Here is a 56,050-nt window from a genome sequence, read left to right on the forward strand (position 1 = left end):
CATCGACGGCAAGCATCCCGACGAATTCCCGCTCGCCGTGTGGCAGACCGGCTCGGGCACGCAGACCAACATGAACCTCAACGAGGTCATCGCGAACCGCGCGAGCGAGATCCTCGGCGGTGCGCGCGGCGAAGAGCGTCTCGTGCATCCGAACGACGACGTCAACCGCGGCCAGTCGTCCAACGACGTCTTCCCGACCGCGATGCACGTCGCCGCCGCCTACGGCATCGTCAAGCATCTGGTGCCGGCGCTCAAGACGCTGCGCAACACGCTCGACGAGAAGTCGAAGGCGTTCGCCAAGATCGTGAAGATCGGCCGCACGCACCTGCAGGACGCGACGCCCCTCACGCTCGGACAGGAATTCTCAGGCTATGTCGCGCAGCTCGACCAGGGCATCCGCCACGTCGAGGCGACGCTGCCGCACCTGTACCAGCTGGCGCAGGGCGGCACGGCGGTCGGCACGGGGCTGAACGCGCATCCGCAGTTCGCGGGCAAGGTGGCGGCGGCGATCGGCAAGCTCACCGGCCTGCCCTTCGAGACCGCGCCGAACAAGTTCGAGGTGATGGCCGCCGCCGATGCGCTCGTCGCCGCGCATGGCGCGCTGAAGACCGTCGCGGCGAGCCTGATGAAGATCGCCAACGACGTGCGCTGGCTCGCAAGCGGTCCGCGCTGCGGCCTCGGCGAACTGTCGATTCCCGAGAACGAGCCGGGCAGCTCGATCATGCCGGGCAAGGTCAACCCGACGCAGTCCGAAGCCGTGACCATGCTGTGCTGTCAGGTCTTCGGCAATGACGTCGCGGTGAATTTCGGCGGCGCGAGCGGTAACTTCGAGCTGAACGTGTTCCGGCCGATGATCGCGCACAACGTGCTGCAGTCCATCCGCCTGCTCGCCGACGGCGCGCACAGCTTCAACGACAACTGCGCGGTGGGCATCGAGCCGAACGAGAAGCGCATCGACAGCCTGCTCAACGAATCGCTGATGCTGGTCACGGCGCTGAATCCGCATATCGGCTACGACAAGGCCGCGAAGATCGCGAAGAAGGCGCACAAGGAAGGCACGACGCTGAAGGCGTCCGCGCTGGCGCTCGGCTTCGTCACCGAGCAGCAGTTCGACGAATGGGTCAAGCCGGGCGACATGGTCGGCGAGCAATAACGCGCGTCGTTCCGGCCATGCGGCGGGTTCAGACCTTGCCCGCCGCGACTTCCTCCGGCTTCAGCTCGACGATCGCATCCAGCGCGTCCTTCACGTCCATCGCATAGCGGGCGAGGCGCTGTTCTTCGTCGGTTTCCGGCACGAAGGGAGGCACCGGCGTCGGGCTGCCTTTTTCGTCGACGGCGACGAACACCATCAGGCAATCAGTGGTCTGCTGCAACTCGCCGACTTTCGGATCGCCCGCGTGCACGGAGATATGGATGTGCATGCTGGTGCGCCCCGTCGCGACCACGCGTGCCCGCAGTTCCACCAGATTGCCGACCAGAATGGGCCGCCGGAAGCGGATATTGCCCACGCTCACCGTCACCGCGTAACGCCCCGACCACATGGCCGCGCAGGCATAGGCGGTTTCGTCGATCCATTTCATCAGCGCGCCGCCATGCACCTTGCCGCCGAAATTCACGGAAGTCGGCTCGGCAAGAAAGCGGAAGGTGGTTTCGGCGCGGCTCTTCGGGGCCGCGAGGATGGGCGTTACGGCGGGCGTATTCATGGGCGTCATCGTTGGAAGCGTGTGACGCCGATTATACGAAGCGAAAATGCGGCTAGTCGTGGACGGTGATGCCCTGGTCGACGGTGCCGTACATGGTGATGCTGCCGCCGCCGCCCGCCGATGACGACGGCCCGCCCGCACAGCCCGCGCAAAGCATCGCGAAGCCTAGGACGCTCGCGAGAATCAGTCTGGTCATGGGAAATCTCCTGCTGCTTCGAAATGCCAGCGGACATTTTAGCGCCGCGCGCATGCAACGACATTTCGGGATGCGGTGAAACATCGGATGCGAAGTCGCGCTAGAGTGAACCGATCCGGTCAACGGTTTCGAATTCACGCCATGAATACCGCACTCGATGTCACCGACTCGCGCACGCGCCATTTTCCTGGTCTGTCGCGCATCGGCGCGCTGCTCGCCGATCCCGGCCGCGCCGCGATGCTCTGGTCGCTGATGGACGGCACCGCGCGTCCCGCAGGCGAACTGACGATGATCGCGGGCCTGTCGCCCTCGGCGGCGAGCGGCCATCTCGCGCCTCACCGAAGGCGGGCTGCTGGCGCTCGAGGTGAGCGGGCGGCATCGCTACTATCGGATCGCGACGCCCGACATCGCCGCGGCCATCGAGGCGCTCGCCAATCTGGCGCGGGCCAGCGCGCCGCAGCGTACGCCCGAACGGCCACCGTCCGCCGTGCCGCTCGAGATGCGTTACGCGCGCACCTGCTACGACCATCTGGCGGGCGAACTGGCCGTGCAGGTGTTCGACGGCATGCTCGCGCGCCACTGGCTTGCCGCCGTGGCCGGCCCGACCGAGGCGCCGGGCCCCACCGCGCTCGAAGCGACGCCTGACGGAGCCGAGGCGTTCGCGGCGCTCGGCATTGACCTGACGGCGCAGCGGGCGCGCAGGAGACGCTTCGCCTGCACCTGCATCGACTGGAGCGAGCGGCGGCCGCATCTCGGCGGCGCGCTCGGTGCGGCGTTCCTGACGGCCTGCGAGACGCGCGGCTGGATCGAGCAGACGGCGAAGCGTCGCGTGCTGCGCGTGACGCCGTCCGGCCAGCGTCACTTCGAAGACTTCCTCTCCCGCCGATAAGCTTTGTTACGCACGCCTGTGCGCCGTTACAAACCGCATCGTACGGATACACGGCCCGGCGATACATTGATCCGACAGGCCGCGCGCACGGAGGGCGCCCGCATGGCGCACGGCGCGGCTGGCGGAGACAACAATGAAGACCAGGACCATTGCGACCGCGACGCTTGCCGTGTGCGCGCTGTTGTCGCAGGCGGGGACGGGCGCGTTCGCGCAGACGCCATCAATGGCCGCCGCGCCGCAGAACGACTCCGGCGATCCGCCCGGACGCATCGCGCGGCTCAACTACATGGCCGGCGCCGTGACGACCGAACCCGCCGGCGCCTCCGACTGGTCCTACGCGCAAATCAATCGCCCGCTCACGACCGGCGATCAGCTCTGGAACGACGAGAACGCACGCTCGGAGCTGCACGTCGGCTCGACGGCGGTGCGCCTGGGATCGTCCACCGCGTTGACGGTGCTCGCGCTCGACGACAACACCGCGCAGCTCAAGATCGCGCAGGGCACGCTGTCGACGCGCGTGCGCGAAGTGCCGCCCGGCTCGAACTATGAGATCGACACGCCCAACATCGCGCTGACCGTGACGACGCCCGGCGACCTGCGCGTGGACGTCGCGCCCGATGGCCGCGCCACCACCGTCACGGTGCGCAGCGGCGGCGTGACCGTGTATGGCGACGGCGGCGCGGTGCAGCTCGGCGGCGGCCAGCAGAGCACGTTCGAAGGCACGAATCTCACGCAGACGGCGGCGAACGCGGCCCCCGCGCCCGATGCCTTCGATCAATGGGCCGCGAGCCGCGATGCCGCCGAGGATCGCTCGATCTCGGCGCGCTACGTGTCGCGTGACATGCCCGGCTATCAGGATCTCGATGCCAACGGCACCTGGCGCACCGATCCGTCGTATGGGCCGGTGTGGGTGCCGAATGCCGTGTCCGCCGACTGGGCGCCGTATCGGCAGGGACACTGGGCGTGGCAGGACCCGTGGGGCTGGACCTGGATCGACGATGCACCGTGGGGCTTCGCGCCCTATCACTATGGCCGCTGGGCATTTGTCGGGTCGCAGTGGGCGTGGGTGCCGGGTCCGGACGCCGTCGCCGCGTCGCCGGCCTACGCGCCGGCGCTGGTCGGCTTCGTCGGCGATGGCGACGGCGGCGTCGACTGGAACGTCGCGCTTGCCGTGGGCGGCGTCGCGGCCGCGGGGCTCGCGTGGTTCCCGCTCGGGCCGGGCGAGCCGTGGCATCCGCATCGCGACGGCTGGAGCCCGCGCTACTACGAGCGGGTGAACCGGCATGTGTATGTCGATCGCTCGGTGCACATCAACAACACGTACATCAATTATCGCGAGCGGCGCGGACTCACTGCCGCGCCAGCCAACCTGTTCGTGAGAGGCCAGCCGGTCGGACGCCAGCCCTATGCCATCGATCCGGCGCGCCTGCGCAATCCGCATTTCTTCGCGGGTGCGCCGGGCATCGTGCCGACCCGCGACAGCTTCGCGCCGGGGGCGCGGCGTGCGGACTATCGGCCGCCGCAGGGTGGTTACACGCGTCCCGTCGTGGCGACGCGCGCGCCAGTTGCGCCGCCGGCGTTTCAGGGCCGTTTTCCGCAGCATGGCGATGCGCGGGCAGTTGTGCCGCGCAATGAACCGGTGCATCTCGTCGCGACACATGGGCCGGCTCGGCAAGTGATCGCCGATGGCGCTGCGTTCAATGCGGCGCATGGGCCAAATGGGGCGCATGGGCCGAATGTGCCGAATGCACCGAACTCGCCGCCGCCCGGCGCGCCACAGCGGCCAGGATTCGCTGCTACACCGGGCGTCGGACAACTGGCGCAGCCGCATGGCAATGGCGTGCCGCACCCGCCGCAACAAGCACAGTTCGGCGCCGCTCCGCACGGATCACACGGCGATGCCGCACCAGGACACCCGTTCAAGACCGCGCCTCACGCGCCGGCGCCACAGCAAGCCCAGGCACAAGCGTCTGCGCCGCATGCGCCGCAGGTCTATCGCGGCGCGCCTCAAACGCCGATGCAACCGCAAGCGGGCTTTGCTCGGCACGCGCCGACTCAGCCGCAGCCGCAGCCGCCGCAAGCAGGCTTCGCCCAGCACGCGCCACAGCCACAGCCACAGCCTTATCGCCCGGCTCACGTCGAGCAGCCGCACGCGCCGCCGCCGATGCCGCAGCAGCAAGCCCAACGGCCGCCGGAGTATCATCCCGCGCCTCAGCGTCAGCCGATGCGTCAGGAGGTGCATCAAGCACCGCCGCAGATGCAGCAAACCCATCGCGACCCGCCGCAACCGCAACAGCAGCCCCATCCGCAGCCCCATCCGCAGCCGCAACGGCAACCGCAACAAGCCCAGCAACCTCAACACGGCGGCGGCAACGATCATCATCGGGGCTGAAATGAAAAACGCGCGGCCAAAGCCGCGCGTTTTTCGAACACCAGACCGTTCAGGACAGCCGCTTACACGGCCATCGGCGCGGTGAGCGGCTCGTGGTGCCGATAGCCTTCGAGCGCGAAGTCCGTCGGCTCGATCTTCTCCAGCCATTCGGGCTCATAGCGCTTCGTGACCGCGTAGTCCGGCACACGGTCCGAGATGATCAGTTGCGGCGACGGATACGGCTCGCGCTTCAATTGCTCCTGCAGCATGTCGAGCTGGTTTTCATAGATGTGCGCATCGCCGATGAAATAGCTGAACCAGCGCGGCGTGTAACCCGTCAGCCGGCCAACCAGATGCAGCAGCGCCGCGCCCTCGGTCAGGTTGAACGGCGTGCCGAGGCCGACATCATTGCTGCGGATATACAGGCACAGCGAAATCTCGCGCGTGGTCGCGTTGGGAATGAACTGGTACAGCAGGTGGCACGCGGGCAGCGCGATTTCATCGAGCTTGGCGGGATTCCATGCGTGAAACAGGATGCGTCGGTCGGTCGGACGCTCGATGATCGTGTCGAGACACTGGCGCAGCTGATCGATCGCCTTGTACAGCAGCACCTGCTCGCGGCCGTTCTCGCTGAAGCTCGTGACGAGCTGATAGCCGCGGTTGGTGGCATCGGCGATCTGGTCGCCGGAACGCGCATCGACCAGCTTGTAGGCGGGCCACTTGCGCCACTGCACGCCGTAGACATCGCCGAGATCGTCCGGACCCTGACGATAGGGATTCTCGAGCCACTGCGGATTGTCGTTGGCGTTGGCATCCCACACCTTGCAGCCGAGCGCGCGGAAATCCGCTGCGCTCTTCGACGCGCGCAGGAAGCCGACCAGCTCGCCGATCGCCGACTTGAACGCGAGCTTCTTGGTGGTGACGGCGGGAAAGCCTTGTTGCAGGTCGTAGCGCAGCATGGCGCCGGGGATGCTGATCGTGCGAATGCCCGTGCGGTTTTCCTGCCACGTGCCGGTATCGAGGATCGTCTGGACGAGCTCGAGATACTGTTTCATTCGATGTTCCTTGGGAATGCCGCGCGCCCTCGCGAACGGAAGGCGGAAAGAGCGATTCTACCAAGCGCGCAGACACCACGCTCGCGATGCCATGCGGCCGGCGCGGCAATGCAAAACGGGCGCCCTGGCGCCCGTTTCGGGAAGGATCCGGCGGCGGCAATCAGCCGCGTGTCGCGTGTTCCGGCGGCGCGTCGACTTCGATATGACGCATGCCGTGCGCGCTCAACAGCCGATACAGCGTCACGCGCGAAATGCCCAGTTCATGCGCCGCATCGCCGAGCCGCCCACGGTGCCGCAGCAGCGCGAGTTCGATCGCCTGGCGCTCCGCCGCCTCGCGCGCCTGCGCCAGCGACACCGGCGCGACTTCCACGTATTCGCCGAGTTCGAGATCGCGCGCGGTGATCTGGCGCCCTTCCGACATCACGATGGCCCGCCGCACGCGATTGATCAACTCGCGCACGTTACCCGGCCAGCCGTAGTTGTGGATCGCGGCGATGGCGTCCGGCGAGAAACCGCGCAGACGACGGCTCGCGTCCTTCTTGAAGCGGTCGAGCATGTGCTTCGCCAGCAGTTCGATGTCCTTGCCGCGCGCCCGGAGCGGCGGCTCGTCGATCTGCAGCACGCACAGCCGGTGATACAGGTCGGCGCGGAAACGTCCTTCGATCATCGCCGTCTGCATGTCGACGTGCGTCGCCGAGATGATGCGCACGTCTACCGGCGTCGAGCCGTGGCCGCCCAGGCGTTCGACCTTGCGTTCCTGCAGGAAGCGCAACAGGCTGGCCTGGCTTTCGAGCGGCAGGTCGCCGATTTCGTCGAGGAACAGCGTGCCGCCGTTGGCTGCTTCCACCCGGCCGATCTTGCGCTGATTGGCACCGGTAAACGCGCCGCGTTCGTAGCCGAACAGCTCCGATTGCAGCAGATGCGCGGGAATCGCGCCGCAATTGATCGCGACGAAAGGCTGGTCGCGGCGCGCGGAACGTTCGTGGATGGCCACCGCCGTGAGTTCCTTTCCGGTGCCCGATTCGCCGGAGATGAAGACGGGCGCGTCGGTCATCGCGACCTTGCGGATGGAGCGGAACAGCGCAAGCATCGCGTCGCACGAACCGACCATCTCGCCTTCCGCGCGGCCTTCGCTGCGCGCGTCGTTCGACGCCGCATCATGCAGCGCCACCATGCCGTACGCATGCCCGACGGAATCGACGACACGGTCGTTCGACGTCGGCAGCGTGACGTAATCGAAACAATAATCGCGAATCAGGCGCCGTACGGCGGAGTCTTCCAGCTGGCCCGCGACGGTTGCCGCGACCCAGCCCACGTTGGTCATGGTCAGCGACGATTCGAACGCTGCCAGTTCATGCGATTCAAAATGGCTCGACAGATCGAGCAGACCGCCTGTTGCCACGTCATTGCGCAAGGCCTTGCGCGTGTCGCGCGCGCTCGCGACGATTTCGATGTGCCAGCCACGCTCCTCGAAACGCGCGCACAGCGTCTCGCTTGGATCGCGAGTCACGTATATGAGTTGCCGCCGAGCGACGTCCATTATTCAGATCCTTAGTTCAACGTTCGTTGAAAAGGTCGCGTAGTCAAGGCTCGCGCTAGATCGCAGACTTCGTTGTCCTCGCATGTTTGCCAGTGCATTTACAGCAGGACTTGCAGTTCGATACGTCGCCCCCGGGACATGGCGCGAAACCCCTTGCACCCTTCCACGAAACCCTTTATGTCTGATTCTGTGCCGTTTTTGAGAGACTACTATAACCCAGAAACCCCGAAAACAAATATCGCCCGAGGCGAACGAAACCGCCACAAAACCCTGACAGGACGGGCTTGGCAAGAATTTCTCACATATTTATTAAAAGCTTTGCGCACAATTTGATACGACAAAATCTTATACCGGAATCGCACGGACTTCAGGTTTTTCTGACGTGACGTTTCACCATTGAAACGTTTTCGCCTGTTATTCAGGCGGCGTTTTTCGCAATATTTCCGACCCGCTTTACCCCTCAACGGATCCGCCTGGATGGCACGCATCTCGCTAAAGTCGTGCATTGTCGGAGCGTAAAAACTACATATTTGCCGAACGTGCGTACAAAACTCATACGACTATCATCGTTCGCATAATCGCCTTCACCGACGCGATGATTACTTTATTTCCAGATGTTTTCTCAGTCCGGGAATAGTTACCTTGGGTTATGTCGTCAAGATGGCACTCGATAGTTCATTCCAGCGCGCCGATTCCCGCGATACGCATTCAAGTGACCCGTTCGGGGACGACGATCCCTCTTTGCTGCCCGTTGCCACTCGCCCGGGCGGCGCCGGCATCAGCGTGACGCTGTGGGACGAAGCCCCTCCGGCGCCGGATGCGCCTTCGGCACCGCTCGCGCCCGTGGCGTTCGACGATGATCCGCCGTCGTCATGAGGCCCGGAACCCGCACGGGATCCGTCGGTTAGAATCGAAGCCCCGGCGGCGCCGATTAAGCGCGCCGTTTGCCTCGACTCCGACCTTCCCATGACGACGCTGACCCTGATCGTCGCCCGCGCACGCAACGGCGTGATCGGCCGCGACAACCAACTGCCCTGGCGCCTGCCCGAGGACCTCGCTTTCTTCAAGCGCACGACGATGGGTGCGCCCATCATCATGGGCCGCAAGACGCATGAATCGATCGGCCGGCCGTTGCCCGGACGGCGCAACATCGTGGTATCGCGCGATGCCACGCGGCGCTACGCCGGCTGCGACGTCGTGACGAACCTGGAAGCCGCGCTCGCGCTCGAACCGGCAGAGGAAGCCTTTCTGATCGGCGGCGCGCAGCTGTATCAGGACGCCGTCGCGCGGGCGGACAAGCTGATCGTCACCGAGATCGACGCCGATTTCGACGGCGACACCCGCTTTCCCGCGCCGGATCCTGAGTTGTGGCGCGAAGTGTCGCGCGAGCCGCATCGCGCGGCGGCGCCGAATGACTTCGCGTTTGCATTCGTGACCTACGAGCGCATCGCGCCGTCGGAATGACGAAGTGACAAGATGACGCAATGACAAAAGCCCCGGCGTGACCGGGGCTTTGTCTTTACCGCGCCGAAGCCGGAGAGCTTACTGACCGGCCACCGTCATCCGCTCGATCAGCACCGAACCGATTTCCTTCGTGCCGCGCACCACGGTGTCCGCACCGATGGCCTCGATGTGGCGGAACATCTCCTGCAGCGTGCTCGCCACGGTGATTTCCTCGACGGCATGCACGATCTTGCCGTTCTCGACCCAGAAGCCCGACGCACCGCGCGAATAATCACCGGTCACATAGTTCACGCCCTGCCCCATCAGTTCGGTCAGCAGCAAGCCCGTGTCGAGTTTCTTGAGCATCGCTTCGAAGTCGTCTTCGGGCTTCGTGTGCGAGCTGCGCATGCTCAGGTTGTGCGAGCCGCCGGCGTTGCCGGTGGTCCGCATGCCGAGCTTGCGGGCCGAATACGTCGACAGGAAATAGCCCTGCACGACGCCGTCGTCGACGACGTTGCGGCGCTGCGTGCGCACGCCTTCCTCGTCGAACGGCGCGCTGCCCATGCCGCCCTTCACGTGCGGATCCTCGACGATCTGGATATGCGGCGCGAACACCGGCTTGCCGAGACTGTCGACCAGGAACGTGGTCTTGCGATACAGCGCGCCGCCGCTCACCGCCTGCACGAACGCGCCGAGAATGCCGGCCGCGAGCGGCGCCTCGAACAGCACGCGGCATTTGCGCGTGTCGAGACTCTTCGCGCCCAGACGCGCGAGCGCGCGTTCCGCCGCGTAGCGTCCCACCGCTTCCGGCGCGGCGAGGCTGGCTGCGTCGCGCTTCGACGTGTACCAGTCGTCGCGCTGCATGTCGCGGCCCGCTGCGGCGATCGGCGCGCATGCAATGTAGTGCCGCGAGTACGGATAGCCCGCCATGAAGCCGCGCGAGGTGGCGAGCACGAACTGCGAGTGCTGCGCGGAGACGCTCGCGCCTTCCGAATTGGTCACGCGCTTGTCGACGGCGAAGGCCGCGGTCTCAGCGCGGCGGGCGATGTCGGCGGCTTCTTCGGCGTCGACGTCCCACGGGTGATAGAGATCGAGATCCTGCGGCGACTGCTCGAGCAGTTCCTCTTCGGCCAGGCCGGCCGCGCTGTCCTCGGCCGTGAAGCGCGCGATGTTGTACGCGGCGGCGACCGTGTCGCGCAGCGCGTCGCGGGTGAAGTCGGCGGTGCTCGCGTTGCCGCGCTTCTTGCCGATGAACACCGTCACGCCGACCATCTTGTCACGGTTGTGTTCGATGGTTTCGACCTCGCCGCGCCGCACGCTCACCGACAGGCCGTCGCCTTCGGAGATTTCAGTGGCGGCATCGCTTGCGCCGAGCTCTTTCGCGTAGCGCAGGATGTCGGAGGCGATCTCCTTCAGTTCGTCCTGCGTATGCGGGAAATAGCGTTGCTTGACGTCCATGTCTGCTGCCATGTTGGTTGCCTTTGGAAGTCGGGCGCCGCGCGCCCGCGCATGTCGTGGTTGCTTCGGATTTCCCGGTTCGACGCGCGTTGCAGCGGACGTCGGACAGCGGGACTGGCGTATCCCGCGATCATAGCAAGGAGCGCGCGCATTCACCCGCAGGTATCGCGGCTGTAGGGTGCGGGAGCGCCTGGCGCCGCACGGCTGCAAGCTACAATGTCGGGATGAACCGTAAAACCCGCATTCAACCGATCGATGCCGGCCGCGACGACGCGTCCGACGCCGACGAAAACGGCTACGACCGTCCGAGCAAATCCCAGCTGAAGCGCGACATGCACGCGCTGCAGGAGCTGGGCGCGGCGCTCATTGCATTGCCGAAAGACGCGCTGAAACGCATGCCGATGCCCGAGGCGCTCGGCGACGCCGTGCGCGAGGCGCGCCGCATCACCGATCACGAAGGCAAGCGCCGTCAGTTGCAGTATGTCGGCAAGCTGATGCGCTCGCTGCACGACGACGAAACCGCGGCGCTGCGCACGGCGCTGGACACGTTCCGTGGCGTGAACAAGAGCGAAACGGCGCGCCTGCACTGGATCGAGCGCACGCGCGAGCAGCTGCTCGCCGACGATGCCGCCCTGACCGAATTCATCCGCAATCATCCGGGCGTCGATCCGCAGGAAGGCCGCACGCTGATCCGCAATGCACGCAAGGAGCGCGAGCAGCAGAAGCCGCCGCGCTATTACCGCGAGCTGTTCCAGTGGATCAAGACCGCGGCGGGCGTGGCCGACGATGACGACGACAGCGAAAGCCAAGAGGACGACCGTGACGACGACACCGAAGCGTAATCATCCGGACGAGCTGATCGTCGGCCTGGTGTCGATCAGCGATCGCGCGTCGCAGGGCGTCTATGAGGACAAGGGCCTGCCGTCGCTCGAAGCCTGGCTTGGCGAAGCGCTCGCCACGCCCTTTCGCGCTGAAACCCGCCTGATCCACGACGACGCCGCGACCATCTCGGCGACGCTCGTCGAACTCGTCGATACGCTCGGCTGCGATCTCGTTCTGACCACCGGCGGCACCGGCCCGTCGCGGCGCGACGTCACGCCGGAAGCCACGCTCGCCGTCGCCACGAAGCCGATGCCCGGCTTCGGCGAACAGATGCGTCAGATCAGTCTGAATTTCGTGCCCACGGCGATACTGTCGCGCCAGGTCGCGGTGATCCGCGAGACGGCGGATCACGCCGCGCTGATCATCAACCTGCCGGGCCAGCCGAAGTCGATCCGCGAGACGCTCGAAGGCTTGAAGGACGCCGACGGCACGCAGAAGGTGCCGGGCATTTTCGCGGCGGTGCCGTATTGCATCGATCTGATTGGCGGCCCGTACATCGAGACGCGGCCCGACGTGGTGGCCGCGTTCCGTCCGAAAAGCGCGCGGCGCGCGCCGCAGGCGTAATTACGGCGTGCCAGCCGCGGACGCGGATGCCGACGCCGCCGGAATCAGGAAGTGCTGGCGGTAGTACTTGAGTTCGTCGATGGATTCGTGGATGTCGGCGAGCGCCGTATGCATCGCGCGCTTCTGGAAGCCCTTGTAGATGGCCGGCTGCCAGCGGCGGCACAGCTCCTTGAGCGTGCTGACGTCCAGGTTGCGGTAGTGAAAGAATGTCTCCAGCTCGGGCATCCAGCGCGCCATGAAGCGGCGGTCCTGGCAGATGGAATTGCCGCACATCGGCGACTTGCCCGGCGGCACGTACTGGCCGAGGAACTCACGAATCTGCCGCGTGGCTTCGGCTTCATCGACCGTCGACGCCTTGACGCGCTCGATCAGCCCCGAGCGGCCATGCGTGTTGCGGTTCCACTCGTCCATGCGGCCCAGCGTTTCGTCGGACTGATGGATGGCCAGCACCGGCCCTTCCACCAGCTTGTCGAGCGTCGAATTCGTCACGACCACCGCGATCTCGATAATCTTGTCGTTGTCGGGATCGAGGCCGGTCATCTCCATGTCCAGCCACACGAGATTCATGTCGCTGCGCACGAGCGTGTTGTCATCGGCGGGCTGCGCGGAGTCTGGAGCGGCGGAGAGTTCGGTCATGAAAGCGGCCTGAAGGAGAGAAAGCCACGACGGAACGGCACTGGAATCCTTGCAGGATGTGACAACGCCGGCGCAGCCAAGAACCTATAATTCTCGCATAGTTCAATCGGAATTCCCGGATGGCCAACCTCACTCTCGCTTTCTCGACGCTCTTCGTCGTCGCCCTGGTCGGCATGGTCGCGACCAAGCTCTGGCTGGCGTCGCGCCAGATCCGCTACGTCGCCGGGCATCGCGAGAGCGTGCCGGCGCAATTCTCGGGAACCATCCCGCTCGCGGCGCACCAGCGCGCGGCCGATTACACGGTCGAACGCACCCGCCTCACGATGATCGAAGTCGTCACGAGCGCAGTCGTGCTGGTCGCGCTGACGCTTCTCGGCGGCGTGCAGGCGCTCGATCTCGCCATCTCCGGCTGGCTCGGCCGCGGCTATCTCGGGCAGATTGCGCTGGTGGCGTCGGTGATTGCGATCACGAGTCTCATCGACCTGCCCTTCGACTACATCCGTCACTTCGTGGTCGAGGAGAAGTTCGGCTTCAACCGCATGTCGAAGAAGCTGTTCTTCATCGATCTCGTGAAGGGCACGGTGCTCGCCGTCGTGATCGGCGCGCCGCTGCTGCTGCTCACGCTCTGGCTGATGGACCGCGCCGGCGCCTACTGGTGGCTCTGGACCTGGATGGTCTGGGTCGCCTTCCAGTTGCTCGCGATGATCATCTATCCGAGCTTCATCGCCCCGCTCTTCAACAAGTTCGAACCGCTCAAGGACGAAGCGCTCGTCGCACGCATCACGAACCTGATGTCGCGCACCGGTTTCGCCGCCAAGGGCCTGTTCGTGATGGACGGCAGCCGCCGTTCGGCGCACGGCAACGCCTATTTCACGGGCTTCGGCGCGGCCAAGCGCATCGTCTTCTTCGATACCCTGCTCGCGCGTCTGTCCGGCAGCGAGATCGAGGCCGTGCTCGCGCACGAACTCGGCCACTTCAAGCGCCGTCACGTGCTGAAGCTGATGATCGTGATGTTCGGCATCAGCCTCGCCATGCTCGCGCTGCTCGGCTGGCTCGTGCAGACCGTCTGGTTCTATGAAGGGCTCGGCGTACGGCCGTCGCTCGTCGGCAGCAACAACGGCCTCGCGCTCGTGCTGTTCATGCTCGTGCTGCCGGTGTTCATGTTCTTCATCACGCCGCTCGGCAGCCTGACCTCGCGCAAGAACGAGTTCGAAGCCGATGCCTTCGCCGCCAGCCAGACCGACCCGAAAGACCTCGTGAATGCGCTCGTCAAGCTCTACGAGGACAACGCGTCGACGCTCACGCCCGATCCGCTCTACACCGCGTTCTACTACTCCCATCCGCCCGCATCGCAACGCATCGACCGTCTGATGCAGCACGCCGCATGACGCGCGGCTCCGGGCGCCCGGACGCAGGCGCGCGCTTCGAAGGCACGGTGATCGCGGCGCACGGCCGTCACTATCTGGTGACGCCCGATCACGGCGGTCCCCTGCTGCAATGCTTTCCGCGCGGCAAGAAAAGCGAAGTGGCCGTCGGCGATCACGTGATCTGCGAGCAGTCGTCGGCGGATCAGGGCGTGATCGTCGAGATCGGTGAGCGGCGCAATCTGCTGTATCGCTCGGATCAGTTCAAGTCGAAGCTGTTCGCAGCGAACCTCGATCAGCTCATGATCGTGCTCGCCACCGAACCGCACTTCAGCGAAGACCTGCTCGGCCGCGCGCTGATCGCGGCGGAGGCGCATGGACTGGACGCGCTGATCGTGCTCAACAAGATCGATGTGGAAGCCGCGCTGCCGCTGGCGCGCGAACGGCTCGCGCCGTATCGCGAACTGGGCTACGCGGTGGTCGAATTGTCTGCGAAGCACACGCCCGGCAACGTGCATCCGTTGCTCGACGAGCGCCTCAAGGATCGCGCGACCATCCTGCTCGGCCAGTCCGGCATGGGCAAATCCACGCTGGTCAACCTGCTCGTACCCGATGCCGACGCCGCCACGCGCGAAATCTCCTCCGCGCTCAACAGCGGCCGCCACACGACCACCTTCACGCGGCTCTATAGCCTGCCCGGCGGCGGCGCACTGATCGACTCGCCCGGCTTCCAGGAATTCGGCCTGCATCATCTGAGCGAAGGCCAGCTCGAACGCGCCTTCGCGGACTTCCGGCCGTATCTCGGCGAGTGCCGCTTCTACAACTGCCATCATCTGCATGAGCCGGGCTGTGCGGTGCTCGAAGCAGTGGAAGCCGGCAAGGTCCGGCCTGAACGACACGCGCTCTACGCGCAACTGGTGCACGAAGCGAGTCAGATCGTTCGATGAAGCGTCTCACGCGCGCCCCGAATCTCATCACGGCGCAGCACTGGGTCAACGTGCTGGCGACCGCGGGCGTGCCGTGCGAATTGCACAACCGCTATCTGAATGGCGCGATGGGCGAGATCCCGGCGGATCAGTGCGCGCCGGAAATCTGGATCATCGACGACCGCGACGAAGCACTGGCGTTGCGCCTGCTGGAGCGCGCACGAAAAGGGCCGGACGCGAACGCCCGGCCCTGGAGATGCAAGCAATGCGGCGAATGGCTGGAGCCGCAATTCACGGTGTGCTGGCAGTGCCAGACGCCGCGCGATCCGCTCGACGATTGAAGACTGACTAGGCCAGCCAGACGGCGATGGTCAGCATGAGCAGCAGCAGCATCCACAGGATCACGGCGCGCCATACGAGTCCGACCGCCGATTGCAGCGTGCGCGGCGTGCAGTCGTCGCCGACGGGCAGCGGACCGGCCTCGCCCACCGCCAGCGCCTCGACCGAAAGCGGTTCGGCGAGCGGTCCCGCGAGCCGCGCGCCGAGCGCGCCGCTGCCGGCCGCGAGCAGGATGCCTTCGTTCGCGTCCGGCCATTGGCGGGCGTGATTGCGCCACGCGTAGATGGCGTCCTCGAAGTTGCCGACGATCGCGAAACCCAGCGACGTCAGCCGCGCCGGCACCCAGTCAATCACGAAGAACGCGCGCTGTGCGAACGAGGAGAACTCGACGGTGCGCTCGGGATCCGGCTTCGACCATGCGCGCGCCAGATATTCGGCAATGCGATACAGCACGGCGCCTGCGGGGCCGATCGGAATCAGGAACCAGAAGAACACGCCGAACACGTGCCGATGCGACGCGACCACCGCATGCACCAAGGTATGACGCACGATTTCGCTGACGGGCATGTCGACCGTATCGATGCCGGTCCACTCGGTCAGCACTTCGCGCGCGCGCGGCACGTCGTCGTTGTTGAGCGCGAGATGGATGTCGGTGAAATAGTGGCTGAACTGGCGGAAGCCCAGCGTGAAGTAGACGATGACCACGTTCCACAGGAACGCGAGCACGAAGTTGATGCGGTACAGGACGTAGTAGACCAGTCCGACGACGAGCGTCCACGGCAGCACGACCACCAGCCACGCGACGATGCCGTGCTTCTGCTTGCCGGCATCGAAACCATGCGCGGTGGATTCCGCATGGTATTGGAGCAACGCCGCGACCGGATTGTGCGGCTTGAGCGCGCGGACCTGCTCGAGGATGAGAGCCAGCAATACAGAGAAAAAAGTCATGCCAAGCGCCGAAACAGTCGGTTAGTTCGAGTTTCGCGTAACGATAGCACAGCGTTTGCGGCCTTCCACGCACGACGTCATCGCGCGCGCCCGCGTTGCGCCTGCCGGCTGAGCGCGTTGACGTTCAGGCCGCGAGGAAGCGGTAGAAATTGCGCAACATGCCAGCCGTTGCGCCCCAGATGAAATAGGGCGCCTTTCCTTCGCCCGGCACGTAGGGCATGGCAAAAAAACGACGCTCGCCGCCTTCCCAGCGGAAGACACGCACTTCGTGATTGGCGGGATTCATCAGCCAGGCGAGCGGGACTTCGAAGATGTCGGCCACTTCGCACGTGTCGGCCTGCAGTGTGAACGGCGGCGAGACCAGCGCGACGACCGGCGTCACCCTGAAGCCCGTGCCCGTCAGGTACTCGGGCATCGCGCCGATGACCTCGCAATGTTCAGCGTCCAGCCCGACCTCTTCCTTTGCCTCGCGCAACGCGGTGGCGGCGGCATCGACGTCTTCCGGCTCGCGGCGGCCGCCGGGAAAGCTGATCTGGCCGGCGTGGTCCGAGAGGTGATCGGCGCGTTGCGTCAGCAGCACGGTCAGGCCGCCTTCGCGCTTGACCAGCGCCACCAGCACCGACGCCACGCGCGGGTCGCCGCCGATCGCCTTGATGCGCTGTTCGCGTTCCTCCTGTTGCCAGTCGAGTGGCATCGCGAAGCGCGCGCGCAGGCCTTCCGGCGTGAGGCGCTCGGGTGCGATGGGCGGGAGCGCTTCGCCGGTCGTCGCGACAGGCATTTTTTCGGGTTCGAGGATGCGCGGAGTCGAAGTCTTGCCGGTGGACACGGATGGATTACGGGTAAGAGACGGTAAGGAGACGGGACTGCCGAAGTCCTGATTTGAACACACCAAAGAAAAAAGCACCCGCGAGGGTGCTTTTTTCGGAGGACTCGTGCGCGGTCTTGCTGCGACGACTTACTCGGCAGCAGCAGCCGACTTGTCCTTGAAGACCAGCTTTTCCTTGATTCGAGCCGACTTGCCCGAACGCTCGCGGAGGTAGTAGAGCTTTGCGCGGCGAACATCACCACGACGCTTCACGACGATGCTCGCGAGCAGCGGCGAGTAGGTCTGGAACGTACGCTCGACGCCTTCGCCCGACGAGATCTTGCGGACGATGAAGTTCGAGTTCAGGCCACGGTTGCGCTTCGCGATGACGACGCCTTCGTAAGCCTGGACGCGCTTGCGCGTGCCTTCGACCACGTTCACGTTGACGACGACGGTATCGCCCGGCGCGAAGTCGGGGATGCTCTTCTCGCCCAGAACGCGTGCGATCTCTTCCTTCTCGAGTTGTTCAATCAGATTCATTACTGACTCCTTGTGCCATCTTGCCGGAGTTGTGTGCCTGAAAAGCAGGCCCCGGTAGAGGATGGGTTTGCTTCAGGCGCCGATGCGACTCGACGCCCCCTGTGTCCCGCTCGTCGGCCCGAAACCTAGGCAGGTTTCGACGCTTCCTTTGCGAGTTCTGCGAGCCATGCCTCGTCGGCACGGCTCAACATCTTGCTCTTGCGCGCCTGCGCGATCAGATCGGGCCGCTTGGCGAGCGTATTGCGCAATGCTTCGCGCCTGCGCCACGCCTCGATTTCCTTGTGATGGCCGCCGAGCAGCACATCTGGAACACGCACGCCTTCGTACTCTTCCGGCCGCGTGTAGTGCGGACAATCCAGCAAAGTGTCCACGAAACTGTCCTGCACCGCCGATTGCGCGTCATTCAGCACACCGGGCAGATGCCGGACCACTGCGTCCATCAGCGCCATGGCGGGAAGCTCGCCGCCGGACAGCACGAAGTCGCCGAGGCTCACTTCTTCGTCCACTTCGCGATCGATCAGACGCTGGTCGATGGCTTCGTAACGGCCGCACAGCAGCACCAGACCCGGCTCCTGAGCGAACTGCATCACGCGTTCATGGTTCAGCGTGGCGCCTTGCGGCGACAACATCACCACGCGCGTGGCCGCGATGCCCTGCTCGCGCTGCGCGGCTTTCGCCGCATGCAGCGCGGCTTCCAGCGGACGCGCCAGCATGACCATGCCGGGACCGCCGCCATAGGGGCGGTCGTCGACCGTGCGGTAGTTGTCGGTCGTGAAATCACGCGGATTCCACGTACGCAGACCGAACCGCTCCTGCTTGACCGCCCGGCTGGTGATGCCCCAGTCGGTCAGCGCGCGAAACATCTCGGGAAAGAGCGTCACGACATCGAACTGCATCGCTCTCTCCGTAACGTGCCGAGGTTCAATAGTCGGCGTCCCAGTCCACGACGATACGCTTCGCCGCGCGGTCCACCGTCTTCACATACACGCCGACGAACGGAATCAGCCGCTCGCCGGTGACGGGCGCGCCATCCTTGCTGGTGTCCGGATACTCGATCCGCAGGATGGAATGTGCGCCGTTGTCGATCAGATCTGCGACGCGGCCCAGAGCCACGCCGGCTTCATTTTCGACATCCAGGCCGAGCAGATCGACCCAGTAGAATTCGTCTTCGCTGGCGAGCTTCGGGAAATCGCTGCGCGCGATATGCACCGTATGCCCTTTCAGCGACATGGCCAGATCGCGGTCATCGCAGCCGCCGAGGCGCGCGACGACGGTGTCGGCGTGCACCTTGGACTGCATGCAGCGCGCGGACTTGCGTTCGCGGCCCTTTACGAGCCACCAGCGCTTCGCGCTCAGCAAGGCGTCGCCGCCCTGCTTGCCGCTGGCGTGCGGCACGACCTTGACCCAGCCATTGAGACCGTAGGCATCGGCAATGAAACCGACTTCGACGGCGTCTTCAGGCAAAGCCTCGACCGGCTCGATTGCGCCGTCCGGCTGAGTACCGCTCGCGTTGCTGCTCGAAACCTTGCCACTCGAAACGTCGGTCGCCACGCGGCGCCCGCCCGGCTTGCGGACGAATGCGCCAAACGTGGCGGAACCTTCATCTTGCCCCGGCTTCGGCTGGCCGATGTTTCCGGCAGCGCGTCCGGATTCTGAATCGCGCGTGGACATCGGCGAGCCTTTGGGCAGGTTTCGAGCGTTGTGTTGCGTGGTCTAAGCCAGCGTGCGCAGCGACTTAGGCAGCCGGCTGAGCTTGCTGAGCCTGCTTGACCAGGCGCTCGACCGTCGGCGACAGTTGTGCGCCGACTTCTTTCCAGTACGTCAGGCGGTCCTGAGCGATACGGAGCGATTCGCCCTTCGTGGCGACCGGGTTGTAGAAACCCACGCGCTCGATAAAGCGGCCGTCACGACGGCTACGCGAATCAGTTGCGACGATGTTGTAGAACGGGCGCTTCTTCGAGCCGCCACGAGCCAAGCGGATGATGACCATGCTGAAATCCTTGAAAACCGGGGTTCGGAACAACGAGAACAGGCGATTATAGCCGGATTCCGCAGCGCGAACAAACACTTGAAGCATTTTTTGGATGCGGGGTCGTGCAGTGGATCGTTTCGCGAGCTTGCCGGATACCGGAAATCAGTCCCGTGCGGCATCGTGGCATCGGTGTTCGGGGCGTGCGCGGGCGTAAAATGACGCCCGCACTCCCGCTGCACTCTCCTGCACTCTTCTTTACCACCGCCTTCGCTGATGACTTCCTCGTCCGTCGCCACGCCCTCCGGCTCGAAGCCTGCCGGCAAGCAGGTCCCGCCCTATTTCCGTTCGAAGACGCTTACCGCGGCGCTCGCGTTCCTGTTCGGCTCGATCGGCCTGCATCGCTTCTATCTGTATGGACTGCGCGACAAGTGGGGTTGGGCGCATATCGACGGCATCGATCTGGGGGCGTTAGGATATCTGCTGCTGAAGGAAACCGAGCGTGCCTCGCTGCTCGGCTGGGCGCTCGCCTTTCCGGGCGCCGTCTCGTTGCTGGCGGCGTTTCTGTCGGCCATCGTCTATGGCCTGCGCCCCGACGCCAAATGGGACGCGCAGTTCAACGCCCACACCGGACGCAACAGCCGCTCCGGCTGGACCGTCATCTTCATCGTGATCTTTTCGCTGCTGATCGGCGCCTTCCTGCTGATGACCGGTCTCGCGCTCACCTTCCAGACTTATTTCGAAGGACAGGTCCAGGCGGCCAAGACGCTCTCGCAATAAGCAATAAGCTTCAGAACAGGTCGAGCTGCGGATTCGGCGGCGGCGCTGTCGCCTTCGCGGCGGCCGGTTTTTCCGGGCGCTGGAACTCGGACATATCCAGAATGCCGCGCTGCCGTGCGTTCAGTCCAAGCCGCCGGGTTGCCTGGCGAAAGCGCTGTCGCAGCATGTCGGCCCACAGACCCTCGCCTTTCATGCGCGTCGAGAAATTCGCGTCGTAGTCCTTGCCGCCGCGCATGTCGCGCACGCGGCTCATCACGCGGTACGCGCGATCCGGAAAGTGCGCGGCAAGCCAGTCCTTGAACAGCGGCGCGACTTCCCACGGCAAGCGCAGCACGATATAGCTCGCGCTCGTCGCACCCGCCTCCGCACAGGCTTCCAGCACCCGCTCCAGATCCGGCTCCGTGACGAACGGAATCACCGGCGCGATGCTGACGCCCACCGGAATGCCCGCATCCGCGAGCGCGCGCACCGTGCGCAGACGCCGTGAGGGCGTCGATGCCCGCGGCTCCAGCGTGCGCGCGATATCCGCGTCCAGCGTCGTGATGGTGACGGCGGCCATGAATTGCCCACGCTCCGCCATGGGCGCGAGCAGGTCGATGTCGCGCTCGATCAGCGAATTCTTTGTGATGGCCGCGAACGGATGGCCGCAGTCGTGCAGCACCTCGATCACGCGTCGCGTCAGCCGCAAGTCGCGCTCGACGGGCTGATAGGCGTCCGTATTCACGCCGAGCGCAATGGGCTCGGGTTCGTAATTCGGCTTCGCGAGTTCGCGCTTGAGCAGGTCGGGCGCGTTGACCTTGGCGTAGATGCGGCTCTCGAAATCGAGCCCCGGCGACAGCCCGAGATAGCTGTGCGTAGGCCGCGCAAAACAGTAGATGCAGCCGTGCTCGCAACCCCGATAAGGGTTGAGCGAGACCGAAAACGGGATGTCCGGCGAACTGTTGCGCGTGAGGATGCTTTTTGCGCGCTCTTCGAAGATCTGCGTGCGCAGCGGCCGCGCGCCGTCTTCCTCGCCTTCGGCCGTGTGCAGCCAGCCGTCGTCGACGCTCTCGCGCTCGTCCTTCTCGTAGCGCCCCTGGAGATTCGTGACCGCGCCGCGCCCTTTCAGCGGCGCGGGCGGCGCGACAGGATATTCACGGTCAGGCGAAGCCATTGCAGCACATCCATCAAACAATACTGTACAAATATACAGTAGTCGGACGGCAACGCAAGCGAAGAATCAGACCTCGACGAGAATCTTCAGCGTCTCCTTGATCTCCTCCATCACCACGTAGCTTTTCGACTGCACCGCGCCCGGCAGTTGCAGCAGGATGTCGCCGAGCAACTTGCGGTAGTCGGCCATTTCGCCAATGCGCGCCTTGATCAGATAGTCGAAGTCGCCAGAAACGAGATGGCATTCGAGCACCTCGGGAATCTTCTGCACCTCGCGGCGAAACTGCTCGAACATGTTGCCGCTCTTGTGATCGAGCGTGATTTCCACGAACACCAGCAGCGCCGCGCCCAGTTCGGTGGGATTCACGCGCGCGTAATAGCCCGTGATGACGCCGTCGCGCTCCATGCGCTTGACGCGCTCGATGCACGGCGTCACCGAGAGTCCCACGCGCTCCGCCAGGTCCTTCATCGCGATGCGGCCGTCCTCCTGAAGGATGTTCAGGATCTTGCGATCGAGCTTGTCGAGCGTGCGGACGGGATTTCGCTGCGTTCTCATGTCTTTTTCCTGAAAACCGTCTAAATACAATAACTAAAACTGCCTCGATGTCCATACCATAGTCGATAACACTATACGAGCTTCAGATTGCCGCGTCGATCCACTTAAAGCACGCGCATTCGGAAGCGTCACCGAATCGGGTCGGAGTTTTCATGCGAATCGTTATTCTCGGAAGCGGTGTCGTTGGCGTGACGAGCGCCTATTACCTCGCACGGGCGGGCCACGAAGTCACGGTCATCGACCGCGAAGCAGGCCCCGCGCTCGAAACGAGTTTTGCGAACGCCGGACAGATCTCGCCGGGTTATGCCTCGCCGTGGGCCGCGCCGGGCGTGCCGCTCAAGGCGGTGAAGTGGATGTTCGAGAAGCATGCGCCGCTCGCCATCCGGCTCGACGGCACGATGAACCAACTGCAATGGATGTGGCAGATGCTGCGCAACTGCACGCAGGATCGCTATACGGTCAACAAGGGCCGCATGGTGCGCCTCGCCGAATACAGCCGCGACTGCCTGCAGGCGCTGCGCGCCGACACCGGCATCCAGTACGAAGGCCGCACCGGCGGCACGCTGCAGCTGTTCCGTTCGCAGCAACAGTTCGATGGCGCCGGCAAGGACATCGACGTGCTGAAGGAAGCCAACGTGCCGTTCGAGCTGCTGACCGCGGATGAACTGAAGCAGGCCGAGCCAGCGCTCGCCGCCGTGTCGCACAAGCTGACGGGCGGCCTGCGCCTGCCGAACGACGAAACCGGCGACTGCCAGATGTTCACGACGCGTCTCGCCGCGATGGCCGAGGCGCTCGGCGTCAAGTTCCGCTACAACACGTCCATCGACGCGCTGCTCGTCGCCAATGGCCGCATCGCGGGCGTGCAGTGCGGCCAGGAACGGGTGACGGCCGATTCGTACGTCGTCGCGCTCGGTTCCTATTCGCCGAAATTGCTCCGCGATATCGTGAAGATTCCCGTCTATCCGCTGAAGGGCTATTCGCTCACCGCGCCGATCGTCGATGCCGGTCGCGCGCCGGTTTCCACGGTGCTCGACGAAACCTACAAGATCGCCATCACGCGGTTTGACGACCGTATCCGCGTCGGCGGCATGGCGGAGATCGTCGGTTACAGCAAGGAGCTGAAGCAGGCGCGCCGCGAGACGCTGGAAATGTGCGTGAACGACCTGTTCCCCGGCGGCGGCGATACCGCGAGAGCCAGCTTCTGGACCGGCCTGCGCCCGATGACGCCGGACGGCACGCCGATCGTCGGCCGCACGCGCATGCCGAACCTGTTCCTCAACACGGGGCACGGCACGCTGGGCTGGACGATGTCGTGCGGTTCGGGCCAGTTGCTGGCGGATCTGATGTCGGGCAAGCAGCCCGCCATCCGTGCGGACGATCTCTCGGTGCATCGCTATGAAGGCAACGTCGGCGTGAACGGTCGGCCGGGCTACGCGAACGCCTGAGCTTTCCAGGCACTAGACGATAACGGCGCCTTTCACGGCGCCGTTTGTCTTTCTAGAACTGGTCTTCGCTCAAGGCCAGCACGCCTTCGCGGCCATTCGCGCTGACGATCGACGCCTCGATGCCCGGCGCCAGCGACAGAATATGCTCCGCGAAAAATTCCGCCGTCGCGATCTTCGCCGTATGGAAGCGTTCGTCCTCCGAGCGCTTCGCTTGGGAGACGAGCATCGCGCGCGCCATCTGCCATCCGCACAGCACGACGCCCGCCAGCCGCAGATACGGCACGCTGCCTGCGAACACCGCGTTCGGATCGCTCTTGAACTTCGCGATGACGAACTCGATCGCGCGCGCCAGCGACAGCGATCCCGCGCTCAGATGCCGATGCATCGACTTGAACGGCTGGCCCTCGATCTCGGCAAGCGCCGCGATGGTCTGGTCGATCTGCGCGAGCAGCGCCTGCGCGGTGCGGCCGCCGTCGCGCACGGTCTTGCGGCCGACCAGATCGTTCGCCTGGATCGCGGTCGTGCCTTCGTAGATCGGCAGGATGCGGGCATCGCGATAATGCTGCGCCGCGCCCGTTTCCTCGATGAAGCCCATGCCGCCATGCACCTGCACGCCGAGGCTCGCGACATCGACGGACATCTCCGTGCTGAACCCCTTCACGATCGGCACGAGATACTCGTAGATGGCCTGATGGCTCTGGCGCGCTTCGTCGTCGGCGTGTGCGTGGGCCAGGTCGCTGTGCGACGCCGCCACATACGCGAGCGCGCGGGCGCCTTCGGTATAGGCGCGCATCGTCGAGAGCATGCGGCGCACGTCCGGATGATGAATGATGGTCACCGGCTCCCGTGCGCTGCCGTCGACCGGACGGCTCTGCACGCGTTCCTTCGCGTAGGCCACGGCCTGCTGGTAGGCTCGTTCCGCCACCGCGATGCCCTGCATGCCCACCGCAAAACGCGCCGCGTTCATCATGATGAACATGTACTCGAGCCCGCGATTCTCCTCGCCGATCAGATAGCCCACCGCCCCGCCGTGATCGCCGTATTGCAGCACCGCGGTCGGGCTCGCCTTGATGCCCAGCTTGTGTTCGATCGACACGCAGTGCACGTCGTTGCGCGCGCCCAGCGAGCCGTCGTCGTTGACGAGGAACTTCGGCACGAGGAACAGCGAGATGCCCTTCACGCCTTCGGGCGCGTCAGGCGTGCGTGCGAGCACCAGATGCACGATGTTCTCCGCCATGTCGTGCTCGCCGTACGTGATGAAGATCTTCGTGCCGGACAGCGTGTAGGTGCCGTCGCCCTGCGGTTCGGCACGCGTGCGCACCAGCGCGAGATCGGAACCGGCCTGCGGCTCGGTCAGGTTCATCGTGCCGGTCCATTCACCCGAGATGAACTTCGGCAGATAGCGCGCCTTTTGAGCTTCGCTGCCGGCCGTGAGCAATGCTTCGATGGCGCCATCGGTCAAGAGCGGACACAGCGCGAAGGAGAGATTCGCCGAGTTGAGCATCTCGATGCACGGCGTCGCGATCAGCTTCGGCAAGCCTTGTCCGCCGAAATCCGCCGGATGCACGACGCCCTGCCAGCCGCCCTCCGCGAACTGCCGGAAGGCCTGCTTGAAACCGGGCGTCGTGGTGACTTCGCCGTTGGCCCACGCGCTGGGTTCCCGGTCGCCCGCGACGTTCAGCGGTGCAATCACTTCGCCACAGAAGCGCGCCGCTTCCTCGACGACCGCCTGCGCGGTCTCGAAGCCCGCGTCCTCGTGACCGGGCAGCGCGGCGATGCCGTCGATATCGGCCAGCTCCTTCATCACGAACAACATGTCCTTGAGCGGGGCGTGGTAGCTCATCGTCCTGTCTCCTCCCTTACCTCGATAGCCGAAAAAAAGGGCGCAACATCCGTCGCGCCCTCGTTCGTGTCATGGCGAATGCGATTCACCCGGCGCGGCTTCAGCCCAGCTCTTTCACCAGTTCCGGCACGACCGCGAACAGATCGCCGACGAGACCGTAATCGGCCACGCTGAAGATCGGCGCTTCCGCGTCCTTGTTGATCGCGACGATCACCTTGCTGTCCTTCATGCCCGCCAAATGCTGGATTGCGCCCGAGATGCCGACCGCCACATACAACTGCGGCGCCACGATCTTGCCCGTCTGACCGACCTGGAAGTCGTTCGGCACATAACCGGCATCGACCGCCGCGCGCGATGCGCCCAGCGCCGCGCCCAGCTTGTCTGCCAGCGGTTCGAGCGTTTTCGTGTAGTTCTCGCCGCTGCCCAAGCCACGGCCACCCGACACGATGATGTGCGCGCTCGTCAATTCCGGACGGTCCAGCTTCGTCACTTCACGGCTCACGAACTGCGAGATGCCTGCATCGGCGGCGGCTTCGATCTTCTCGACCGCTGCACTGCCGCCTTCCGCTGCGACCGGATCGAAGCCGGTTGCACGCACTGTGATGACCTTGATCGGATCGCTCGATTGAACTGTAGCGATGGCATTGCCCGCGTAGATCGGACGCTCGAAGGTATCGGCGCTGTCGACGGCGGTGATGTCGCTGATCTGCGCGACATCCAGATGTGCGGCGATACGCGGCGCGATGTTCTTGCCGTAAGCAGTAGCCGGCGCCAGGATATGCGAATAGTCCTTCGCGATATTCAGCACCGTGCCTTCGACGTTTTCCGCGAGGCCATCGGCGAGTTGAGGCGCATCGGCGAGCAGCACCTTCGCTACGCCTGCAATCTTCGCTGCGGCATCGGCTGCGCCTTGCGCATTCGATCCCGCGACCAGCACATGCACGTCGCCGCCGATCTTCGTGGCCGCTGCAACCGTATTGAGCGTCGCTGCCTTGATCGACGCGTTGTCGTGTTCCGCAATTACCAGAATCGTCATTTTTTCGCGTCTCCTTTACAGCACCTTGGCTTCGGTCTTCAGCTTCTCGACCAGCGTCTTCACGTCCGGCACCGTGATCCCGGCGCTGCGCTTCGGCGGCTCGACAACCTTCAGCGTCTTCAGGCGCGGCGCGACATCCACGCCAAGATCCGCCGGCTTCACGGTCGTGAGCGGCTTCTTCTTCGCCTTCATGATGTTCGGCAGCGTCACATAGCGCGGCTCGTTGAGACGCAGATCGGTGGTCACGACGGCCGGCAGCTTCAGCGACAGCGTTTCCGCGCCGCCATCCACTTCGCGCGAGACGGTGGCCTTGCCATCGGCGATCACGACCTTCGAGGCGAACGTCGCTTGCGGCAAGCCGGCCAATGCAGCGAGCATCTGACCGGTCTGATTCGAATCGTCGTCGATAGCCTGTTTACCGAGAATGACGAGCTCAGGCTTTTCCTGATCGACCAGCGCTTTCAGGATCTTCGCGACGGCGAGCGGCTGGAGCTCATCGGCTGATTCGACCAGAATGCCGCGATCCGCGCCAATGGCCATGGCCGTGCGCAGCGTTTCCTGACATTGCGTCACGCCGCACGACACCGCGATCACTTCGGTTGCAACGCCCGCTTCCCTCAGACGCACCGCTTCTTCCACGGCGATCTCGTCGAACGGGTTCATCGACATCTTCACGTTGGCGATATCGACGCCCGTGTTGTCCGATTTCACGCGGACCTTCACGTTGTAGTCGACCACGCGCTTGACTGGCACCAGAATTTTCATCCACACGCTCCAAAGTTACGATTACGTCAACCCAGCGTCATTATACGAGCGACGCGGCGGCTCACTTCCCCGCAATCGGGCAGGCCGGGTCATCGTGCAATAGGATTTTCCCTATTTTTATCGAACGGTCGTTCTATTCACATCCACGAAAACCCGTACTCGTCACCCGTACTCGTCACCTTTCGATGCTGCTTACCACGCGGTGATGACCGCACCCGCGTACTTGCCTTCGACGAACTGCTTCACCTCCGGCGAGTGATACGCCGCCACCAGCTTGGCGACCCACGGCTTGTCCTTGTCGGCGGCGCGGATCGCGATGATGTTCACGTACGGGCCGTGCGGATCCTCGATGGCAATCGCATCCGACTTCGGCTTCAGACCCGCTTCCATCGCGAAGTTCGTGTTGATGGCGGCGGCGTCGACGTCGTCGAGCGAGCGCGGGATCTGCGCCGCGTCCAGTTCGACGATCTTCAGCTTCTTCGGATTTTCCGCGATGTCGAGCGGCGTGGCCTTCAGGCCCGCGTCGGCGCGCAACTTGATGAGACCTTGCTTCTGCAGCAGCAGCAGCGCGCGACCGCCGTTGGTCGGATCATTCGGCACCGCGATGCGCGCGCCGTTCGGCAGCGCCGCGAGCGACTTCAGCTTCTTCGAGTAGATGCCCATCGGGAAGGTGACCGTATCCGCGATCCGGATGAGCTTGTAGCCGCGATCCTTCACTTGCGCGTCGAGATACGGCAGATGCTGGTAGCTGTTCGCGTCGAGATCACCGGCGGCGAGTGCGGCATTCGGCTGCACGTAGTCGGAGAATTCGATCACCGTGATCTTGAGACCGTTCTTCGCGGCGACCTGCTTCACCACGTCCATGAGCTGCGCGTGCGGGCCGCCCGTCACGCCCATCTTGATGGCGTCTTCAGCGTGAGCGAGGTTGAACAGCGATGCGCTCAGGAGCGCGGCGGCGAACTTCAGGATGGATCGACGTTGCATGGTGTGGTCTCTTGGGATGATTTCTTGGGATGATTTATTTGTGGCTGAGGCGCCGCACGAGCCAGTCGCCGAACGACTGCACGAGTTGCACGAACACGATGAGAATCACGACGACGGTGATCATCACTTCCGGCAGGAAGCGCTGATAGCCGTAGCGGATGCCGAGATCGCCGAGGCCGCCGCCGCCGATCGCGCCCGCCATGGCCGAATAGCCGACCAGCGAGACGAACGTGATGGTCAGCCCGGCGACGACGCCCGGCAGCGATTCCGGCAGCAGCACCTTGAAGACGATCTGGCGGGTGGACGCGCCCATGGCCTGCGCGGCTTCGATGAGTCCGCGATCCACTTCCCGCAGCGCCGTCTCGACGAGGCGCGCGACGAACGGCGCGGCGGCGATGGTCAGCGGCACGACGGCGGCCGCCGTGCCGATCGACGAGCCGACGATCAGGCGCGTGAACGGAATCACGGCGACCAGCAGGATGATGAACGGCGTGGAGCGCACCGCATTGACGATGCCGCCGAGCACGCGGTTCACCGCGATATTGGGCAATACGCTGTCGCGGTCGGTCAGATAGAGCAGCACGCCGAGCGGCAGGCCCACGGCCGCGCCCACGAGTCCCGAGATGCCGACCATGACCAGCGTTTCCCAGAACGACTGCACGAACATGTCGAACATTTCACTCAACATGGGACAGCTCCTCCACCACGACGCCCTGCGAGCGCAGATAGTCGATCGCTTCCGCGACCTTCACCGGTTGCCCGCCCGCCAGCACCGCGAGGGAGCCGAACGCCTGGCCCTGGATCTCGTCGATCTGGCCATGCAGGATGTTGAAATCGAGCTCGTAGCGGCGGATGGTCTCCGAGAGAATCGGCTGATCGACGCCCGAGCCCGTGAACGCGAGCCGCAGCAGATGCCCGCTGCCGGTCTTGAGGCGCTCGCTCACGCGGACCTTCAGCGCGGGCGGCAGTTCGTGCGCGATGACATCGCCGATCAACGCGCGGGTCACTTCGTGATGCGGCCGCATGAAGACGTCGACAACCTTGCCCTCTTCCACCACGCGCCCCGCCTCCAGCACCGCGACGCGGTCGCACACCTGCTTGATCACTTCCATCTGGTGCGTGATGAGGACGATGGTCAGGCCGAGTTCGCGATTGATCCGGCGCAGCAGGTCGAGAATGGCGCGCGTGGTTTCGGGATCGAGCGCGGAGGTGGCCTCGTCCGAGAGCAGCACCTTCGGCTTGCTCGCCAGCGCCCGCGCGATGCCCACGCGTTGCTTCTGGCCGCCGCTGATCTGCGCGGGATATTTGTCCTTGTGCTGCGTCAGGCCGACCAGTTCGAGCAGCGGCAGCACGGTTGCTTCGATCTCGTCGCGCTTCTTGCCGGCGAGTTCGAGCGGCAGCGCGACGTTGCCGTACACGGTGCGCGAACTGAGCAGGTTGAAATGCTGGAAGATCATGCCGATGTCGCGGCGCGCGGCCCGCAGGTCGTCGCGCGAGAGCGTCATGAGGTCGCGGCCGCCCACCACGACGCTGCCTTCGCTCGGCCGCGTCAGCAGGTTGATGGTGCGCACCAGCGTGCTCTTGCCGGCGCCGCTGCGCCCGATGATGCCGAAGACTTCGCCGGCGGGAATCGTCAGGTTGACGTTGTGCAACGCCTCGACCCAGCCCCGCGGCCCGGCGAAACGCTGTGAGAGATTGTGGATTTCGATCATGGAAATGCAAACGGCGGAAGGCCTCGCCAGGTGCATGCACCCGCGCAGCCGCCGCCGCTTGATGAAGCTGAAGCTGGTTTTGTCCTGTTCGCCCGCGATTTTACAGGACCGGCTTCATTCTGTTTAATAATGATTTCAGATCACCTAATAACTCATCGAAATGACAGGCAAGGCACGCACGCTCTATTCGACGAGCATGGTTACGACGCGCCATGGCGTCGATTTGCTGCTGCATCGCTGGCAACCGGCGCGGGACGGCGAGACGCAGGCCGTGCTGGCGCGCGTCGCGCTCGTGCATGGCCTGGGCGAGCATGCGGGCCGCTATGACGCGCTGGCGCTCGCGCTGAATGCGGCGGGCATCGAACTGATTGCGGTCGATTTGCGCGGCCACGGCAAGTCGTCGGGGCCGCGCGTGCAGGTGCGCGTCTTCAACGACTACCTGCGCGATACCGACGTGCTGCTCGAAGCCTGCGCCGCGACGCCGCCCGCCGCCACGCCGCTCTTCCTGATGGGCCACAGCATGGGCGGAACGATTGCGGCGCTGTACGCGATCGAGCGCATGCAGGAACGGAAGCTGGCCGGGCTGATCCTGTCGAGCCCCGCGCTGAAGCCGGGGCCGGGCACGCCGCGCTGGAAACTCAAGCTAAGCCGGCTCGCAGGGCTGATCGCGCCGCGCATGGCCGCGTTCAGCATCGATCCTGCGTTGCTGTCGCGGGCAACGGGTGTGGTGAGCGCCTATCAGCGTGATCCGCTCGTGCATCACGGTCCGGTGCCCGCGCGCACGGCCGCGCAGATTCTTGCCGGCATGGAGCGCGTGGCGGCGCAGCGCGCGACGCTCATGTTGCCGCTGCGGATCTTCCACGGCACCGCCGACGCCATCTGCGATCCCGCCGGCAGCCGTGAATTCGAAGCGAACGTCGGTTCGACCGACAGCACCCTCGCGATGGTTCAGGACGGCATGCACGAGACGCTCAACGACCTGGATCGCGATCGCGTGATCCGTGAACTCATCGACTGGATTCTCGTGCGCGCCGATCATGCGCGCACGCATGCGTCCGGCTAGATCTCCGCGAGCGCGCGCAGATGCGCGACCACGCTGCGGCCGAGCGCCGAGAGGTTGTAGCCCCCTTCCAGGCAACTGACGATGCGCCCTTGCGCGTGCCGTTGAGCCACCCGGCGGATCTGCTCGGTGATCCACGCATAGTCGTCCTCGACGAGGCCCATGTTGGCCATGTCGTCTTCGCGATGGGCGTCGAACCCGGCGGAGAAGAAGATCATCTGCGGCTTGAATGCCTCGAGCCGCGGCAGCCACAGCATGTCGACCACTTCGCGTACTTCCATGCCCTTGGTGCGCGCGGCGAGCGGCACGTTGACCATGTTGTCCGCATGATTGCCGGCGCCGCTGAACGGATAGAACGGATGCTGGAAGAAGCTGCACATCAGCACGCGCGGGTCGCCACTGAAGGCGGCTTCGGTGCCGTTGCCGTGATGCACGTCGAAATCGACGATGGCGACGCGCTGCAGGCCATGCACCTCGAGTGCATGCCGCGCCGCGATCGCGACGTTGTTGAAGAGACAGAAGCCCATCGCGCGCGCGGGCTCCGCATGGTGGCCCGGCGGACGCACGCTGCAGAACGCGTTGTCGTAGCGTCCTTCGATGACGGCATCGGTGGCCGCGACCGCCGCGCCCACCGCGCGCAACGCGGCCTGATAGGACGCGGGGCACATCGAGGTATCGGGGTCCAGTTCGCTGCGTCCGTGCTCGGGCGTGCGGCTCTTGATGTAGTCGATATGTGCCTGCGTATGCACGCGCGCAAGTTCGGCTTCGTCGGCGAGCGGGGCTTCTTCGCGTTCGATCAGCGCGTCGATGCGGCTCGCGATCAGTTGATCTTCAATGGCCTGCAAGCGTGCCGGGCACTCGGGATGCCATTGGCCGTTGTCGTGCTGGAGGCAGTCGGGGTGGGAGTAGAAGCCGGTCGCCATGATGTCTCGCAATGCCGCTTTCGTCGGCTCTCGTCTCGTCTTTTTTCGTCATACACGACCTCGGGCCGCGCCTTTGACGCTAAGTTACCACACCGTTACCACAGCGTTCCCGATGACGGCCGCGCCCGCGGACTTGGCCGGTACGGGTGCAAGGCGTCGGTTATACTGCCCCGACGCCTTGCCGGCCGTGCCACTGCGCGCGGCCCGTCGCAGGCCGTTGCGTCCCGTTGAGAATCGTTGCGGATCGATCCCGGTCGATCCAGATCAAAGGCCGGCTCGAGCCACCTGAAGCACCGAAGCACCGCGGCAGAATCAAGGCCCACTCGAGACCGGCTCCATGAGCGTCGTGCCGTCCGAACATCCGGCATCGCCCCAACCGCCCCAACCACGCACACCATGACTTTTCAGTTTGCTCCGTCCGACCTCGCGGCCCCGTTCAAGCCGACTCCACGCGCGTTCCTCGCTGCACTCGTCTGCGCGCTCGGCTGCCTCGGCGCGACCGGCGCCGTCGCCCAGTCCCAGCAACCCCAGACCGCGACGCCGCAAGGCCAGATGTTCGAAGAAGAGATCGTGCCGCAGCGTTACGCGAACAATCCGAATGTCGAGGCGTTCATCAACGACATGGTGGCGCGCTACGACTTCGATTCCTCCGCGCTGCACGACCTGTTCGCGCGCGTCAGCTATTCGGCCACGGCGGCGAAGCTGGTGCTGCCCTCGCCCACGCCCGCGACCAAGAACTGGCGCGCGTACCAGGCGCGCTTCATCGAGCCGGTGCGCATCAATGCGGGCGTGAAGTTCTGGCGCGCCAACCAGGCGACGCTCAAGCGCGCGGCCGAGCAGTTCGGGGTGCCGCCGGAGATCATCGTGGGCATCATCGGCGTGGAGACGATCTACGGCCGCTACATGGGCAACTTCCGCGCGCTTGACGCGCTGACCACGCTCACCTTCGATTACCCGAACACGCCGAACCGCACCGAGCGCATGGCGACCTTCCGCAAGAACCTCGAAGACCTGCTCGTCTGGACGCGCGATTCGCAGATCGACCCGACCACGGTGCTCGGCTCCTACACGGGCGCGATCGGCATTCCGCAGTTCCTGCCGAGCAGCATCGTGCAGTACGCGGTGGACTACGACGGCAACAGCCGCATCGACCTGCGCACAAGTCCGGCGGATGCCATCGGCAGCGTGGCGAATTATCTGAAGCAGAACGGCTGGGAAGCGGGTCGTCCGGTGGTGTGGCGCATTGCCGGCGACGAAGGCAGCCAGGGCATTGCACAGGCGGCGGCGGATGGATCGCCGGAGCCGAAGTGGTCGCTCGCGCAGCTGACCAAGGCCGGCATGCTGCTCAACGAGCCGGGCCTGAATCTCGCGGCCGAGGCTGCCACGCCGCTCACGGTCGTGGACTTGCCCACGCCGGGGCGCGCGACGGAGTACACGCTCGGGCTGAAGAACTTCTATGTGCTGACGCGCTACAACCGCAGCTTCTTCTACGCGCTTGCGGTGTATCAGCTGGGCGAAGCGGTGAAGGCGCGCATGATCGCAGGCGATTCGGGTGCGAATTCGCAATAGCGCGTAGTCCGCTCGTGCATGAAGAAAACCCCGGCACGCCGGGGTTTTCTCATTGAGCGCTGCAAGCCGCCTGGACCTTAAGCGGGAAACACGCCCGTCGACAGATACCGGTCGCCGCGATCGCAGACGACGAACACGATGGTCGCATTCTCGACCTGACGCGCGATGCGCAGCGCGACTTCGCACGCGCCCCCCGACGAGATGCCCGCGAAGATGCCTTCGACGGAAGCGAGGCGCCGCGCCATGGCTTCCGACGCGGCCTGGCTCACGTTCTCGACGCGATCCACGCGGCTGCGATCGAAGATCTTCGGCAGATACGCTTCCGGCCACTTGCGAATGCCGGGAATACGCGAGCCCTCTTCCGGCTGCGCGCCGATGATCTCGATCTTCTCGTTCTGCTCCTTCAGGTACTTCGACACGCCCATGATCGTGCCGGTCGTGCCCATGGACGACACGAAGTGCGTAATGCGCCCTTCGGTCTGCTTCCAGAGCTCCGGGCCGGTGGCTTCGTAGTGCGCGAGCGGGTTGTCCGGATTCGCGAACTGATCGAGGATGATGCCGCGGCCGTCGCGCTGCATCTGGTCGGCGAGGTCGCGCGCGTATTCCATGCCGCCCTTCACCGGCGTCAGGATGATCTCGGCGCCATACGCCGCCATGCTCTGGCGACGCTCCACTGAGAGATCTTCGGGCATCAGCAGCACCATCTTGTAGCCGCGCATGGCGGCGGCCATGGCGAGCGCGATGCCGGTGTTGCCGCTCGTGGCTTCGATCAGCGTGTCGCCCGGCTTGATGCGGCCGCGTTCCTCGGCCTTGCGGATCATCGACGCAGCCGGGCGGTCCTTCACCGATCCCGCCGGATTGTTGCCTTCGAGCTTGCCCAGCACGACATTGTTGCGGCTGCGGATTTCATCGTCCACGACGCGGACGAGCTGCACGAGCGGCGTGTTGCCGATCGTGTCTTCGATAGTCATGTAAGCCATATGCGGAGCGGAATCGGGTTTCACGCACGAGTGCGGCTGGCGTGAAAACAGAGGTAAGGGGGATAGTCGATTGTAGCCCAGTGGTCCTTTCGACGTTCACGCAGCCCTGCCGCCCGGATGGTCTGCGCCGGCGCCGTAATCCCTTCGACAGCTTCAGCCACCCGTCATGCATGCAAAAAGCCCCGCGGGAGGCACACCGCGGGGAGCCCAAACGCTCTACAGGCTGAAGGAGTCCGAAGCCCAGGGCCCGGTCACGCGCCGCGCACCAGAGCGCGCCCGGAGCCATTCAACAACGCTGCCGGTTACTTCTTGACGACCACCGGCTTGGCCGAGGCGGACGTCGACACCGGCGTGGCGACCGCCGCGTTGGCCGCGCCGGGTGGTGCCGCGTTGCCGGGCGGTGCAGCCGCTGTCCTGGTGGAGGCGCCGATGGTCAGCCCTTCCGCTTCCAGGCGCTGGACGGTCTTCCCGCCCATGCCCTTCACGCGCGTGCTGAGATCTCCGGCGTCCTTGAATGGGCCGTGCGCCTGGCGTTCGTCGAGAATGGCCTTCGCCTTGGCCGGGCCGATGCCCTTGACGCCGCGCAGCGCGTCGGCATCTGCGGTGTTGACGTCGACGGCCGCGAACGCCGAACCGAGGGAAAGGATCAGCGCGAGCGCGGCAAGGGACGAGAGTGCGTGCTTGAACATGACTGAGTCTCCGTGAGGAACCGGCCGGCGACCTGCCGACCGTGAGACCCAGTGTAGAGAGGGACGGCGCGCGTTTATAGCTGGCCGAACAGCCAGCGCACGTAGCGGTCGACGCCTTCCTGAACCGTCAGGAACGGCGCGTCGTAGCCGGCTGCACGCAGCTTCGACTGGTCGGCCTGCGTGAAGCATTGATACTTGCCGCGCAGCGCGTCCGGAAACGCGATGTACTCCAGCAGACCGCGCTGCACGAGTTCCGCGAGCGACAGCGTGGCTTCGCCGTCGAGCGCGCGCAAGGAGTTCACGACGGTCGAGGCGATGTCGTTGAAAGGCTGCGCGCGGCCCGTGCCGAGATTGAAGATGCCCGACTTCTCCGGATGATCGAAGAAGAACAGGTTCACCTTCACCACGTCTTCCACCGAGATGAAATCGCGCGTCTGCTCGCCCGCTGCATAGCCGTTGTATTCGCCGAACAGCTTGACCTTGCCTTCCGAGCGGAACTGGTTGAAGTTGTGGAACGCGACCGACGCCATGCGGCCCTTGTGCGTCTCACGCGGCCCGTACACGTTGAAATAGCGGAAGCCGACGATCTGGCTCTTCGCCTGCGGCAACACCTGGCGCACGATCTGGTCGAACAGCAGCTTCGAGTAGCCGTAGACGTTGAGCGGCTTCTCGTACGCGCGCTCTTCGACGAACTTGCTCGATCCGCCGTACGTGGCCGCCGACGATGCATAGAGGAACTGCGCCCCTTGCGCGAGGCACGTGTCCATTACGTCGCGGCTGTAGCGGAAGTTGTTGTCCATCATGTAGCGGCCGTCGGTTTCCATCGTGTCCGAACAGGCGCCTTCATGGAACACCGCGCGTACCTTGCCGAAATCGCCGCGCTTGAAGCGCTCGACGAATTCGGTCTTGTCGAGGTAATCGTCGATGTCGCAATCGACGAGATTCTTGAACTTGTCGGCGCGCGTGAGATTGTCGACTGCGATCACGCGCTGTTCGCCGCGCTCATTGAGCGCCTTGACGATGTTGCTGCCGATGAATCCGGCCGCACCGGTAACGATGATGGTCATGGCGGTTTATCAGAGAGAGGGAATCAGGCGAAGAGTTCGTTGTAGTCGACGGTGGCCGTGCCCAGCTTGCCGACCACGATGCCCGCCGCGCGATTGGCATACACGATGGAGTCGACCAGCGGCACGCCCGCGCCCAGCATGGTGGCGACCGTCGCGATGACGGTGTCGCCGGCGCCCGAGACATCATACACTTCGCGTGCTTCGGCCGAGGTATGCACCACCTGGCCTTCGGTGAAGAGCGTCATGCCTTCTTCCGAACGCGTCAGCAGCAGCGCGCCGAACTCGAGTTCGCGGCGCAGCTTCGCCACGCGCTCGTGCAGATCTTCTTCCGACTTCCATTGTCCGACGACCTCGCGCAGTTCCGCGCGGTTCGGCGTAATGAGCGTCGCGCCGCGATAGCGGTCCCAGTCGTCGCCTTTCGGATCGACCAGCACAGGCTTTCCGGCGCGGCGTGCGTCGGCGATCATCTGCGTGACGTGCGTCAGGCCGCCCTTCGCGTAGTCGGACATGAGGATCACGTCGTGCTGCGGCAGGATCTCGGCAAAGCGTTCGAGGCACGCGCGCAGCACTTCGTGATTCGGCGTGTTCTCGAAGTCCACGCGCAGCAATTGCTGCTGACGCGACAACACCCGCAGCTTGATGGTCGTGAGCAGTTCGGGATCGCGTTCCAGATGCGCCGCGACCTTGCTCTCGCCGAGCAGTTCGACCACGCGTTCACCCGGCTCGTCGTGTCCGACGACGCACAGCAAACCCGCCTGCGCGCCAAGCGCCGCCGCATTGCGCGCGACATTAGCCGCGCCGCCCAGGCGATCTTCCTTCTTCTGCACGTGCACGACCGGCACGGGCGCTTCGGGCGAGATGCGGTTGACATCGCCGAACCAGTAGCGGTCGAGCATCACGTCGCCGACCACCAGCACGCGCGCCGCCGCGACGCGCGCGCGCGGCACGACGGGAATTTCCGTCCTGGTGTCGTGCTTAATGTCGTGAGCCGTTGGAGTCGAGTTCGACATGGGGACGTCCTATTGCGTAGTAGTCGATGCCCAGTTCGGCCATCGCTTCCGGTTCGTACAGATTGCGGCCATCGAAAATCACCGGCGCCTTCAGCGCGCCTTTCAGATGAGCGAAGTCGGGGCTCTTGAATTCCTTCCATTCGGTCACGATGACGAGCGCATCCGCATTCGTCAGCGCATCCTGCTGCGTCTTCACGAAGTGCAGACGCTTCATGTCCTCCGCACGGTCCGCGAGATCGAGCGCGAAGACGCGTTCGGCCTCGTCGCGCGCGACCGGATCGTACGCCTGCACCGACGCGCCGCGCTTCAGCAGCGCCTCGATCATGCGGCGGCTCGACGCCTCGCGCATGTCATCGGTGTTCGGCTTGAACGCCAGGCCCCAGACCGCGAACGTACGGCCGCGCAGATCCTCGCCCATGCGCCGCACGATCTTGTTGACGAGCACTTCCTTCTGGTCATCATTGACGGCTTCCACGGCTTCGAGAATGCGCAGCGTGTGGCCGTTTTCACGGGCCGTCTGCGCGAGCGCCTGCACGTCCTTCGGGAAACACGAGCCGCCATAGCCGCAGCCCGCATACAGGAAGTGATAGCCGATGCGCGGATCCGAGCCGATGCCGCGCCGCACCGCTTCGATATCGGCGCCGACGGTATCCGCGAGATTTGACAGGTCGTTCATGAACGAGATGCGCGTGGCGAGCATCGCGTTGGCCGCGTACTTGGTGAACTCCGCCGAGCGCACGTCCATGTAGAGCGTGCGTTCGTGATTGCGGTTGAACGGCGCGTACAGGCGCTTCATCTTCTCGCGCGCGATCTGGCCGGCATGATCGTCGTCGATGCCGATCACGATGCGGTCGGGCCGCATGAAGTCATCGACGGCCGCGCCCTCTTTCAGGAACTCCGGGTTCGACACGACCGAGAAGCCGTGCTTGTCCGAGCCGTCGAGTCCGCGCGCCTTGAGTTCCTCGGCGACGACGCGCCCCACCTGGAGCGCCGTGCCGACCGGCACCGTCGACTTGTCGACGATCACCTTGAAGCCGTTCGAATACTTGCCGATGTTGCGCGCCGCCGCGAGCACGTACTGCAGGTCGGCGGAACCGTCCTCGTCGGGCGGCGTGCCGACGGCGATGAACTGGATGTCGCCGTGCTCAACGCTCGCTTTCACGTCGGTGGAAAACTGGATGCGGCCCGCGGCGCGCGTGCGCCGGAGCATTTCCTGCAGGCCCGGCTCGTGGATGGGCACGCCGCCGTTGTTGAGAATTTCGATCTTGCGCGGATCGACATCCACGCAAAACACGTCATTGCCGATTTCGGCGAGACACGCACCGGTCACTAGACCGACATAACCCGTGCCGACGATGGTCACTTTCATACGCTTTCCAGTGAGGTCTGAATTGCCGGGGCGCGCACGGCGCCCGCTTTCACGCCTGCTTCGACTCCGCTTGCGCGGCTCAGGCCGAACTCGTGATTGGCTCGACGCGGCGCGGCGCGTAGGTTTCCCAGCCGCTGCAGCCGGGACACTGCCAATAGAATAGCCGCGCCCGGAAACCACAGGTCTGGCACGTGTAACGCGGCAGATTCTTGGTGCGCTGCTTCACCAGATTGCGCATCAGTTCGAGTTCGCCGCGCCGCGGTTCCTCGGCCGTCGCTTCCTGCGCTTCGAGCAGGCGCGTCATGCCCGCGAGATTCGGCGCGCTCTCCATCTGCTTGCGCGCCAGCGCGTGCGCCGCTTCCAGTCCGCGCAGTTCCTGCACGTGCTTGTAGGCGACATCGAGCAGATCGTTCGACGGATAGCGGCTCGCGTACTCGGTCAGCAGCGCGACGCCGTCTTCCTTGCGCTCGAGCGCGCTGTAGGCCTTCATCAGCTTCTCGGCGACGAGCGGCAGATACGCCTCGTTCTGCTCCTCGACGCGCTTCCAGTGCGCGATCGCGCCGTCCAGGTTGCCGGCGGCCGCTTCCACGTCGCCGCCAAGGATGGTCGCGCGCACGTTGTCCGGATTCGACGCCAGCGCGAGTTTCAGCTCGGCGCGCGCGCCGTCGGGATTCTTGCGCTGCAACGCTTCCTGCGCGAGCTCGCAATGGAAATGCGCGATCTCCATGTGCAGCGACGGCGCGCCCATCTTCTCGATCTGCTCCGCCGTCGCGATGGATTTCGGCCAGTCCTTCTCGATCTCGTAGATGGTCAGCAGCGCGCGCTTCGCGCCGAGCGAGTATTCGCCGGAATCGAGCGAGCGGAAAGTCTCCTCGGCGCGGTCCAGCAAGCCGGCTTTCAGGAAGTCCTGGCCGAGTTCGTAGAGCGCGTGATCGCGTTCCGCAACCGGCAGATCGGCACGGCTCAGCAGGTTCTGGTGCACGCGGATCGCGCGATCGGTCTCGCCCCGTCGACGGAACAGGTTGCCGAGCGCGAAGTGCAGTTCGATGGTTTCCGGATCCAGCTTGGCAACTTCGATGAAGGCGTCGATGGCCTTGTCGTGTTGCTCGTTGAGGAGGAAGTTGAGGCCGCGGAAGTACGAGCGCGGCAGGTTCGCATTCTCGGACAGCAGCGTTTTCAGGTCATAGCGGGACGTCATCCAGCCCAGCGCAAACGCGACGGGAATGACGAGCAGCCACCAGAAGTCTAGATCCATGCGATTAGTCGAGAAGAGTGAGGTGTCTGCCGGCCGCGGGCGTCATGGTCAGATGAGCGGCGGCATCGGCGGTTCTTCCTTCACCACCGGCGTCTCGCGCGCCACGCGCAGCTCGCGCTTGAGGCGGCCGTTCTCCATGCGCAGGCGCACGCGCGCCGGCAACGCGGAGACGAGTCCCGCCAGCAATCCGACGACGAAAAACGCCAGGCCGATCAGGATCAGCGGCGCTTGCCAGGCATAGCCGGCGAGGAAATTCAGCGTCGCCGTCTGGGTGTTGGCCAGGGCCAGCACCAGCAGCAGCACGAAAACCAGGACGCGGATCAGCCAGACAATGAATTTCATACGGGGTCTCGCGGGAGCGGTTGCGGGTGGTACATGTGGTGCACGTGGCGCATGCAGCGGTGCAAGGTGCGGCCGTTCAATGTGGAACGGCGAGCGAAGCATCTTACGAGGTCAAAGTGACCGGTATTGTAATTGATGCTTATGCGCACCGGCAGTCGTCGGCGCTTTGCTCGTCTTTCAGCAAGCCACGCACCCGTCGCGTGCAGAGCGCGTGCAAGGCACGTGCAAATGCAGCGCCCATGAAAAAAGCACCCCGAAGGGTGCTTTCTCTGGTCGATGGCCCGCTGGCCGACGATACGTCCGGGGCATTCCCCGCCGACAAACCCGGCCGATCAGAGATCGTCCGAATCGTCGTCATTCGACATCTTCAGCGGCTCGCCCGAACGGCCGTCGACGCGTTCGCGCAATTCCTTGCCCGGCTTGAAGTGCGGCACGAATTTCTCCGGCACCAGCACTTTCTCCCCCGACTTGGGATTACGCCCGACGCGCGACGGACGACGGTTGAGCCCGAAGCTGCCGAAGCCGCGAATCTCGATGCGGTGACCGTTGGCCAAGGCCTCCGACATCGCATCGAGCATCGTCTTCACCGCGAAATCCGCATCCTTGAGGACAAGTTGCGGAAATCGCGACGCCAACTGGGCGACCAATTCCGATTTGGTCATTCTGCAGCCGTGCCGTTAAGGGCTTAGCTGTTCTGGCCGTCGAGCTTGGCCTTGAGCAGCGCGCCGAGGTTGGTCGTGCCGGTCGCGGCGGCGTTCGAGTCGCCCTGCAGGCTGCGCATGGCTTCCTGCTGTTCGGCCGAATCCTTCGCCTTGATCGACAGGTTGATGCCACGCGACTTGCGATCGATGTTGATGATCATCGCGTTGACCTTGTCGCCTTCCTTCAGCACGTTGCGCGCATCTTCCACGCGGTCCTGAGCGATTTCGGAAGCACGCAGGTAGCCTTCGACATCCGCGTTCAGCGCAATGACAGCACCCTTCGGATCCACCGACTTCACGACGCCGTCGACGATGGCGCCCTTGTCGTTGATCGCGACGAAGTTGCTGAACGGGTCGCCTTCCAGCTGCTTGATGCCCAGCGAGATGCGTTCCTTCTCGACGTCGATGCCCAGAACCACGGCTTCGACTTCGTCGCCCTTCTTGTACTTGCGGACGGCTTCTTCGCCGGTTTCCGACCACGACAGGTCCGACAGGTGAACCAGACCGTCGATGCCGCCAGGCAGACCGATGAACACGCCGAAGTCGGTGATCGACTTGATGGCGCCGGACAGCTTGTCGCCCTTCTTGTAGTTGCGGCTGAAGTCATCCCACGGATTCGGCTTGCACTGCTTCATGCCGAGCGAGATACGGCGGCGGTCTTCGTCGATTTCGAGAACCATGACTTCGACTTCGTCGCCCAGCTGGACAACCTTCGACGGCGCAACGTTCTTGTTGGTCCAGTCCATTTCCGACACGTGAACCAGGCCTTCGATGCCCGATTCCACTTCGACGAATGCGCCGTAGTCGGTGATGTTGGTGACCTTGCCGAACAGGCGCGTGCCCGACGGGTAACGGCGCGAGATGCCTTCCCACGGATCGTCGCCCAGTTGCTTGATGCCGAGCGAAACGCGGTTCTTCTCTTGGTCGAACTTGAGGATCTTGGCGGTGACTTCCTGGCCAACCGACAGGACTTCCGACGGGTGACGCACGCGACGCCATGCGATGTCGGTGATGTGCAGGAGGCCGTCGATGCCGCCGAGGTCCACGAACGCGCCGTAGTCGGTGATGTTCTTGACCACGCCTTCGACGATCGCGCCTTCCTTCAGCGTCTCGAGCAGCTTTGCGCGCTCTTCGCCTTGGGTCGCTTCGATCACCGCGCGGCGCGACAGCACCACGTTGTTACGCTTGCGGTCGAGCTTGATGACGCGGAATTCGAGCGTCTTGCCTTCGTACGGGGTCGTGTCCTTGACCGGACGCGTGTCGACGAGCGAACCCGGCAGGAACGCGCGGATGCCGTTGACCATCACGGTCATGCCGCCCTTGACCTTGCCGGTGATCGTGCCGGTCACGAGTTCGTTGTTGTCCAGCGCTTTTTCCAGCGACAGCCACGAAGCGAGGCGCTTCGCCTTGTCGCGCGACAGGATGGTGTCGCCATAGCCGTTTTCCAGCGCGTCGATCGCGACGGAAACGAAGTCGCCCGCCTGCACTTCCACTTCACCCGCGTCGTTCAGGAATTCTTCGAGCGGAATATAGGCTTCGGACTTGAGACCAGCGTTGACGACCACGAAGTTGTGGTCGACGCGCACGACTTCGGCGGAGATCACTTCGCCAGCGCGCATGTCCTGCTTGGTCAGCGACTCTTCGAACAGAGCCGCGAAAGATTCGGTATTCGGGGTGGAGGTTTGCAGGTCGGACATAAAAATCTGTATTTGCACAGCCCTTGCGCGGTGGTCCGGGAACAATCCCATGCTGGACCGGTGAAACGCAAAGCCGTACGGGGTTGAGGGGTTTAACACACGTCCCGCCTCCCGGCGGAACACCTTGCTGCCTGCTTCTACTGCTTGCTGCTTGCTTGTTGCTGCACTACGCGAATCCCGCTGAACCAGCCGATGATCTGCTCGACCGCCTGGTCGATGGACAGACCGGAGGTGTCCAGCGTCTTCGCATCCGCTGCAGGCTTGAGCGGCGCGACGCTCCGGTTCATGTCCCGGGCGTCCCGTTCGCGCAAATCGCGCAGCAGGTCATCTATGTTAGCAGAAAAACCTTTTTGCATCAATTGCTTATGCCGTCTGGCAGCGCGCGCCTCGACGCTCGCCGTCAAAAACACTTTCAACGTGGCGTCCGGGAAGATCACCGTGCCCATGTCGCGGCCGTCGGCGACCAGCCCCGGGCGCTTGCGAAACGCCCGCTGGCGCGCGACCAGCGCCTGACGCACCTCGTGATGGACGGCGATGGCGGACGCGCGGTTGCCCACTTCTTCCTGCCGGATTTCGCCGGACACATCCACGCCGTCGAGCTGGGCGCAGCCTTCGCGGAAGGTGATATGGAGCGACTCGATCAGCTTTGCAAGGCCGGCCGCATCGTCCGTCGCGATCTGGTAGCGCACGCTCGCGAGCGCCGCCAGCCGGTACAGCGCGCCGCTGTCGAGCAGGTGGAAGCCCAGCGTCGCCGCGACGACCGCGGCGACCGTGCCCTTGCCCGAAGCGGTCGGCCCGTCGATGGTGATCACTGGAATGGGGTCGAATGGACGGGTCGGTTTCATTGAATCTGGCCGTACTGGCCCGTTAGTGTTGCCGTTGAAATCAAAGTCATCGCGCTTCACGGTACCGCACGCCGGTTACGCTTTCACGAGGGCCGCGAAGCGCTCGAAGTAATCCGGAAACGTCTTGTTCACGCATTTCGGATCGTTGATGCGCACCGGCACGCGGCCCAGGCTCACCAGCGAGAAGCACATGGCCATGCGGTGATCGTCGTAGGTGTCGATCGCGGCGCCCGGCGTGAGGGTCGCGGGCGGCGTGACCACGAGATAGTCCGCGCCCTCTTCCACCGTCGCGCCGACCTTGCGCAGTTCGGTTGCCATCGCGGCAATGCGGTCGGTTTCCTTCACGCGCCAGCTCGCGATGTTGCGCAGCGTCGTCGTGCCGTTCGCGAACAGCGCGGCCACCGCGATGGTCATCGCGGCGTCGGGAATCAGGTTGAAATCCATGTCGATGGCGGTCAGCCTGCCGTCGTCGGACTCGACGCCCCGCACCTCGATCCAGTCCTCGCCCATCATGATGTTCGCGCCCATGCGGTTGAGCGCATCGGCGAATCCGACATCGCCCTGGATGCTCGAACGCCCGACGCCCTCCACGCGCACCGGACCATGGCCGATCGCGCCTGCCGCCAGAAAATACGAGGCCGACGACGCATCGCCTTCCACCATGATCGCGCCCGGCGAGCGATAGCCGGCGCCGGCCGGAATCGTGAAGCGCGCCCAGCCGTCGCGCTCGACGCTCACGCCGAAGCGCTCCATCAGGCGAATGGTGATGTCGATATAGGGCTTCGAAATCAGCTCGCCTTCGATCTCGATCGTCACCGGCCCGTTGCGCCCTTCGGCGACCGGCAGGCTCATCAGCAGCGCCGTGAGGAACTGGCTCGACACGTCGCCGCGCACGCGCACGGGACGGTCCACCGCGATCTTCGCCGGATGGATCCTGAGCGGCGGAAAGCCGTCGTTGAGTTCGTAGTCGATATGCGCGCCGATCTGACGCAGCCCGTCGACGAGATCGCCGATCGGCCGCTCGTGCATGCGCGGCACGCCGTGCACGCGGTATTCACCGCCGTTGACGGCCAGCGCCGCGGTCAGCGGGCGCACCGCCGTGCCGGCGTTGCCGAGGAACAGTTCCGCCGCCTTCGACGGAAACGCGCCGCCCGTGCCGGCCACGACGATCCGCTCGACTTCCTCGCGGACGCCGACGCCGAGCGTCTTGAGCGCGGCGATCATCACGCGGGTGTCGTCGGAATCGAGCAGATTGGTGATCGAGGTTTCGCCGCTCGACAATGCCGCGAGCAGCAGCACGCGGTTCGAGATGCTCTTCGACCCGGGCAAGCGCACCGTGCCGGACGCGCGCGAGAAAGGTCCGAGATCCAGATGTTCCATAGTGTGTCCTTGTTGTGCTGCGTGCTTCTTCGCGGCTTGCTTTTTTCGCGTCTTACTTCTCAGCGCTTTCACCAGCTGGCCTGACGCCGCCGCGCTCCTGCCATTCCCGGCGCGCCACACGCGAGCGCGCAAAGGCTTCTTCGAGCGCAGCGCCGTCCGATGCCTCGATCGCCGCGCGAAAGCGTGCGAGCACGGCCGTGTAATCGTCCAGTTCGGCGAGCAATGCGGTGCGGTTCGCCAGACAGATGTCGCGCCACATTTCCGGACTCGACGCCGCGATGCGCGTGAAGTCGCGGAACCCGCCCGCCGCGAACGAGAATTTGAGCTCGGCGTCCGGCGTCGCAAGAATCTGGTCGACGAGCGCGAACGACAGCACGTGCGGCAAGTGGCTCACCGAAGCGAACACGCGATCGTGCTGCGCCTCGCTCATCTCGCGCACGCAGGCGCCGGTGGCGCGCCACATCGACGCGATGCGCTCCACGTCAGCAGGTGCGTTCTCCGTCAGCGGACACAGCACGACATTGCGCCCGACATACAGCTCCGGCAAGGCCGCATCGACGCCGCTCGACTCGCGGCCCGCAATCGGATGCCCCGGCACGAACTGCGCGATCCGCGCGCCCAGTGCCTGCCGCGCGGCCGCGACGACGTCGCTCTTGGTGCTGCCGGCATCGGTGACGATCGCGTGCGGCTCCAGCAACGGCGCGATGCGCGCGAGCAGCGGGCCCGTCTGCGCGACCGGCGCCGCGAGCAGCACGAGGTCGGCGCCCTGGAGCGCGCGCGTCAGCGCGGGAGTGTCGTCGAGGGCGGCGGCTTCGTCGATCACGCCGAGCTCGAGCGCGCGCGCCACCGATTGCGCCGAACGCCCCACGCCGACGATCCGCCCTGCGAGCCCCGCGCGTTCACGCAGCGCGCGCGCGAGCGATCCGCCGATCAGACCGACGCCGAGAATAACGAGTTTGTTGAAAGAGAACGCAGCCACGGAGGACATCGATAAAAGCGCGTCGTGCGACGCAGGAAACCGGACCGCCGCGCATGCGCGACGGCAACGAGCCGCTCAGCGGGCGCGCGGGTACGAACCGAGAATCTTGAGGAACGCGGCCTTGCGCCCGAGTTCGTCGAGGGCGGCGGCGACGGACGGATCATCGCGATGGCCTTCGATGTCGATATAGAAGTAGTACTCCCACGTGCCGGCACGCGCCGGACGCGACTCGAAACGGTTCATCGACACGCCGTGCGCGGCGAGCGGTTCCAGCAGCTTGAACACCGCGCCCGACTCGTTCTTCACCGTGACGATCAGCGAAGTCTGGTCGTGGCCGCTCGACCCCGTCGGTTCCCGGCCGATGATCACGAAACGCGTGCGATTGTGCGGATCGTCCTGGATCATCGAGAACACGACGCCGAGGCCGTAATGCGTGGCCGCGCGGTCGCCGGCGATGGCCGCGACCGTCGCATCTTCCACCGCCATCCGTGCCGCCTCAGCGTTGCTCGATACCGCCTGCCGCTCCAGATGCGGCGCATTGGCGGCGAGCCAGCGCTGGCACTGCGCGAGCGCCTGCGGATGCGCGCACACGCGCTTGACGCCGTCGAGCGTGCCGGACGCGGTCAGCAGGTTGTGATGGATCGGCAAGGCCAGCTCGCCGCCGATCAGCAAGGACGTGGACAGCAGCAGGTCGAGCGTGCGCGACACCGCGCCCTCGGCCGAATTTTCGACCGGCACGACGCCGTACTGAGCCGCGCCGGCTTCGACCGCGCGGAACACTTCGTCGATCGACGGACACGGCACGCCGTGGATGGAATGTCCGAAGTACTCGAACATCGCCTGTTCGCTATAGGTGCCGACCGGGCCCAGGAATGCCGCGCTGATGCTCTGTTCGAGCGCGCGGCTCGCGGCCATGATCTCGCGCCAGATCGACGCGATGTGGTCGTCGGCGAGCGGACCCTGGCTCATCTCCTGAAGCCGCGCGATGACCTGCAGCTCGCGCTCGGGACGAAACACCGGCGCGTTGAAATGCTTCTTCACCTCGCCCACTTCGAGCGCGACGGAGGCACGCTGGTTCAGCAGCGCGATGAGTTGCGCGTCGAGCGCGTCGATGCGCTCACGCAGGGGTTTGAGTTGCGAATTGAGATCGTCGTCCATGCGGTGCTAGGTGTGTGATGCCGGTTTAAGCGCTGGCGCGCTCGAATTCCTTCATGTATTCGACGAGCGCCTTGACGCCCTCGACCGGCACCGCGTTGTAGATCGATGCCCGCATGCCGCCGACGGACTTGTGGCCCTTCAGTTGCAACAGCCCGCGCGCCTTGGCGCCGGCCAGGAAATCCGCGTTGCGCGATTCGTCGGCGAGGAAGAACGGCACGTTCATGCGCGAACGGTTCTGCCGCTCCACCTTGTTGACGTAGAAAGCACTGGAATCGATGGTGTCGTAGAGCAGCTTCGCCTTCTCGACGTTGCGCGCTTCGATCGCTTCCAGTCCGCCCTGCTTCTTCAGCCATTTGAAGACGAGCCCCGCGATATAGATCGCATAGGTGGGCGGCGTGTTGTACATGGAGTTGTTTTCGGCGACGGTCTTCCACTCGAACGCCGACGGACAGATGGGCAGTGCGCGGTCCAGCAAATCCTCGCGCACGATCACGACCGTCACGCCCGCCATGCCGATGTTCTTCTGCGCGCCGCCGAAGAGCACGCCGTACTTGGCGATGTCCATGGGACGCGAAAGGATGTGCGAGGAAGCGTCGGCGACCAGCGGGATATCGCCGAGATCCGGAATCTCGAAGGCCTCGACGCCGTCGATGGTTTCGTTCGAGCACAGATGCACGTAGGCCGGATCGTCGGACAGTTGCCATTCGTCGAAGGCCGGCACGCGCGTGAAGCCCGCTTCCGTCTTGCCGCTCGCCGCGAGATGGACCGTGCCGTATTTCTGCACTTCCTTGAACGACTTCGTGGACCACGAACCGGTGACGACGAAATCCACCGTGTGCCTTCCGCCGAGCAGGTTCATCGGCACGATGGCGTTCTCGCCGAGACCGCCACCCTGCAGGAACAGGATGCGATGCGAAGCCGGCACCTTCAGCAGTTCACGCAGGTCGGCGAGCGCCGCCTCGTGAATCGACATGAACTCGGCGCCGCGGTGGCTCATTTCCATCACGCTCATGCCGCTGCCTTGCCAGTCGAGCATTTCATCGGCTGCCTGCTGGAGCACTTCTTCTGGCATCGCGGCGGGGCCGGCGGAGAAATTGAACACGCGCATCTGAGAAAGTCCGGATGGCAGGCGCGAATCGAACAGCGGCCAGGTGATTACCGCGTGTTCACGCCCAAAAAAAGAAATGGCTGCTTGCGCTCGCGCGCAAACAGCCATTATCGCACTGTCCAGGAAACCCGCCAACGAAAGGGGCCGTGAGCCCCTTCGCATGGTCCGTCCGGACGATGCCGCCGTGCTTACTTGCCCGGCTTGACGCTCGCCACTTCCTGATCGGCTTGCGTGCGCGTTGCCTTGATGGCTTGCGGCATGTACTTCTGCATCAGGCCATTGACCACGTCGCGGCCAACCTGGTCCTGCACCTGAATGAATTTGCGGCCCGTCGGGCTCTTGTAGAACGTGGTCAGATCCTTGATCTCGTCCGTCGTATAGTACTTCGCGTAGGCGTCGTACTGAGCCTGCATGGCGTCCTTGCGGAATGCGTCGGTCGCGAAGACCTGGCCCGCGGAGTCGACCAGCTTCGGCACTGCGTTCTTCTGCAGCGTCGGGACGGCGGCCTGCTTCTGCTTGTCGTTCAACGACTTGTTTTCCGAGAGCGCGTCCGAGAGGATGGCCGGGACGAGTTGCTTCGACTGCATCTGCGCGCTGTTGCCGATTGCGCCAACCAGCTTCTGCGCGTCGATGGCGTCGAGCAGGTCCTTGATCGCGGCTTGCTTGGCCGGATCAACCGGTGCTGCTGCCGGCGCCGGAGCTGCCGACGTGGCCGGCGCCTGGTTCTGAAGCGACTGAGCCATTGCGAAAGTCGGCACGAATGCGGCCAGCAACATCCACTGCTTGAAACGTCCTTGCATCATTACTCCCTGTAGAAAATATCCAGTTCAGCACTGGCCACGAGCGTTTGCGTTATCTGAAGCCGAATCGGCGGATGGCCGGTTTCAGCATCTTTACGCGCTGCGTCGCGCAGCTTAACCAATTCAAGCTTACAAATGCTTTAATTGCGGCTAGAACGAGTTAGAACACGCATTGCGATACCAGCGCTATCCGGCATTCTCATCGCCCGGCGCAGATTCGTTGCCGGACTCATTGCCATTCAGCGGTGCATCGCCTTCGTCGAGTTCCGCTTCGGCTTCCGCCTCGGCGATATGCTGCAATCCCGACAGCTTGGTTCCCTCGTCAAGGCTGATGAGTGTAACACCTTGGGTTGCGCGGCCCATCTCACGGATCTCGGACACACGCGTGCGAATCAGCACGCCCGAATTCGTGATCAGCATGATCTCGCTTTCCGGCTCGACGAGCGTCGCAGCCACCACGCGGCCGTTGCGCTCCGAAGTCTGAATCGCGATCATGCCCTTCGTGCCGCGGCCATGACGCGTGTACTCGTTGATCGGCGTGCGCTTGCCGTAGCCATTCTCCGTTGCGGTCAGCACGGACTGGTTTTCACCGCCCGCCACCAGCAGCGCAATGACCTGCTGCCCGTCTTCCAGCTGCATGCCCCGCACGCCGCGTGCCTCCCGTCCCATGGCGCGCACATCGTTTTCGTCGAAGCGCACGGCCTTGCCGGAATCGGAGAACAGCATGACGTCATGTTCGCCGTCGGTGATCGCGGCGCCGATCAGATAATCGCCCTCGTCCAGACCCACCGCGATGATGCCCTTCTTCAGCGGGCGGCTGAACGCCTCGAGCGGCGTCTTCTTGACGGTGCCGAGCGAGGTGGCCATGAACACGTACTTGTCCGCCGAGAATTCCTTGATCGGCAGCACGACGTTGATCTTCTCGCCATCCTGCAGCGGGAACATGTTGACGATCGGGCGGCCGCGCGAATTGCGCGAGCCCTGCGGCACTTCGTACACCTTGATCCAGTACACGCGGCCGCGATTCGAGAAGCACAGCATGTGATCGTGCGTGTTCGCGATGAACAGCGTGTCGATCCAGTCGTCTTCCTTCATCTGCGTCGCCTGCTTGCCGCGCCCGCCGCGCTTCTGCGCGCGATATTCGGACAACGGCTGCGACTTCACGTAGCCCGCGTGCGACATGGTGACGACCATGTCCGTCGGCGTGATCAGGTCTTCGGTGTTCAGTTCGGTCGCGTTCATCTCGATGCGCGAACGGCGGTCGTCGCCGAACTCCGCACGGATCTGGCCGAGCTCGTCGACGATCATCTGGCGAATCCGCTCCGGACGCGCGAGGATGTCGAGCAGGTCGGCGATCTGCGCCATCACTTCGCGGTATTCGCCGACGATCTTGTCCTGCTCCAGACCCGTCAGGCGTTGCAGGCGCATCTGCAGGATTTCCTGCGCCTGCACGTCGGACAGGCGATACAGTCCGTCCTCCTGCAGGCCGTACGCGGGATTCAGCCCTTCCGGACGATAGGCCGCGCGGCCACCCGAGGCTTCGGTTTCGGTGCGCGTGAGCATTTCGCGCACGAGCGACGAGTCCCACGGACGCGCCATCAGTTCCTGGCGCGCGATGGGCGGCGTAGGCGCGGCCTTGATGATGGCGATGAACTCGTCGATGTTCGCGAGCGCCACTGCCAGGCCTTCCAGCACGTGGCCGCGATCGCGCGCCTTGCGCAGTTCGTAGACCGTGCGCCGCGTCAGCACTTCCCGTCGATGCGACAGGAAGCATTCGATCATTTCCTTCAGGTTCAGGAGCTTCGGCTGGCCGTCGACGAGCGCGACCAGGTTCATGCCGAACGTATCCTGCAGCTGCGTCTGCTTGTACAGGTTGTTCAGGATGACTTCCGGCACTTCGCCGCGCTTCAGCTCGATCACGACGCGCATGCCGCTCTTGTCGGATTCGTCGCGGATGTCGGAGATGCCTTCCAGCTTTTTCTCGTTGACGAGTTCGGCGATGCGCTCGAGCAGCGTGCGCTTGTTCACCTGATACGGGATTTCGTCGACGATGATGGCCATGCGCTGGCCGCGGTCGATCTCTTCGAAGTGCGTGGTCGCGCGCATCACGACGCGCCCGCGGCCCGTGCGATAGCCGTCGCGCACGCCGGCGACGCCGTAGATGATGCCGGCGGTGGGGAAGTCCGGCGCGGGCACGATCTCGATCAGTTCGTCGACCGTGGCCTCCGGCGTGTGCAGCAGATGCAGGCAGGCGTCGACGATTTCGCGCAGGTTGTGCGGCGGAATGTTCGTGGCCATGCCGACCGCGATACCCGCCGAGCCATTGATCAGCAAATTCGGGATTCGGGCCGGGAGAACGAGCGGCTCGTTTTCGCTGCCGTCGTAGTTCGGACCGAAGTCGACGGTTTCCTTGTCGATGTCGGCCAGCAGCTCGTGGCCGATCTTCGCCATGCGGATTTCGGTGTAGCGCATGGCGGCGGCGTTGTCGCCGTCGACCGAACCGAAATTGCCCTGGCCGTCCACCAGCATGTAGCGCAGCGAGAAAGGCTGCGCCATGCGCACGATGGTCTCGTAGACGGAGGCGTCGCCGTGAGGATGGTATTTACCGATGACGTCGCCGACGATACGCGCCGACTTCTTGTACGCGCGGTTCCAGTCGTTGTTCAGCTCGTGCATCGAATACAGCGCCCGGCGATGCACCGGCTTGAGGCCATCGCGGACATCGGGAAGCGCACGTCCGACGATCACGCTCATCGCGTAATCGAGATACGAACGGCGCATTTCCTCCTCGAGGGAGATTGGCAGAGTCTCTTTGGCGAATTGATCCATTATCCGTGTCTTGAACTGTGCAGCGGCGACACGGCAGCGCGTTCGGGAGCGTCGAATTCCGGCTTCGAATGCTCGTCACGCGCCCGCCAGCCGCGTGACATGCGCCGCGCGGCCCGGGGCCGACGTCCGCTGCATGCCTCGCTGTATGCCTCGCTTCATGGCTTTGCTTCAGGCTTTTTCACACACTGCGAACGCAGCGCATCAGGAAATTCTACCATGCGCCACCTGCCCGACCGGACGCCGTGCGTATACATAGTGTATGTGTCCCGATCCGGCCGATATCACCGGATGGCGAACCGGAAGTTCGCAATGCGCAACGCTGTTCCAAACATTTACAAAATCGCGGGAACGCGTATCGTCGGTTCGTCATGTGGACGGGCTATGATGCCGCCTCGCCGTTTTGTCGGCGGCAAAAGATTGAGCGATGAAATCCCGCAGAAAATGGCGCTCAGGCACGTAATGTGCGCACGTTTTGCGCCTTCTTTGGCGTGCGCCGCTTCCTGTCCCCATCATGTTGCGGAAGCACCACATAAGGTTGCGGGGCTTGAGGGTGCGGGGATATTTTTATCGTTGCAAGGGAACGATATGGCAAAATGCCAACGCACAAAGTTAGACACTGCTCGAAGTCTATACAGCGCGTTTTGTTCCGTAGGGAATGTTATACTTCGAGCAATGTATGACTTGTCTTCGTCTACAGGCTCGCAGTAAACCTGCGGTAATCTCAATTTCGAGAGGAGAAATATGAATAAACTTTCAAAGCTCGCGTTCATTGCAGCTACCGCAGTTATGGCTGCATCGGCCTCGGCACAGTCGGTGCCGGCCTCGCGACAAGCAGTGAATGACAACTGGGTGAACGGCACGGGCGAGTATGTGTGGATGAACGGCACGAACGAACTGTGCTGGCGCGATGCATTCTGGACCCCGGCTACGGCAAACGCAAAGTGCGATGGCGCGCTGGTCGCGCAAGCACCGACGCCGCCGGCTCCGGTCGCTCCGCCGCCCCCGGTCATCCAGTCGCAAAAGGTTACCTACCAGGCTGACGCCCTGTTCGACTTCGACAAGGCAGTCCTGAAGCCGGCCGGCAAGCAACAGCTCGACGATCTGGCATCGAAGATCGGCGCACTGAACCTCGAAGTCGTGGTTGCAACGGGTTACACGGACCGCATCGGTTCGGACGCGTACAACAACCGTCTGTCGCTGCGCCGTGCGCAAGCTGTCAAGGCTTACCTGGTCAGCAAGGGCATCGAATCCAACCGTATCTACACGGAAGGCAAGGGCAAGCGTGACCCGGTCACGGGCGGCAAGTGCCAGCAGAAGAACCGCAAGCAACTCATCGCCTGCCTCGCGCCGGATCGTCGCGTGGAAGTCGAAGTTGTCGGCACGACGCGTCAGCCGCAGCAGTAATCGCGAGTCGGATTACCGCAGATCAAACCCCCGCCTCGGCGGGGGTTTTTTTATGTCTTTTCGCGTGTCCTCGAGCATGTCCCGGACACGGCGGATTCACCCTTCCCGGCCATCCCGGGCCGGCCCCTTTTTGCCCGCCTCCGGAGACGCCTATATACTCGGCCTAATCGATAACCGAGCGTTTCACGACTCAATCCAAGGCAATTCCCAACATGACCAATGTCGATCCCCACGAACTGCAGAAATTCAGCGAGCTCGCGCATCGCTGGTGGGACCCGAACGCCGAGTTCAAGCCGCTGCACGAGCTGAACCCGGTCCGTCTCGACTGGATCGACGCCCATGCCCACCTGATGAGCAAGCGCGTGGTGGATATCGGCTGCGGCGGCGGCATCCTGTCGGAATCGATGGCCACGCGCGGCGCCAGCGTCAAGGGCATCGATCTTTCGTCGAGCGCGTTGGGCGTCGCGGACCTGCATAGCCTCGAAAGCGGTGTCGAAGTCGCCTACGAGGAGATTTCGGCGGAAGCGCTCGCCGCGCGCGAACCCGCTTCCTACGACGTCGTCACCTGCATGGAAATGCTCGAGCACGTGCCGAATCCCGCAGGCACCGTGGCCGCATGCGCCACGCTCGTGAAGCCGGGCGGCTGGGTGTTCTTCTCCACGCTCAACCGCAACGCGAAGGCCTACCTGTTCGCCGTCATCGGGGCCGAATACATCGCGCGCATGCTGCCGCGCGGCACGCACGACTACGCGCGCTTCATCAAGCCGTCGGAACTCGCGACCTTCGCGCGAATGGCGTCGCTGCTGCCCGTGGATATAAAGGGCATCACCTATCGGCCGATCTCGAAGCACTTCGGATTGTCGAACGACACGAGCATCAACTACATGATGGCTTGCCGCCGCGAAGCCTGACGCCATGAACCCAGAAGATCCCCTCGTTACGGGCACCCTCGACACCCAGCCTTTGCCGGACGACCCCACGCCCCTGCCCCAGCGCGTCGCCGAACGGGACGGCCTCGGGCTCTGCCAGGCCGTGCTGTTCGATCTCGACGGCACCCTCGCCGACACCGCGCCCGACCTCGTCGCGGCGGTGAACAAGATGCGTCACGACCGCGGCCTCGAAATGCGGCCGCTGGAACTGCTGCGGCCGTTTGCGTCGGCGGGTGCGCGCGGGCTGCTGGGCGGCGCTTTCGAGATTGGCCCGGAACATCACGACTTCGCGGCGATGCGCGACGAATTCCTCGCCAATTACGAAGCCGATCTGTGTATCGAGACGACGCTCTTTCCCGGCATCCTCGAACTGCTCGACCAGCTCGATGCCCGCGGCGTGCGCTGGGGCATCGTCACGAACAAGGTGACGCGGCTGTCCGAGCCGCTCGTTGCGCTGCTCGGACTGGACGCGCGCGCCGGCTGCCTCGTCTGCGGCGACACAACGCCGCATTCGAAGCCCCATCCGGCGCCGCTGCTGCACGCGGCCGAATTGCTCGACGTCGCGCCGGAGCGCATCGTCTATGTCGGCGACGATCTCCGCGACGTGCAGGCGGGCTTCGCGGCCGGCATGATCACGGTCGCGGCCGCCTACGGCTATTGCGGCGACGACATTCCGCCGCGTCGCTGGCATGCCAACCATGTGGTGGACACGCCGGAGGAACTGCAGCAGTTGTTGCGCGATATCGGTTGAGAAGCTGCTGAAAACCGGCCGAAAGCACGGCTTGAGAATCCCGCGGTTCGCCCCATCTGGTGTTTCGTGGGATAATCACCGTTCCGTTTCGGGGGCGACCTGGTTTCGACAGGGGTTGTGAAGCGGTCAGGGCATACCGAGGACCCGTCACCTCGTTAATCAATGGGAAAAACGTAACTGCAAACGACGATACGTTCGCACTGGCAGCCTAAGGGCTAGCCGTCCTCTCACTAATTCGCTGACGGGTTAGGGTAGCAATACCACGAGAGGTCATATACGTCAGATAAGCCTTTGCGGCGTCACGACGCCAAGGTCGAAAATTTAGTGAATCGCCGTCACGCAGCGTGTTCGTCCGCGTCGTGGCAGTTAAATAAAATGACAGAACTAAGTATGTAGAACTGTTCGTAGAGCGCTTCTGGACGCGGGTTCGATTCCCGCCGCCTCCACCAAAATCCTCCAGAAAACCCGCATAAGGTCATCGCCTTACGCGGGTTTTTTTTCGCCTTCACTTCAGTCGACGCGATATGCGCGCTGACCTCCTCTGTTTCAGATTTCTCCAGTAGCGCGCGGCGCGGTTTTTTTCGAGACTCTCGTCTGATAGACACCGCGTATTCGGGCTCATGCATGGCATGCAGCGCTGGACATCGCGATGCACGACCTCGTCTCGAACAATCCAGGGGAACGAAAGGGAGAAGCATGATGAGCGGGGAACCGCCTGTGAAGCCACGCGCGACGCGGCGCGTTCCGCTCGAAACGGTGTCCTTCTCCGACACGCGCGGACAGGTGAAAGGGTTCGCGCACGGCTGGTTCTTCTGGGTCCATGAGGCATTCAAGTGCGCACTGGACATCCGGTTCGTCGAACGGATCGACGCGGATATCACCTCGGCATTGCGCGAGAAGAACGCTCAGGAACGGTACGGATTGTCGCTTTCGGAGTTGCGTCGCCGAGGAAGCAAAAGCGTCGAGATGAAGCGAGCCCTGCAGGAGATCATGAAGATCTCGAGGAAGGTCATGCTCGAGACAGAGACAAACTCGCCGGCCTACACGTTTCGCGCCGGCGATTCATTCGAGAGCCGGTGCGGCAAGTGGTACTTGCAAGTGACACATGAAACGGTCGAGAAGATCGTAGGCATCGGAGACGATACGTTGATCAGCCATGACGTACTCGGCGTCACGCTCTATCGTCGTGCTGACGGATCTGACATGCATTGGGTCAGGCAACGGTCCGTCGAACTGCATCAATCTGATCTTGTTGCGCTTCTCAGAACCGGCTCGGCCCCGTCCATCGATCTGGTCGCTAATGG

The 56,050-nt window shown here is 64.3% G+C and carries 54 protein-coding genes, 1 other RNA gene and 1 pseudogene (2 of these 56 only partly in view); 19 read left to right on the top strand and 37 right to left on the bottom strand.

The genetic code is table 11. The features are described from left to right. Positions 1–1,153, top strand: partial view of a class II fumarate hydratase gene (fumC, locus tag QCE83_RS09930; RefSeq protein ID WP_309809221.1) — the 3' portion only. It extends 254 nt beyond the left edge of the window; 1,153 of the gene's 1,407 nt are visible here — the last part of the coding sequence; its start codon lies beyond the left edge, outside the window; its stop codon occupies positions 1,151–1,153. A gap of 28 nt (positions 1,154–1,181) precedes the next feature. Here fumC and QCE83_RS09935 read toward each other — a convergent pair whose 3' ends face one another. Together QCE83_RS09935 and QCE83_RS09940 are read right to left on the bottom strand one after the other, a co-directional pair. Further along, positions 1,182–1,703 carry an acyl-CoA thioesterase gene (locus QCE83_RS09935; RefSeq protein WP_309809223.1) on the bottom strand — a complete coding sequence of 174 codons (522 nt, stop codon included), beginning with the start codon at positions 1,701–1,703 and terminating at the stop codon, positions 1,182–1,184. 52 nt (positions 1,704–1,755) lie between these two features. Then, the gene (locus QCE83_RS09940) at positions 1,756–1,899 is read right to left on the bottom strand and encodes a hypothetical protein (RefSeq protein WP_309809224.1); all 144 of its coding nucleotides are present in this window, start codon (positions 1,897–1,899) and stop codon (positions 1,756–1,758) included. 141 nt (positions 1,900–2,040) lie between these two features. On the opposite strand from QCE83_RS09940, the pseudogene QCE83_RS09945 reads away from it, so the two are divergent. Both QCE83_RS09945 and QCE83_RS09950 read left to right on the top strand, forming a co-directional pair. After that, positions 2,041–2,788: pseudogene (locus QCE83_RS09945) on the top strand (ArsR/SmtB family transcription factor). A 133-nt stretch (positions 2,789–2,921) separates the two neighbouring features. Continuing rightward, positions 2,922–5,180, top strand: coding sequence for a DUF6600 domain-containing protein (locus tag QCE83_RS09950; protein ID WP_309809226.1), 2,259 nt, complete (start codon positions 2,922–2,924; stop codon positions 5,178–5,180). 62 nt (positions 5,181–5,242) lie between these two features. Here QCE83_RS09950 and QCE83_RS09955 read toward each other — a convergent pair whose 3' ends face one another. Next, a complete protein-coding gene (locus QCE83_RS09955) occupies positions 5,243–6,214 on the bottom strand; it encodes a thymidylate synthase (RefSeq protein WP_309809228.1) in 972 nt (323 codons plus the stop codon). 160 nt (positions 6,215–6,374) lie between these two features. Beyond that, positions 6,375–7,754, bottom strand: a complete 1,380-nt coding sequence (locus tag QCE83_RS09960) for a sigma-54 dependent transcriptional regulator (protein WP_309809230.1) — start codon at positions 7,752–7,754, stop codon at positions 6,375–6,377. A gap of 642 nt (positions 7,755–8,396) precedes the next feature. Here QCE83_RS09960 and QCE83_RS09965 point away from each other — a divergent pair. Continuing rightward, complete coding sequence (locus QCE83_RS09965) at positions 8,397–8,630, top strand: hypothetical protein (protein WP_309809233.1); 234 nt, start codon at positions 8,397–8,399, stop codon at positions 8,628–8,630. Positions 8,631–8,720: 90 nt separating this feature from the next. Continuing rightward, the gene (locus tag QCE83_RS09970; protein ID WP_309809235.1) at positions 8,721–9,218 is read left to right on the top strand and encodes a dihydrofolate reductase; all 498 of its coding nucleotides are present in this window, start codon (positions 8,721–8,723) and stop codon (positions 9,216–9,218) included. Between the two features lie 78 nt (positions 9,219–9,296). Here the strand turns inward: QCE83_RS09970 and pmbA are convergent, their stop codons facing one another. Beyond that, positions 9,297–10,667 (bottom strand): metalloprotease PmbA, encoded by a 1,371-nt coding sequence (gene pmbA / locus QCE83_RS09975; protein ID WP_309809238.1) that lies wholly within the window; start codon positions 10,665–10,667, stop codon positions 9,297–9,299. A gap of 212 nt (positions 10,668–10,879) precedes the next feature. Here pmbA and yjgA point away from each other — a divergent pair, with 212 nt between their 5' ends. After that, positions 10,880–11,497, top strand: coding sequence for a ribosome biogenesis factor YjgA (gene yjgA, locus QCE83_RS09980; RefSeq protein ID WP_309809240.1), 618 nt, complete (start codon positions 10,880–10,882; stop codon positions 11,495–11,497). Further along, positions 11,442–12,101 (top strand): molybdopterin adenylyltransferase, encoded by a 660-nt coding sequence (mog, locus tag QCE83_RS09985; RefSeq protein WP_309809242.1) that lies wholly within the window; start codon positions 11,442–11,444, stop codon positions 12,099–12,101. Before yjgA ends, mog begins: the two co-directional genes overlap by 56 nt. Here the strand turns inward: mog and orn are convergent, their stop codons facing one another. Further along, complete coding sequence (orn, locus tag QCE83_RS09990; protein WP_309809245.1) at positions 12,102–12,737, bottom strand: oligoribonuclease; 636 nt, start codon at positions 12,735–12,737, stop codon at positions 12,102–12,104. A 119-nt stretch (positions 12,738–12,856) separates the two neighbouring features. Here orn and QCE83_RS09995 point away from each other — a divergent pair, with 119 nt between their 5' ends. From QCE83_RS09995 to QCE83_RS10005, 3 genes are read left to right on the top strand one after another with little or no spacing between them, the layout of a single operon-like run. Further along, positions 12,857–14,125 (top strand): M48 family metallopeptidase, encoded by a 1,269-nt coding sequence (locus QCE83_RS09995; protein WP_309809247.1) that lies wholly within the window; start codon positions 12,857–12,859, stop codon positions 14,123–14,125. Next, complete coding sequence (rsgA, locus tag QCE83_RS10000; RefSeq protein WP_309809249.1) at positions 14,122–15,048, top strand: ribosome small subunit-dependent GTPase A; 927 nt, start codon at positions 14,122–14,124, stop codon at positions 15,046–15,048. Before QCE83_RS09995 ends, rsgA begins: the two co-directional genes overlap by 4 nt. After that, a complete protein-coding gene (locus QCE83_RS10005) occupies positions 15,045–15,368 on the top strand; it encodes a DUF2007 domain-containing protein (protein ID WP_309809252.1) in 324 nt (107 codons plus the stop codon). Before rsgA ends, QCE83_RS10005 begins: the two co-directional genes overlap by 4 nt. A gap of 7 nt (positions 15,369–15,375) precedes the next feature. Here QCE83_RS10005 and QCE83_RS10010 read toward each other — a convergent pair whose 3' ends face one another. From QCE83_RS10010 to rpsP, 6 genes are all read right to left on the bottom strand, one after another. Continuing rightward, positions 15,376–16,314, bottom strand: coding sequence for a CobD/CbiB family protein (locus QCE83_RS10010; RefSeq protein WP_309809254.1), 939 nt, complete (start codon positions 16,312–16,314; stop codon positions 15,376–15,378). Positions 16,315–16,438: 124 nt separating this feature from the next. After that, positions 16,439–17,092 carry a CoA pyrophosphatase gene (locus QCE83_RS10015; protein WP_309809256.1) on the bottom strand — a complete coding sequence of 218 codons (654 nt, stop codon included), beginning with the start codon at positions 17,090–17,092 and terminating at the stop codon, positions 16,439–16,441. Between the two features lie 177 nt (positions 17,093–17,269). After that, positions 17,270–17,659: a 50S ribosomal protein L19 gene (gene rplS, locus QCE83_RS10020; protein ID WP_309809258.1), complete on the bottom strand. Its 390-nt coding sequence runs from the start codon at positions 17,657–17,659 to the stop codon at positions 17,270–17,272. 125 nt (positions 17,660–17,784) lie between these two features. Further along, the gene (trmD, locus tag QCE83_RS10025; protein ID WP_309809260.1) at positions 17,785–18,555 is read right to left on the bottom strand and encodes a tRNA (guanosine(37)-N1)-methyltransferase TrmD; all 771 of its coding nucleotides are present in this window, start codon (positions 18,553–18,555) and stop codon (positions 17,785–17,787) included. Between the two features lie 25 nt (positions 18,556–18,580). Further along, positions 18,581–19,330 (bottom strand): ribosome maturation factor RimM, encoded by a 750-nt coding sequence (gene rimM / locus QCE83_RS10030; RefSeq protein ID WP_309809262.1) that lies wholly within the window; start codon positions 19,328–19,330, stop codon positions 18,581–18,583. Between the two features lie 64 nt (positions 19,331–19,394). Next, positions 19,395–19,649, bottom strand: a complete 255-nt coding sequence (rpsP, locus tag QCE83_RS10035; protein WP_309811632.1) for a 30S ribosomal protein S16 — start codon at positions 19,647–19,649, stop codon at positions 19,395–19,397. Between the two features lie 255 nt (positions 19,650–19,904). On the opposite strand from rpsP, the gene QCE83_RS10040 reads away from it, so the two are divergent. Continuing rightward, positions 19,905–20,408, top strand: coding sequence for an NINE protein (locus QCE83_RS10040; RefSeq protein ID WP_309809264.1), 504 nt, complete (start codon positions 19,905–19,907; stop codon positions 20,406–20,408). A 10-nt stretch (positions 20,409–20,418) separates the two neighbouring features. Here QCE83_RS10040 and QCE83_RS10045 read toward each other — a convergent pair whose 3' ends face one another. Together QCE83_RS10045 and QCE83_RS10050 are read right to left on the bottom strand one after the other, a co-directional pair. Beyond that, on the bottom strand, positions 20,419–21,561 hold the full coding sequence (locus tag QCE83_RS10045) for a PA0069 family radical SAM protein (RefSeq protein WP_309809265.1): 1,143 nt from the start codon (positions 21,559–21,561) through the stop codon (positions 20,419–20,421). 66 nt (positions 21,562–21,627) lie between these two features. Beyond that, positions 21,628–22,116, bottom strand: coding sequence for a winged helix-turn-helix transcriptional regulator (locus QCE83_RS10050; protein WP_309809267.1), 489 nt, complete (start codon positions 22,114–22,116; stop codon positions 21,628–21,630). Positions 22,117–22,268: 152 nt separating this feature from the next. On the opposite strand from QCE83_RS10050, the gene QCE83_RS10055 reads away from it, so the two are divergent. Continuing rightward, positions 22,269–23,561: a D-amino acid dehydrogenase gene (locus tag QCE83_RS10055; protein WP_309809268.1), complete on the top strand. Its 1,293-nt coding sequence runs from the start codon at positions 22,269–22,271 to the stop codon at positions 23,559–23,561. 52 nt (positions 23,562–23,613) lie between these two features. On the opposite strand, the gene QCE83_RS10060 is transcribed toward QCE83_RS10055, so the two are convergent. The 6 genes from QCE83_RS10060 to QCE83_RS10085 all read right to left on the bottom strand — a co-directional run bounded on the left by QCE83_RS10060 (position 23,614) and on the right by QCE83_RS10085 (position 29,901). Next, a complete protein-coding gene (locus QCE83_RS10060) occupies positions 23,614–25,404 on the bottom strand; it encodes an acyl-CoA dehydrogenase (protein WP_309809270.1) in 1,791 nt (596 codons plus the stop codon). Positions 25,405–25,504: 100 nt separating this feature from the next. Beyond that, entirely contained in the window at positions 25,505–26,440 is a 936-nt protein-coding gene (locus QCE83_RS10065) for an FAD-binding protein (RefSeq protein ID WP_309809272.1), read from the bottom strand. 15 nt (positions 26,441–26,455) lie between these two features. Further along, on the bottom strand, positions 26,456–27,205 hold the full coding sequence (locus tag QCE83_RS10070; protein ID WP_309809274.1) for an electron transfer flavoprotein subunit beta/FixA family protein: 750 nt from the start codon (positions 27,203–27,205) through the stop codon (positions 26,456–26,458). Between the two features lie 192 nt (positions 27,206–27,397). Beyond that, the gene (locus tag QCE83_RS10075) at positions 27,398–28,189 is read right to left on the bottom strand and encodes a MetQ/NlpA family ABC transporter substrate-binding protein (protein ID WP_309809276.1); all 792 of its coding nucleotides are present in this window, start codon (positions 28,187–28,189) and stop codon (positions 27,398–27,400) included. A 34-nt stretch (positions 28,190–28,223) separates the two neighbouring features. Beyond that, entirely contained in the window at positions 28,224–28,877 is a 654-nt protein-coding gene (locus tag QCE83_RS10080) for a methionine ABC transporter permease (protein WP_309809278.1), read from the bottom strand. Continuing rightward, the gene (locus QCE83_RS10085; RefSeq protein ID WP_309809280.1) at positions 28,867–29,901 is read right to left on the bottom strand and encodes a methionine ABC transporter ATP-binding protein; all 1,035 of its coding nucleotides are present in this window, start codon (positions 29,899–29,901) and stop codon (positions 28,867–28,869) included. Before QCE83_RS10085 ends, QCE83_RS10080 begins: the two co-directional genes overlap by 11 nt. A gap of 160 nt (positions 29,902–30,061) precedes the next feature. On the opposite strand from QCE83_RS10085, the gene QCE83_RS10090 reads away from it, so the two are divergent. Beyond that, positions 30,062–30,964, top strand: coding sequence for an alpha/beta hydrolase (locus QCE83_RS10090; protein WP_309809282.1), 903 nt, complete (start codon positions 30,062–30,064; stop codon positions 30,962–30,964). Here the strand turns inward: QCE83_RS10090 and QCE83_RS10095 are convergent. Continuing rightward, on the bottom strand, positions 30,961–31,884 hold the full coding sequence (locus QCE83_RS10095; protein ID WP_309809284.1) for a histone deacetylase family protein: 924 nt from the start codon (positions 31,882–31,884) through the stop codon (positions 30,961–30,963). The genes QCE83_RS10090 and QCE83_RS10095 overlap by 4 nt on opposite strands. A gap of 396 nt (positions 31,885–32,280) precedes the next feature. Here QCE83_RS10095 and mltB point away from each other — a divergent pair, with 396 nt between their 5' ends. After that, positions 32,281–33,453, top strand: coding sequence for a lytic murein transglycosylase B (gene mltB, locus QCE83_RS10100; RefSeq protein ID WP_309809286.1), 1,173 nt, complete (start codon positions 32,281–32,283; stop codon positions 33,451–33,453). 77 nt (positions 33,454–33,530) lie between these two features. Here mltB and cysM read toward each other — a convergent pair whose 3' ends face one another. The 16 genes from cysM to gyrA all read right to left on the bottom strand — a co-directional run bounded on the left by cysM (position 33,531) and on the right by gyrA (position 51,662). Next, positions 33,531–34,433, bottom strand: coding sequence for a cysteine synthase CysM (cysM, locus tag QCE83_RS10105; protein WP_309809288.1), 903 nt, complete (start codon positions 34,431–34,433; stop codon positions 33,531–33,533). 302 nt (positions 34,434–34,735) lie between these two features. Next, on the bottom strand, positions 34,736–35,122 hold the full coding sequence (locus QCE83_RS10110) for a helix-hairpin-helix domain-containing protein (RefSeq protein ID WP_309809290.1): 387 nt from the start codon (positions 35,120–35,122) through the stop codon (positions 34,736–34,738). Between the two features lie 74 nt (positions 35,123–35,196). Next, positions 35,197–36,189, bottom strand: coding sequence for an ADP-glyceromanno-heptose 6-epimerase (gene rfaD / locus QCE83_RS10115; RefSeq protein ID WP_309809291.1), 993 nt, complete (start codon positions 36,187–36,189; stop codon positions 35,197–35,199). A 23-nt stretch (positions 36,190–36,212) separates the two neighbouring features. Further along, entirely contained in the window at positions 36,213–37,199 is a 987-nt protein-coding gene (gene rfaE1 / locus QCE83_RS10120; protein WP_309809293.1) for a D-glycero-beta-D-manno-heptose-7-phosphate kinase, read from the bottom strand. After that, entirely contained in the window at positions 37,165–38,568 is a 1,404-nt protein-coding gene (locus QCE83_RS10125; RefSeq protein WP_309809294.1) for a UDP-glucose/GDP-mannose dehydrogenase family protein, read from the bottom strand. The genes rfaE1 and QCE83_RS10125 overlap by 35 nt, the downstream gene beginning before the upstream one ends. Before the next feature lie 79 nt (positions 38,569–38,647). Next, positions 38,648–39,823, bottom strand: coding sequence for a lipopolysaccharide assembly protein LapB (gene lapB / locus QCE83_RS10130; protein ID WP_309809297.1), 1,176 nt, complete (start codon positions 39,821–39,823; stop codon positions 38,648–38,650). Positions 39,824–39,871: 48 nt separating this feature from the next. Then, positions 39,872–40,165, bottom strand: a complete 294-nt coding sequence (locus QCE83_RS10135) for a LapA family protein (RefSeq protein ID WP_309809299.1) — start codon at positions 40,163–40,165, stop codon at positions 39,872–39,874. 332 nt (positions 40,166–40,497) lie between these two features. Then, positions 40,498–40,827, bottom strand: coding sequence for an integration host factor subunit beta (locus QCE83_RS10140; protein WP_309809301.1), 330 nt, complete (start codon positions 40,825–40,827; stop codon positions 40,498–40,500). A gap of 23 nt (positions 40,828–40,850) precedes the next feature. After that, positions 40,851–42,581 (bottom strand): 30S ribosomal protein S1, encoded by a 1,731-nt coding sequence (gene rpsA, locus QCE83_RS10145; RefSeq protein ID WP_309809303.1) that lies wholly within the window; start codon positions 42,579–42,581, stop codon positions 40,851–40,853. Positions 42,582–42,700: 119 nt separating this feature from the next. Continuing rightward, positions 42,701–43,408 carry a (d)CMP kinase gene (cmk, locus tag QCE83_RS10150; protein WP_309809305.1) on the bottom strand — a complete coding sequence of 236 codons (708 nt, stop codon included), beginning with the start codon at positions 43,406–43,408 and terminating at the stop codon, positions 42,701–42,703. A gap of 75 nt (positions 43,409–43,483) precedes the next feature. After that, a complete protein-coding gene (gene aroA / locus QCE83_RS10155; protein ID WP_309809307.1) occupies positions 43,484–44,788 on the bottom strand; it encodes a 3-phosphoshikimate 1-carboxyvinyltransferase in 1,305 nt (434 codons plus the stop codon). 52 nt (positions 44,789–44,840) lie between these two features. Next, the gene (locus tag QCE83_RS10160; RefSeq protein ID WP_309809309.1) at positions 44,841–45,776 is read right to left on the bottom strand and encodes a prephenate dehydrogenase/arogenate dehydrogenase family protein; all 936 of its coding nucleotides are present in this window, start codon (positions 45,774–45,776) and stop codon (positions 44,841–44,843) included. Between the two features lie 66 nt (positions 45,777–45,842). After that, positions 45,843–46,925, bottom strand: coding sequence for a prephenate dehydratase (gene pheA, locus QCE83_RS10165; protein ID WP_309809312.1), 1,083 nt, complete (start codon positions 46,923–46,925; stop codon positions 45,843–45,845). Between the two features lie 25 nt (positions 46,926–46,950). Then, positions 46,951–48,033: a 3-phosphoserine/phosphohydroxythreonine transaminase gene (gene serC / locus QCE83_RS10170; protein ID WP_309809314.1), complete on the bottom strand. Its 1,083-nt coding sequence runs from the start codon at positions 48,031–48,033 to the stop codon at positions 46,951–46,953. Between the two features lie 188 nt (positions 48,034–48,221). Continuing rightward, positions 48,222–48,833 (bottom strand): DUF2059 domain-containing protein, encoded by a 612-nt coding sequence (locus tag QCE83_RS10175; protein WP_309811638.1) that lies wholly within the window; start codon positions 48,831–48,833, stop codon positions 48,222–48,224. Positions 48,834–49,019: 186 nt separating this feature from the next. Then, positions 49,020–51,662: a DNA gyrase subunit A gene (gyrA, locus tag QCE83_RS10180; RefSeq protein WP_309809316.1), complete on the bottom strand. Its 2,643-nt coding sequence runs from the start codon at positions 51,660–51,662 to the stop codon at positions 49,020–49,022. 741 nt (positions 51,663–52,403) lie between these two features. Here gyrA and ompA point away from each other — a divergent pair. From ompA to QCE83_RS10205, 5 genes are all read left to right on the top strand, one after another. Continuing rightward, on the top strand, positions 52,404–53,066 hold the full coding sequence (ompA, locus tag QCE83_RS10185; RefSeq protein WP_309809318.1) for an outer membrane protein OmpA: 663 nt from the start codon (positions 52,404–52,406) through the stop codon (positions 53,064–53,066). A gap of 212 nt (positions 53,067–53,278) precedes the next feature. Next, positions 53,279–53,977, top strand: a complete 699-nt coding sequence (gene ubiG, locus QCE83_RS10190) for a bifunctional 2-polyprenyl-6-hydroxyphenol methylase/3-demethylubiquinol 3-O-methyltransferase UbiG (RefSeq protein WP_309809320.1) — start codon at positions 53,279–53,281, stop codon at positions 53,975–53,977. 4 nt (positions 53,978–53,981) lie between these two features. Next, positions 53,982–54,746: a phosphoglycolate phosphatase gene (gene gph / locus QCE83_RS10195; RefSeq protein ID WP_309809321.1), complete on the top strand. Its 765-nt coding sequence runs from the start codon at positions 53,982–53,984 to the stop codon at positions 54,744–54,746. Between the two features lie 90 nt (positions 54,747–54,836). Next, positions 54,837–55,195: a transfer-messenger RNA gene (ssrA, locus tag QCE83_RS10200) on the top strand. Positions 55,196–55,442: 247 nt separating this feature from the next. Beyond that, positions 55,443–56,050, top strand: the 5' portion of a protein-coding gene (locus tag QCE83_RS10205) for a hypothetical protein (protein ID WP_309809322.1). 40 nt of this gene lie beyond the right edge of the window; the window shows 608 of its 648 coding nt (coding positions 1–608); it begins with the start codon at positions 55,443–55,445; its stop codon lies off the right edge, out of view.

The organism is Caballeronia sp. LZ034LL (assembly GCF_031451215.1).
In the GTDB taxonomy this organism is placed as follows: Bacteria; Pseudomonadota; Gammaproteobacteria; order Burkholderiales; family Burkholderiaceae; genus Caballeronia.

Bases quoted from the DNA above. Each gene is read 5' to 3' on its own strand.
- aroA (WP_309809307.1), bottom strand. From the start codon at position 44,788: ATGGAACATCTGGATCTCGGACCTTTCTCGCGCGCGTCCGGCACGGTG.
- QCE83_RS10055 (WP_309809268.1), top strand. From the start codon at position 22,269: ATGCGAATCGTTATTCTCGGAAGCGGTGTCGTTGGCGTGACGAGCGCC.
- serC (WP_309809314.1), bottom strand. From the start codon at position 48,033: ATGCGCGTGTTCAATTTCTCCGCCGGCCCCGCCGCGATGCCAGAAGAA.
- QCE83_RS10050 (WP_309809267.1), bottom strand. From the start codon at position 22,116: ATGAGAACGCAGCGAAATCCCGTCCGCACGCTCGACAAGCTCGATCGC.
- QCE83_RS09970 (WP_309809235.1), top strand. From the start codon at position 8,721: ATGACGACGCTGACCCTGATCGTCGCCCGCGCACGCAACGGCGTGATC.
- ompA (WP_309809318.1), top strand. From the start codon at position 52,404: ATGAATAAACTTTCAAAGCTCGCGTTCATTGCAGCTACCGCAGTTATG.
- QCE83_RS10010 (WP_309809254.1), bottom strand. From the start codon at position 16,314: ATGACTTTTTTCTCTGTATTGCTGGCTCTCATCCTCGAGCAGGTCCGC.
- QCE83_RS10045 (WP_309809265.1), bottom strand. From the start codon at position 21,561: ATGGCTTCGCCTGACCGTGAATATCCTGTCGCGCCGCCCGCGCCGCTG.
- pmbA (WP_309809238.1), bottom strand. From the start codon at position 10,667: ATGGCAGCAGACATGGACGTCAAGCAACGCTATTTCCCGCATACGCAG.
- yjgA (WP_309809240.1), top strand. From the start codon at position 10,880: ATGAACCGTAAAACCCGCATTCAACCGATCGATGCCGGCCGCGACGAC.
- lapB (WP_309809297.1), bottom strand. From the start codon at position 39,823: ATGGATCTAGACTTCTGGTGGCTGCTCGTCATTCCCGTCGCGTTTGCG.
- QCE83_RS10135 (WP_309809299.1), bottom strand. From the start codon at position 40,165: ATGAAATTCATTGTCTGGCTGATCCGCGTCCTGGTTTTCGTGCTGCTG.
- rimM (WP_309809262.1), bottom strand. From the start codon at position 19,330: ATGTCCACGCGCGATTCAGAATCCGGACGCGCTGCCGGAAACATCGGC.
- QCE83_RS10080 (WP_309809278.1), bottom strand. From the start codon at position 28,877: ATGTTGAGTGAAATGTTCGACATGTTCGTGCAGTCGTTCTGGGAAACG.
- rfaD (WP_309809291.1), bottom strand. From the start codon at position 36,189: ATGACCATCATCGTTACCGGTGCGGCCGGATTCATCGGCAGCAACATC.
- rfaE1 (WP_309809293.1), bottom strand. From the start codon at position 37,199: ATGTCGAACTCGACTCCAACGGCTCACGACATTAAGCACGACACCAGG.
- QCE83_RS09960 (WP_309809230.1), bottom strand. From the start codon at position 7,754: ATGGACGTCGCTCGGCGGCAACTCATATACGTGACTCGCGATCCAAGC.
- QCE83_RS10015 (WP_309809256.1), bottom strand. From the start codon at position 17,092: ATGCCTGTCGCGACGACCGGCGAAGCGCTCCCGCCCATCGCACCCGAG.
- QCE83_RS10075 (WP_309809276.1), bottom strand. From the start codon at position 28,189: ATGCAACGTCGATCCATCCTGAAGTTCGCCGCCGCGCTCCTGAGCGCA.
- QCE83_RS10175 (WP_309811638.1), bottom strand. From the start codon at position 48,833: ATGCAAGGACGTTTCAAGCAGTGGATGTTGCTGGCCGCATTCGTGCCG.
- gph (WP_309809321.1), top strand. From the start codon at position 53,982: ATGAACCCAGAAGATCCCCTCGTTACGGGCACCCTCGACACCCAGCCT.
- QCE83_RS10125 (WP_309809294.1), bottom strand. From the start codon at position 38,568: ATGAAAGTGACCATCGTCGGCACGGGTTATGTCGGTCTAGTGACCGGT.
- gyrA (WP_309809316.1), bottom strand. From the start codon at position 51,662: ATGGATCAATTCGCCAAAGAGACTCTGCCAATCTCCCTCGAGGAGGAA.
- mog (WP_309809242.1), top strand. From the start codon at position 11,442: ATGACGACGACAGCGAAAGCCAAGAGGACGACCGTGACGACGACACCG.
- cmk (WP_309809305.1), bottom strand. From the start codon at position 43,408: ATGAAACCGACCCGTCCATTCGACCCCATTCCAGTGATCACCATCGAC.
- QCE83_RS10160 (WP_309809309.1), bottom strand. From the start codon at position 45,776: ATGTCCTCCGTGGCTGCGTTCTCTTTCAACAAACTCGTTATTCTCGGC.
- pheA (WP_309809312.1), bottom strand. From the start codon at position 46,925: ATGGACGACGATCTCAATTCGCAACTCAAACCCCTGCGTGAGCGCATC.
- mltB (WP_309809286.1), top strand. From the start codon at position 32,281: ATGACTTTTCAGTTTGCTCCGTCCGACCTCGCGGCCCCGTTCAAGCCG.
- QCE83_RS10095 (WP_309809284.1), bottom strand. From the start codon at position 31,884: ATGGCGACCGGCTTCTACTCCCACCCCGACTGCCTCCAGCACGACAAC.
- QCE83_RS10070 (WP_309809274.1), bottom strand. From the start codon at position 27,205: ATGAAAATTCTGGTGCCAGTCAAGCGCGTGGTCGACTACAACGTGAAG.
- orn (WP_309809245.1), bottom strand. From the start codon at position 12,737: ATGACCGAACTCTCCGCCGCTCCAGACTCCGCGCAGCCCGCCGATGAC.
- QCE83_RS10085 (WP_309809280.1), bottom strand. From the start codon at position 29,901: ATGATCGAAATCCACAATCTCTCACAGCGTTTCGCCGGGCCGCGGGGC.
- QCE83_RS10040 (WP_309809264.1), top strand. From the start codon at position 19,905: ATGACTTCCTCGTCCGTCGCCACGCCCTCCGGCTCGAAGCCTGCCGGC.
- rpsP (WP_309811632.1), bottom strand. From the start codon at position 19,649: ATGGTCATCATCCGCTTGGCTCGTGGCGGCTCGAAGAAGCGCCCGTTC.
- QCE83_RS09950 (WP_309809226.1), top strand. From the start codon at position 2,922: ATGAAGACCAGGACCATTGCGACCGCGACGCTTGCCGTGTGCGCGCTG.
- rsgA (WP_309809249.1), top strand. From the start codon at position 14,122: ATGACGCGCGGCTCCGGGCGCCCGGACGCAGGCGCGCGCTTCGAAGGC.
- trmD (WP_309809260.1), bottom strand. From the start codon at position 18,555: ATGCAGTTCGATGTCGTGACGCTCTTTCCCGAGATGTTTCGCGCGCTG.
- QCE83_RS09935 (WP_309809223.1), bottom strand. From the start codon at position 1,703: ATGAATACGCCCGCCGTAACGCCCATCCTCGCGGCCCCGAAGAGCCGC.
- QCE83_RS10060 (WP_309809270.1), bottom strand. From the start codon at position 25,404: ATGAGCTACCACGCCCCGCTCAAGGACATGTTGTTCGTGATGAAGGAG.
- QCE83_RS09940 (WP_309809224.1), bottom strand. From the start codon at position 1,899: ATGACCAGACTGATTCTCGCGAGCGTCCTAGGCTTCGCGATGCTTTGC.
- QCE83_RS09995 (WP_309809247.1), top strand. From the start codon at position 12,857: ATGGCCAACCTCACTCTCGCTTTCTCGACGCTCTTCGTCGTCGCCCTG.
- QCE83_RS10005 (WP_309809252.1), top strand. From the start codon at position 15,045: ATGAAGCGTCTCACGCGCGCCCCGAATCTCATCACGGCGCAGCACTGG.
- cysM (WP_309809288.1), bottom strand. From the start codon at position 34,433: ATGGCTTACATGACTATCGAAGACACGATCGGCAACACGCCGCTCGTG.
- ubiG (WP_309809320.1), top strand. From the start codon at position 53,279: ATGACCAATGTCGATCCCCACGAACTGCAGAAATTCAGCGAGCTCGCG.
- QCE83_RS10110 (WP_309809290.1), bottom strand. From the start codon at position 35,122: ATGTTCAAGCACGCACTCTCGTCCCTTGCCGCGCTCGCGCTGATCCTT.
- QCE83_RS10065 (WP_309809272.1), bottom strand. From the start codon at position 26,440: ATGACGATTCTGGTAATTGCGGAACACGACAACGCGTCGATCAAGGCA.
- rplS (WP_309809258.1), bottom strand. From the start codon at position 17,659: ATGAATCTGATTGAACAACTCGAGAAGGAAGAGATCGCACGCGTTCTG.
- QCE83_RS10140 (WP_309809301.1), bottom strand. From the start codon at position 40,827: ATGACCAAATCGGAATTGGTCGCCCAGTTGGCGTCGCGATTTCCGCAA.
- QCE83_RS10090 (WP_309809282.1), top strand. From the start codon at position 30,062: ATGACAGGCAAGGCACGCACGCTCTATTCGACGAGCATGGTTACGACG.
- QCE83_RS09955 (WP_309809228.1), bottom strand. From the start codon at position 6,214: ATGAAACAGTATCTCGAGCTCGTCCAGACGATCCTCGATACCGGCACG.